Annotated in this window: 65 protein-coding genes and 2 tRNA genes (1 of these 67 running past the window's edge); 25 read left to right on the forward strand and 42 right to left on the reverse strand. The window is 43.5% G+C overall.

All coding sequences use genetic code 11. The features are described from left to right. From H6798_00675 to H6798_00695, 5 genes are all read left to right on the forward strand, one after another. Positions 1-528, forward strand: the 3' portion of a protein-coding gene (locus H6798_00675) for a response regulator transcription factor (GenBank protein MCB9821039.1). 150 nt of this gene lie to the left of the window's left edge; the window shows 528 of its 678 coding nt (coding positions 151-678); its start codon lies beyond the left edge, outside the window; its stop codon occupies positions 526-528. Then, positions 521-1,516 carry a HAMP domain-containing histidine kinase gene (locus H6798_00680; GenBank protein ID MCB9821040.1) on the forward strand — a complete coding sequence of 332 codons (996 nt, stop codon included), beginning with the start codon at positions 521-523 and terminating at the stop codon, positions 1,514-1,516. The genes H6798_00675 and H6798_00680 overlap by 8 nt, the downstream gene beginning before the upstream one ends. Before the next feature lie 70 nt (positions 1,517-1,586). Beyond that, positions 1,587-1,661: transfer RNA gene (locus H6798_00685), tRNA-Met, on the forward strand. Positions 1,662-1,989: 328 nt separating this feature from the next. After that, positions 1,990-2,232, forward strand: coding sequence for a hypothetical protein (locus H6798_00690; protein MCB9821041.1), 243 nt, complete (start codon positions 1,990-1,992; stop codon positions 2,230-2,232). A gap of 35 nt (positions 2,233-2,267) precedes the next feature. Continuing rightward, entirely contained in the window at positions 2,268-2,822 is a 555-nt protein-coding gene (locus tag H6798_00695; protein MCB9821042.1) for a hypothetical protein, read from the forward strand. Positions 2,823-2,865: 43 nt separating this feature from the next. Here the strand turns inward: H6798_00695 and H6798_00700 are convergent, their stop codons facing one another. The 3 genes from H6798_00700 to H6798_00710 form a co-directional block, all read right to left on the reverse strand. Beyond that, positions 2,866-3,813: a tRNA-dihydrouridine synthase gene (locus tag H6798_00700; protein ID MCB9821043.1), complete on the reverse strand. Its 948-nt coding sequence runs from the start codon at positions 3,811-3,813 to the stop codon at positions 2,866-2,868. Positions 3,814-3,840: 27 nt separating this feature from the next. Next, a complete protein-coding gene (locus H6798_00705; GenBank protein ID MCB9821044.1) occupies positions 3,841-4,572 on the reverse strand; it encodes a hypothetical protein in 732 nt (243 codons plus the stop codon). Between the two features lie 101 nt (positions 4,573-4,673). Continuing rightward, positions 4,674-4,877: a hypothetical protein gene (locus H6798_00710; protein MCB9821045.1), complete on the reverse strand. Its 204-nt coding sequence runs from the start codon at positions 4,875-4,877 to the stop codon at positions 4,674-4,676. Between the two features lie 160 nt (positions 4,878-5,037). Between H6798_00710 and H6798_00715 the strand changes: the two genes are divergently transcribed. Next, positions 5,038-5,727: a hypothetical protein gene (locus tag H6798_00715; protein MCB9821046.1), complete on the forward strand. Its 690-nt coding sequence runs from the start codon at positions 5,038-5,040 to the stop codon at positions 5,725-5,727. A 43-nt stretch (positions 5,728-5,770) separates the two neighbouring features. Here H6798_00715 and H6798_00720 read toward each other — a convergent pair whose 3' ends face one another. Then, entirely contained in the window at positions 5,771-6,412 is a 642-nt protein-coding gene (locus H6798_00720; GenBank protein MCB9821047.1) for a hypothetical protein, read from the reverse strand. A gap of 54 nt (positions 6,413-6,466) precedes the next feature. Between H6798_00720 and H6798_00725 the strand changes: the two genes are divergently transcribed. Beyond that, on the forward strand, positions 6,467-7,747 hold the full coding sequence (locus H6798_00725; protein MCB9821048.1) for a hypothetical protein: 1,281 nt from the start codon (positions 6,467-6,469) through the stop codon (positions 7,745-7,747). On the opposite strand, the gene H6798_00730 is transcribed toward H6798_00725, so the two are convergent. Continuing rightward, entirely contained in the window at positions 7,744-8,085 is a 342-nt protein-coding gene (locus tag H6798_00730; protein MCB9821049.1) for a hypothetical protein, read from the reverse strand. The two genes, H6798_00725 and H6798_00730, sit on opposite strands and share 4 nt — an antisense overlap. Continuing rightward, positions 8,082-8,684, reverse strand: coding sequence for a hypothetical protein (locus H6798_00735; protein MCB9821050.1), 603 nt, complete (start codon positions 8,682-8,684; stop codon positions 8,082-8,084). Before H6798_00735 ends, H6798_00730 begins: the two co-directional genes overlap by 4 nt. Positions 8,685-8,793: 109 nt before the next feature. On the opposite strand from H6798_00735, the gene H6798_00740 reads away from it, so the two are divergent. After that, positions 8,794-9,801, forward strand: coding sequence for a hypothetical protein (locus H6798_00740; protein ID MCB9821051.1), 1,008 nt, complete (start codon positions 8,794-8,796; stop codon positions 9,799-9,801). On the opposite strand, the gene H6798_00745 is transcribed toward H6798_00740, so the two are convergent. From H6798_00745 to H6798_00770, 6 genes are read right to left on the reverse strand one after another with little or no spacing between them, the layout of a single operon-like run. After that, a complete protein-coding gene (locus tag H6798_00745) occupies positions 9,798-11,594 on the reverse strand; it encodes a hypothetical protein (GenBank protein MCB9821052.1) in 1,797 nt (598 codons plus the stop codon). The two genes, H6798_00740 and H6798_00745, sit on opposite strands and share 4 nt — an antisense overlap. 1 nt (position 11,595) lies before the next feature. Then, positions 11,596-12,336 carry a prepilin-type N-terminal cleavage/methylation domain-containing protein gene (locus H6798_00750; protein MCB9821053.1) on the reverse strand — a complete coding sequence of 247 codons (741 nt, stop codon included), beginning with the start codon at positions 12,334-12,336 and terminating at the stop codon, positions 11,596-11,598. Continuing rightward, complete coding sequence (locus tag H6798_00755; protein MCB9821054.1) at positions 12,333-12,767, reverse strand: prepilin-type N-terminal cleavage/methylation domain-containing protein; 435 nt, start codon at positions 12,765-12,767, stop codon at positions 12,333-12,335. Before H6798_00755 ends, H6798_00750 begins: the two co-directional genes overlap by 4 nt. 54 nt (positions 12,768-12,821) lie before the next feature. Further along, positions 12,822-13,340 carry a DUF84 family protein gene (locus H6798_00760; GenBank protein MCB9821055.1) on the reverse strand — a complete coding sequence of 173 codons (519 nt, stop codon included), beginning with the start codon at positions 13,338-13,340 and terminating at the stop codon, positions 12,822-12,824. Next, positions 13,340-14,647, reverse strand: coding sequence for an aspartate--tRNA(Asn) ligase (gene aspS, locus H6798_00765; GenBank protein ID MCB9821056.1), 1,308 nt, complete (start codon positions 14,645-14,647; stop codon positions 13,340-13,342). The genes H6798_00760 and aspS overlap by 1 nt, the downstream gene beginning before the upstream one ends. A 9-nt stretch (positions 14,648-14,656) precedes the next feature. Further along, entirely contained in the window at positions 14,657-15,712 is a 1,056-nt protein-coding gene (locus H6798_00770) for a CBS domain-containing protein (protein MCB9821057.1), read from the reverse strand. 50 nt (positions 15,713-15,762) lie between these two features. On the opposite strand from H6798_00770, the gene H6798_00775 reads away from it, so the two are divergent. Next, entirely contained in the window at positions 15,763-16,467 is a 705-nt protein-coding gene (locus H6798_00775; protein MCB9821058.1) for a thioredoxin domain-containing protein, read from the forward strand. Positions 16,468-16,476: 9 nt separating this feature from the next. Here H6798_00775 and H6798_00780 read toward each other — a convergent pair whose 3' ends face one another. Beyond that, the gene (locus H6798_00780) at positions 16,477-16,638 is read right to left on the reverse strand and encodes a hypothetical protein (protein MCB9821059.1); all 162 of its coding nucleotides are present in this window, start codon (positions 16,636-16,638) and stop codon (positions 16,477-16,479) included. Between the two features lie 160 nt (positions 16,639-16,798). Here H6798_00780 and H6798_00785 point away from each other — a divergent pair, with 160 nt between their 5' ends. Continuing rightward, entirely contained in the window at positions 16,799-18,604 is a 1,806-nt protein-coding gene (locus tag H6798_00785; protein MCB9821060.1) for a cation:proton antiporter, read from the forward strand. Here H6798_00785 and H6798_00790 read toward each other — a convergent pair. The 8 genes from H6798_00790 to H6798_00825 form a co-directional block, all read right to left on the reverse strand. Further along, positions 18,564-19,997: a hypothetical protein gene (locus H6798_00790; GenBank protein ID MCB9821061.1), complete on the reverse strand. Its 1,434-nt coding sequence runs from the start codon at positions 19,995-19,997 to the stop codon at positions 18,564-18,566. The two genes, H6798_00785 and H6798_00790, sit on opposite strands and share 41 nt — an antisense overlap. 204 nt (positions 19,998-20,201) lie before the next feature. Continuing rightward, positions 20,202-20,657 (reverse strand): hypothetical protein, encoded by a 456-nt coding sequence (locus H6798_00795; protein MCB9821062.1) that lies wholly within the window; start codon positions 20,655-20,657, stop codon positions 20,202-20,204. 8 nt (positions 20,658-20,665) lie between these two features. Beyond that, on the reverse strand, positions 20,666-21,397 hold the full coding sequence (locus H6798_00800) for an SIMPL domain-containing protein (protein ID MCB9821063.1): 732 nt from the start codon (positions 21,395-21,397) through the stop codon (positions 20,666-20,668). A gap of 27 nt (positions 21,398-21,424) precedes the next feature. Then, on the reverse strand, positions 21,425-22,777 hold the full coding sequence (locus H6798_00805; GenBank protein MCB9821064.1) for a hypothetical protein: 1,353 nt from the start codon (positions 22,775-22,777) through the stop codon (positions 21,425-21,427). Between the two features lie 2 nt (positions 22,778-22,779). Continuing rightward, positions 22,780-23,718 carry a hypothetical protein gene (locus H6798_00810; GenBank protein ID MCB9821065.1) on the reverse strand — a complete coding sequence of 313 codons (939 nt, stop codon included), beginning with the start codon at positions 23,716-23,718 and terminating at the stop codon, positions 22,780-22,782. 81 nt (positions 23,719-23,799) lie between these two features. Then, positions 23,800-24,840 carry a hypothetical protein gene (locus H6798_00815; GenBank protein MCB9821066.1) on the reverse strand — a complete coding sequence of 347 codons (1,041 nt, stop codon included), beginning with the start codon at positions 24,838-24,840 and terminating at the stop codon, positions 23,800-23,802. 19 nt (positions 24,841-24,859) lie between these two features. After that, positions 24,860-25,774: a hypothetical protein gene (locus H6798_00820; GenBank protein ID MCB9821067.1), complete on the reverse strand. Its 915-nt coding sequence runs from the start codon at positions 25,772-25,774 to the stop codon at positions 24,860-24,862. After that, complete coding sequence (locus tag H6798_00825) at positions 25,761-29,549, reverse strand: hypothetical protein (GenBank protein MCB9821068.1); 3,789 nt, start codon at positions 29,547-29,549, stop codon at positions 25,761-25,763. The genes H6798_00820 and H6798_00825 overlap by 14 nt, the downstream gene beginning before the upstream one ends. Positions 29,550-29,623: 74 nt before the next feature. Here H6798_00825 and H6798_00830 point away from each other — a divergent pair, with 74 nt between their 5' ends. Genes H6798_00830 through H6798_00845 form a run of 4 tightly spaced genes read left to right on the forward strand, consistent with a single transcriptional unit; the run spans position 29,624 to position 32,236 of the window. Next, positions 29,624-30,034: an EVE domain-containing protein gene (locus H6798_00830; protein ID MCB9821069.1), complete on the forward strand. Its 411-nt coding sequence runs from the start codon at positions 29,624-29,626 to the stop codon at positions 30,032-30,034. 43 nt (positions 30,035-30,077) lie between these two features. After that, positions 30,078-31,322, forward strand: a complete 1,245-nt coding sequence (locus H6798_00835) for an NAD(P)/FAD-dependent oxidoreductase (protein MCB9821070.1) — start codon at positions 30,078-30,080, stop codon at positions 31,320-31,322. Between the two features lie 15 nt (positions 31,323-31,337). After that, positions 31,338-31,649, forward strand: a complete 312-nt coding sequence (locus H6798_00840) for a TusE/DsrC/DsvC family sulfur relay protein (protein ID MCB9821071.1) — start codon at positions 31,338-31,340, stop codon at positions 31,647-31,649. Between the two features lie 11 nt (positions 31,650-31,660). Then, positions 31,661-32,236, forward strand: coding sequence for a DsrE/DsrF/DrsH-like family protein (locus H6798_00845; protein MCB9821072.1), 576 nt, complete (start codon positions 31,661-31,663; stop codon positions 32,234-32,236). Positions 32,237-32,294: 58 nt separating this feature from the next. On the opposite strand, the gene H6798_00850 is transcribed toward H6798_00845, so the two are convergent. After that, positions 32,295-32,858, reverse strand: coding sequence for a hypothetical protein (locus H6798_00850; GenBank protein MCB9821073.1), 564 nt, complete (start codon positions 32,856-32,858; stop codon positions 32,295-32,297). 135 nt (positions 32,859-32,993) lie between these two features. On the opposite strand from H6798_00850, the gene H6798_00855 reads away from it, so the two are divergent. Continuing rightward, entirely contained in the window at positions 32,994-33,587 is a 594-nt protein-coding gene (locus tag H6798_00855; protein MCB9821074.1) for a hypothetical protein, read from the forward strand. Here H6798_00855 and H6798_00860 read toward each other — a convergent pair. Next, entirely contained in the window at positions 33,584-33,973 is a 390-nt protein-coding gene (locus H6798_00860; GenBank protein ID MCB9821075.1) for a transcriptional repressor, read from the reverse strand. The two genes, H6798_00855 and H6798_00860, sit on opposite strands and share 4 nt — an antisense overlap. 57 nt (positions 33,974-34,030) lie before the next feature. Between H6798_00860 and H6798_00865 the strand changes: the two genes are divergently transcribed. After that, positions 34,031-34,288, forward strand: a complete 258-nt coding sequence (locus H6798_00865; GenBank protein ID MCB9821076.1) for a glutaredoxin family protein — start codon at positions 34,031-34,033, stop codon at positions 34,286-34,288. Positions 34,289-34,558: 270 nt separating this feature from the next. Beyond that, positions 34,559-35,572: an amidohydrolase family protein gene (locus tag H6798_00870; GenBank protein MCB9821077.1), complete on the forward strand. Its 1,014-nt coding sequence runs from the start codon at positions 34,559-34,561 to the stop codon at positions 35,570-35,572. A 345-nt stretch (positions 35,573-35,917) separates the two neighbouring features. Here the strand turns inward: H6798_00870 and H6798_00875 are convergent, their stop codons facing one another. The 3 genes from H6798_00875 to H6798_00885 form a co-directional block, all read right to left on the reverse strand. Further along, a complete protein-coding gene (locus tag H6798_00875; GenBank protein MCB9821078.1) occupies positions 35,918-36,523 on the reverse strand; it encodes an NUDIX domain-containing protein in 606 nt (201 codons plus the stop codon). Between the two features lie 185 nt (positions 36,524-36,708). Beyond that, positions 36,709-36,912: a hypothetical protein gene (locus H6798_00880; GenBank protein ID MCB9821079.1), complete on the reverse strand. Its 204-nt coding sequence runs from the start codon at positions 36,910-36,912 to the stop codon at positions 36,709-36,711. An 89-nt stretch (positions 36,913-37,001) separates the two neighbouring features. Next, on the reverse strand, positions 37,002-37,196 hold the full coding sequence (locus H6798_00885) for a hypothetical protein (protein MCB9821080.1): 195 nt from the start codon (positions 37,194-37,196) through the stop codon (positions 37,002-37,004). A gap of 203 nt (positions 37,197-37,399) precedes the next feature. On the opposite strand from H6798_00885, the gene H6798_00890 reads away from it, so the two are divergent. Together H6798_00890 and H6798_00895 are read left to right on the forward strand one after the other, a co-directional pair. Continuing rightward, a complete protein-coding gene (locus H6798_00890) occupies positions 37,400-37,651 on the forward strand; it encodes a zinc ribbon domain-containing protein (protein ID MCB9821081.1) in 252 nt (83 codons plus the stop codon). A 6-nt stretch (positions 37,652-37,657) separates the two neighbouring features. Next, positions 37,658-38,281 (forward strand): DUF1617 family protein, encoded by a 624-nt coding sequence (locus H6798_00895; GenBank protein MCB9821082.1) that lies wholly within the window; start codon positions 37,658-37,660, stop codon positions 38,279-38,281. A gap of 405 nt (positions 38,282-38,686) precedes the next feature. Here the strand turns inward: H6798_00895 and H6798_00900 are convergent, their stop codons facing one another. The 3 genes from H6798_00900 to H6798_00910 form a co-directional block, all read right to left on the reverse strand. After that, the gene (locus H6798_00900; protein ID MCB9821083.1) at positions 38,687-38,845 is read right to left on the reverse strand and encodes a hypothetical protein; all 159 of its coding nucleotides are present in this window, start codon (positions 38,843-38,845) and stop codon (positions 38,687-38,689) included. A gap of 229 nt (positions 38,846-39,074) precedes the next feature. Next, a complete protein-coding gene (locus H6798_00905) occupies positions 39,075-40,508 on the reverse strand; it encodes a pyridoxal-phosphate dependent enzyme (protein ID MCB9821084.1) in 1,434 nt (477 codons plus the stop codon). Beyond that, complete coding sequence (locus H6798_00910) at positions 40,498-41,481, reverse strand: hypothetical protein (GenBank protein MCB9821085.1); 984 nt, start codon at positions 41,479-41,481, stop codon at positions 40,498-40,500. Before H6798_00910 ends, H6798_00905 begins: the two co-directional genes overlap by 11 nt. A gap of 99 nt (positions 41,482-41,580) precedes the next feature. Here H6798_00910 and H6798_00915 point away from each other — a divergent pair, with 99 nt between their 5' ends. Then, positions 41,581-42,048, forward strand: coding sequence for a transcriptional repressor (locus H6798_00915; GenBank protein ID MCB9821086.1), 468 nt, complete (start codon positions 41,581-41,583; stop codon positions 42,046-42,048). On the opposite strand, the gene H6798_00920 is transcribed toward H6798_00915, so the two are convergent. From H6798_00920 to H6798_00950, 7 genes are all read right to left on the reverse strand, one after another. Beyond that, on the reverse strand, positions 42,005-43,252 hold the full coding sequence (locus H6798_00920) for a hypothetical protein (protein MCB9821087.1): 1,248 nt from the start codon (positions 43,250-43,252) through the stop codon (positions 42,005-42,007). The two genes, H6798_00915 and H6798_00920, sit on opposite strands and share 44 nt — an antisense overlap. A gap of 151 nt (positions 43,253-43,403) precedes the next feature. Next, on the reverse strand, positions 43,404-44,048 hold the full coding sequence (locus H6798_00925) for a TIGR03943 family protein (protein MCB9821088.1): 645 nt from the start codon (positions 44,046-44,048) through the stop codon (positions 43,404-43,406). Between the two features lie 55 nt (positions 44,049-44,103). After that, positions 44,104-45,120: a permease gene (locus H6798_00930; GenBank protein MCB9821089.1), complete on the reverse strand. Its 1,017-nt coding sequence runs from the start codon at positions 45,118-45,120 to the stop codon at positions 44,104-44,106. Between the two features lie 530 nt (positions 45,121-45,650). Next, a complete protein-coding gene (locus H6798_00935) occupies positions 45,651-46,292 on the reverse strand; it encodes a Type 1 glutamine amidotransferase-like domain-containing protein (GenBank protein ID MCB9821090.1) in 642 nt (213 codons plus the stop codon). A gap of 143 nt (positions 46,293-46,435) precedes the next feature. Continuing rightward, on the reverse strand, positions 46,436-46,795 hold the full coding sequence (locus H6798_00940; GenBank protein MCB9821091.1) for a hypothetical protein: 360 nt from the start codon (positions 46,793-46,795) through the stop codon (positions 46,436-46,438). A 40-nt stretch (positions 46,796-46,835) separates the two neighbouring features. Next, a tRNA-Asn gene (locus H6798_00945) sits at positions 46,836-46,910 on the reverse strand. Next, complete coding sequence (locus tag H6798_00950) at positions 46,901-47,152, reverse strand: GIY-YIG nuclease family protein (protein MCB9821092.1); 252 nt, start codon at positions 47,150-47,152, stop codon at positions 46,901-46,903. Before H6798_00950 ends, H6798_00945 begins: the two co-directional genes overlap by 10 nt. Positions 47,153-47,413: 261 nt before the next feature. Between H6798_00950 and H6798_00955 the strand changes: the two genes are divergently transcribed. Next, the gene (locus H6798_00955) at positions 47,414-47,668 is read left to right on the forward strand and encodes a hypothetical protein (protein MCB9821093.1); all 255 of its coding nucleotides are present in this window, start codon (positions 47,414-47,416) and stop codon (positions 47,666-47,668) included. A gap of 2 nt (positions 47,669-47,670) precedes the next feature. Further along, on the forward strand, positions 47,671-47,865 hold the full coding sequence (locus H6798_00960) for a TM2 domain-containing protein (GenBank protein MCB9821094.1): 195 nt from the start codon (positions 47,671-47,673) through the stop codon (positions 47,863-47,865). On the opposite strand, the gene H6798_00965 is transcribed toward H6798_00960, so the two are convergent. The 5 genes from H6798_00965 to H6798_00985 all read right to left on the reverse strand — a co-directional run bounded on the left by H6798_00965 (position 47,862) and on the right by H6798_00985 (position 52,277). Beyond that, positions 47,862-48,158, reverse strand: a complete 297-nt coding sequence (locus H6798_00965; GenBank protein ID MCB9821095.1) for a DUF1905 domain-containing protein — start codon at positions 48,156-48,158, stop codon at positions 47,862-47,864. The genes H6798_00960 and H6798_00965 overlap by 4 nt on opposite strands. Before the next feature lie 4 nt (positions 48,159-48,162). Further along, positions 48,163-49,143 carry a calcium/sodium antiporter gene (locus tag H6798_00970; protein ID MCB9821096.1) on the reverse strand — a complete coding sequence of 327 codons (981 nt, stop codon included), beginning with the start codon at positions 49,141-49,143 and terminating at the stop codon, positions 48,163-48,165. Further along, positions 49,140-50,279, reverse strand: a complete 1,140-nt coding sequence (locus H6798_00975) for an MFS transporter (protein ID MCB9821097.1) — start codon at positions 50,277-50,279, stop codon at positions 49,140-49,142. Before H6798_00975 ends, H6798_00970 begins: the two co-directional genes overlap by 4 nt. 82 nt (positions 50,280-50,361) lie before the next feature. After that, complete coding sequence (locus tag H6798_00980; GenBank protein MCB9821098.1) at positions 50,362-50,790, reverse strand: hypothetical protein; 429 nt, start codon at positions 50,788-50,790, stop codon at positions 50,362-50,364. 41 nt (positions 50,791-50,831) lie between these two features. Continuing rightward, on the reverse strand, positions 50,832-52,277 hold the full coding sequence (locus tag H6798_00985) for a sugar transferase (protein ID MCB9821099.1): 1,446 nt from the start codon (positions 52,275-52,277) through the stop codon (positions 50,832-50,834). A gap of 40 nt (positions 52,278-52,317) precedes the next feature. On the opposite strand from H6798_00985, the gene H6798_00990 reads away from it, so the two are divergent. After that, positions 52,318-53,430, forward strand: a complete 1,113-nt coding sequence (locus H6798_00990; GenBank protein MCB9821100.1) for a glycosyltransferase — start codon at positions 52,318-52,320, stop codon at positions 53,428-53,430. Here H6798_00990 and glmS read toward each other — a convergent pair. After that, on the reverse strand, positions 53,417-55,018 hold the full coding sequence (gene glmS / locus H6798_00995; GenBank protein ID MCB9821101.1) for a glutamine--fructose-6-phosphate transaminase (isomerizing): 1,602 nt from the start codon (positions 55,016-55,018) through the stop codon (positions 53,417-53,419). The genes H6798_00990 and glmS overlap by 14 nt on opposite strands. 622 nt (positions 55,019-55,640) lie before the next feature. On the opposite strand from glmS, the gene H6798_01000 reads away from it, so the two are divergent. Continuing rightward, positions 55,641-55,868 carry a hypothetical protein gene (locus H6798_01000; protein ID MCB9821102.1) on the forward strand — a complete coding sequence of 76 codons (228 nt, stop codon included), beginning with the start codon at positions 55,641-55,643 and terminating at the stop codon, positions 55,866-55,868. 398 nt (positions 55,869-56,266) lie between these two features. Further along, complete coding sequence (locus tag H6798_01005; GenBank protein MCB9821103.1) at positions 56,267-56,602, forward strand: hypothetical protein; 336 nt, start codon at positions 56,267-56,269, stop codon at positions 56,600-56,602. Positions 56,603-57,133: the final 531 nt, after the last annotated feature.

Consider the following 57,133-nt stretch of genomic DNA (forward strand, 5'->3'; position numbering starts at 1 on the left):
GACTGGATGATGCCCGAAAAAGACGGCCCGACCGTTATCCGGGAGCTACGAGACCAGTCGATCACAACTCCAATTATCATGCTAACTGCCCGCGACTCTACGAAAGATAGAGTTAGTGGCCTCAACACAGGCGCCGACGATTACTTAATAAAGCCATTTTCTTTCGAAGAGTTACTAGCTCGCATACGTGCCCTGCTGCGCCGTCCGAGCCAGAGTTTAAATCAAGAATTAAAGTATGGCGATATTACTCTCGAACCAGATAAGTTTGCAGTCCACCGCGCTGGCCAACTGGTCGAGTTATCTCGACGTGAGTTCTCGTTGCTCGAAGTATTTATGAGAAATCCCGAAATATTACTTTCCAAAGACCAAATAATTTCGAAAGTCTGGCCATTCGACGCCGATGTGTTGCCGAACACTGTAGAGGTACACATTAAATCGCTACGCCAAAAACTCGATAAACCTTTCGGTAAAGATAGTATCAAGACAGTCCGTGGTTTTGGCTATAAATTAGAGATCGATAATGTTTAGATCGGCTGTCTTAAAATTAACTTTGTTCTACTTTTCGATTCTGCTTGCAGTGGTTCTGTTCCTTAGCTTCAACTGGTATCGGGTTGCTATCCGCGAGATCGATCGAGTCGACAGCGCCTTGCAGGGTAACGAGATTGTTTTAAGACGCCGAGGCAATATATTTTCGGACGACCTAGAAGAGGTGGTAACTACAAGACAGCAAGCTATCGAGATAAGTAAGCACGAAATTAAAACCGAGATACTTACCATAAATGCGTTTCTGCTAAGTGCCGGGGGTCTAGGCGCATATTTGCTTGCTTGGAGAACTTTAGAGCCTATCGAAAATAGCCATAAGGCTCTAGAAAGATTCACGAGTGATGCTAGTCACGAACTCCGCACACCGCTAACTGCGATGCAAATCGAAATCGAGACTACTTTGCGTAGCAAGCACTCAGATAAAGCGGAGTTAGCCGAACTTGTCGCGAGCAACCTAGAAGAAGTCAAACATATGACTAGTTTAGTCGAGAACTTACTGCTTCTCACGCGCAATCAGGCTTTGATTTTAGAAGATAGTCGTACCGACAACTTGGCAAATAAAGCCCTACAAGACACAAAATCTGCGCGGCAAGCAAAAAAAATTAGCGTAACAAAAGCTATTGATAGCGCCAGAGTTCATGTCAACTCTCCGAGCGTGATTCAGATCTTAACAATCTTACTCGATAACGCGATTAAGTACTCCCCCGAAGGCAGTAAAATCGAATTGGCTGGTAAAGCCAAAGGTAGAAATTATACATTTACAGTCACCGACCAAGGTTCGGGAATTGCCAAAGCCGAGCAGTCAAAGATTTTTGAGAGATTCTTCCGTGCCGAAAGCTCCCGAACCAGCTATGGTTTTGGCCTAGGGCTGAGCATTGCTCAGAAACTCGCCGAACAGAACCATGGCGAGCTCAAACTAACTAAAACCGGTCCAGCAGGAACAAGCTTCTGCTTGCAGATTCCTCTTGCCTAGACTTGACTTTAACTCCTTACAGGGGTAGAATATCTCGGTTGTTTTACGAGTTTAGTTAAAAACTCGATGCCGCGGGATGGAGCAGCGGCAGCTCGCGTGGCTCATAACCACGAGGTCGCAGGTTCGAGTCCTGCTCCCGCAACCAAAGATAAGACCCCACAAAAGTGGGGTTTTGTCTTTGGTTTTGAGTCGCAGACTCGAACCTGTGACCCTGGCAGCTTTAGCTGACAGTAGGTCGCACGGTTCCGCAAGGAGTCCGCTTCAAGCGGACGACGGAATAGCCGACAGCTTGCAAGCTTTGCTTGTCGGCGTCTGACTGCTCCCATCGCTAGCGCGATATTCCTGCTCCCGCATCCGTCTACTGAGTCTGATATACTTGACCTATGACCCTAGAATAACTACTTAAATTCATCAGTGACGAAGATAAGCGGCTAAGGGACAAGTACCAGGGTGCAAGTAGCGACGACGAGTGGATGATGGCTCACGTAATCAAACTTGTAGAAGAGCATGGAGAGTTAGCAGAGCAGATCTTAGCAGCAAGATCCCTCCAGAGAAAAGAAAAGGGTACGTTCGATAAACAAAACCTAGCGCACGAGATTGCCGATGTTCTGATAACCTGCATGTTAGTAGCAAGAGACTTAGATGTAGATATCAAGCAATCTCTCGTTTCAAAGATCAAGATATTAGAAGATCGTCACAAAGTTAAACCACAATAAAAACGTCGTGTGACTAGCTTGCTATAATACAAACGATGAAGAATCATGATAAGTTTCTGGATTTCTGCAAGCGAACAATCAAAGACTACGATGCTAACAAGCTCGACCTACTAACAGCAGCCGCAAAGATCCGTGACTATGGCTACGATGACTTTGAGTATTCACTTCCCGGAGATTCCCACCCAATGCTGTTTAAGATTGGTGATTTAGCTTTTGATATTGCAGAGGCTTACCGCTCAGCAGACGAAGACCAGACCGATTGGAGTACGCTTTGTCGAACAGTTGAAGATTTTGAACTCGGCAACTGGGAGAGTACATGCTGGCAGCTAAGCATCATCTATGGGGCATCGAAACACTCATACTCTGTGGTTATCGATAGGCAAAATGGCAGAACGCAAGTTAATACTACCTTGCCAGGTGCTAAAACTGCTCTAAAGCCTATCATCGCGCAAATCCGTATAGCGCAAACTGATCAAAGATATTTGCAAAACCTTGCCAGGCTTATGCCTAAAACTATCGGGGAATTCGAGCTCAGGGATGCTTCTGTCCGAGAGTATTTAGTCGAGCCCTACTACTCAACAGCAATATAACCAAGTCATAGACAGAGGCTAGTAGCTGGCTAGTCTTTTTTGGCTACTCTAGGCTATTCCTTAATATCTCGATGGCTTGCTCGCAACTATGGATGTTGGCAATCTGCGCGCGCAGTTCGCTAGCGCCATCAAAACCACTCAAATAAACCTTCATAAACTTCTTTACCGGGTCGAACTTACGTTCACCATTTGGGTAGTTTGAGCGGTAAAGTTCGAGATGTTTGATATATAGCGCAATCTTATCGGCTGAGGTTTTACTGGCCCATATGTCTTCGGCGTTTTCGGCAAAGAAATATGGGTTAGTAAATATGCCTCGACCAATCATGATGCCATCGAGGCCATAACGAGCTTGCAGCTCGAGAGCCTCGGCTCGGCCGCTAACGTCGCCATTGCCGATGATTTTGGTTTGCGGAGCGACTGCATCACGTAGCTTTCGGATATGCTCGATCTCGTCCCAGCGAACAGGCACCTTACTCATTTCTTTACGAGTTCGACCGTGGATGGTTAACATATCGACGCCTAATTTCAGTAAAAACTCGTGCCAACCAAAATCGGTTTCGTTAAAGCCAAGCCGAGTTTTAACACTTACCGGAATGTTACTGCCACTATCTTTAACTCCATGCTTGGTGGCAGCCAGAATTTGGGCGAAGTTCTCTCGGTTCTCTTGTTTAATAAAGGCCGAGCAGCAACCATTTTTGACAATGGTTTTGTCGGGGCAGCCAGTGTTGATATCAATCCCGGCAAAGCCTAGCTCGGCTAGCTCTTTGGCGGTCTGGTAATAGTTATCGGGGTTTTTGCCCCAGATTTGGGCGACTACGGGCACGCCAGTGTCTTCGAGTTTTAGGAAATGTTCGAGACGTGGCCGACCGGCACTTTGTAAGCCCTCGACATTTACAAACTCGGTAAAAAACATATCCGGCGGTGCGCAAGCTGCCACCACCTGGCGAAAGGTAGTGTCGGTGACATCATACATCGGTGCTAAAATTAGCATAACAGAGGTAGATTATAGCAGATAAGGCTAGCTGCTCCAGCGCTCACGCCGAGCTTTAGCTGTGTGTCGCCTTTCGTTAGCCATCTGTTCGGCGGCAGTCGGCCGCCCTGTTTTAGGTGTATGCCGGGCAGGAGGCTTTGGCATACCACTCACACCAATACCACCACCAAGATCACGCTGAGCTTCCGACACGTCATCATCTAAAGAAGTCGGGGTTGCTCCTCCTTGTTCTTGAGCAGCTAATATTGCCAGGCCAGCTCCACCTAGCGCAGCAACATTCAAAACCTGTGCTTGACCGGCCTCCTGAGGCTGCTCTAGTGGCATACTGCTCGCTTGTCGGGCCATAGCCATAGCTCTTTGGGCAAGGGGTGATGTAGATTTTTCGCTTGCCATCTGTTGATATGCTGCAGTCAAGTCAATTGGCTTTTCGGCGTCAATGCCGAGACGATGCTCAAGTTCAGTAAGTTGATGTTCATCGAGAATCGATGGGTCTATTCCTATGCCATGTTCGGCAAGCAAAATATCAAGCTCAACAGCCGCAACTCTTGAAAGTGCTAGACGAGTATCTTCGCCGGCTTTAGCGGCTTGATCTAGATCGGCTAGCATTTTGGCTAGTACTCTTGAGGCGATTTCTGGGTACTCTTTAAGTATTGTGGGAATATAGGGTGGATTATTAAAAAGCGCATCAGAAACTAGGTCGAGGCGTTGTCTATCTGGACGCGTCGTAGGTTCAAAAGAAGCTGAATCGTGCTGACTCATGCCGTGATTATAGCATAAAACTTATGTTTTGTCTATGATTTAGATTACGCCAAAAAACCGGGTTGATCCCGGCTCTTGGTTAGATTAACAGTTGTTATCTGTTATTTTACGCGACGTACGGTTAGGAAACCGTTGCGTGGGTTCTCGCCTACTTCCATATCAGCTGGCTTGTCGCAAGCTGTTTCTGGACGATGGTCCTTAGAGAAGTAGTAAATTGTTTGTTGCTTTCCACCGCGAAGGGTAACAACCTTGCTGTTTAGGTAGTAAGTTACGCCTTTAGAGTTAGTGTGCTTGTATCCGTCCACTTTATCCCTCCTTAAATAGTAGTAATAACACCTTACTCTAGAGGCGTAACACTTGTCAACACCTTTCAATGATAAATTATCAAAAAGAATGGACATACTTAAAGCATATGCGTTACAATTCTATGGTATTTTAAAGAGAGAAAGGGTGGAATCGTTATATATGAACGAATTCATGCAACGGCCTTCACGCCCTGCTGCGCCAGTCGCTGCAGGCACCCACGAAGTCAGCCGAACAGAGGTAAAGAATAATCGAAAACTAGGGATTGGTGGCAAAAGCCAACATGTTGCAGCGGGTCTGCTAATGTTCTCGCTGGCAATTGTTGGTATCGCTGTCTTGGCATTGATGCTCCTTAATGGGAAAACTGCTGTACAGAAAGAAAACGAACGAGTTCTGGATGCTACCTATCAAGCTGTCTTTTTAGACGACTCAAACGGCCAGGTATACTTTGGAAAGCTCGAAGCAATTAATGGTGATAGCTACCGCCTGAGCGACATTTACTATGTTCAGGTACAATCGGCAATCCAGCCAGATAGCGGCAAGGAAGCTACTACCTCGAAGATTAGTCTGGCAAAGCTCGGCAATGAATTACATGGACCAATAGACACCATGTACATTAATCGTAGCCATGTCTTGTTCTGGGAGAATCTTAAGACATCTGGACAAGTTGTCTGCGCAATCAATGACTACCAGATCAATAAATTAGACATGAAAGATGTCACCAAAGACGAAAACTGCGGTAAAGATGCTGCCACCGATACAACATCGGCAGATTCTACAGCTCAGCAGGCCACACAACCAGCTACCGACGATACAACCACCAACGACACAACTAACGATCCAGCTCAGTAACCAGGCAGTTGACTTAACTCCTAAGGCCCTAATCGATAGGGTCTTAGTTATTTTTTACACGCCTAGCAATAATCGCGCCAACAATAAATCTTAATAGAAGAAGTATGATTGTTAAGCCAAATATTATCAGCGAAAAACCCGCAAGATCGGGCGACCAGACAGGACTGGCAAAGTCATAAACATAAAAATCTTTTGATAATGGTTCGACTTGAGGGAATTTGTCGTGGCTTAGGTTGGCTAGTTCCTGGTTAACGCACTGGAGTCGTTCGGAAATAGGCACCGAGCTGACTTCACAAGCAATCCGTGCCTCACCCAATAAACTTAGATTTGCCTGAGAACTTTTGACATATGTAGCTATATTTAAAATCGAGTCATAATAATATTTGTAAGCAAGTTGGACTGGGGCTTCACCGTCAATAGCTAGTTCTCTACCGCGACTTAAATCTGTATTCATGTGAGTTGTTACGAAATTAGCCAGTTCTTTGAGTTTTTCGTCGAGCTGCTGTTGTCCCTCGCCTTGTTCGTCGGCAGTAAGCACTGCCTCACGCAGCTCCACCATTCTTAAGTTGTTGTTACGTAATCCGTAGACACTCCCTAGCCCGCTCAAAACGACCATTAAACCAATTGACCACAACGACAATGAGCCCCAGATTTTCCACAAATGTCGACTAAGCCGCTTATGCATATCAAAAGTATAGCTTATTTATACAAGCTGGCGAAGGCGGCGTATACTTGGTTCATGCACATTTTCTTATCGGGTATCGGGGGAGCCGGGATTGGCCCTTTAGCACGAATAGCCTTGGAGTTAGGCTATCAGGTGTCTGGCTCCGATATGAAAGAAAGCCCGTACCTAGATGATCTTCGACAGTTAGGTATCAACATACTCCCCGGGCAAGACGGTACACAGATGGAAGCAATTCACAAACAGCACGAAATAGACTGGTTTGTGTATGCTTCTGCTGTTTCAATGGCCAACCCTGATGGTCCTGAGTTTCAGGTGGCTCGAAAATACCATATAAAAAGTACCAAACGAGACGAGTTCTTGAATCACATTATTCAAGAGGCGGGATTTAAACTATTGGCAATCGCCGGTACGCACGGCAAAACAACTACAACCGCCATGTGTGTCTGGCTGTTCCAGCAGCTAAACCTAAAGGCAAGTTGGTCGGTTGGAGGTAAAATGCCGTTCGCGAACATGGGGCATGCTCAGATGGACGCCGAATGGTTTATTTATGAATGCGATGAATTTGACAGAAATTTCTTAGCTTTCCGGCCAGATAAGTCGATAATCAGCGGTCTGGCTTATGACCACCACGAAATTTATCCATCCCAAGAACTTTATAATCAGGCATTTATTCAATTTATCGATCAATCGGAACAAGTCCTAATTTACCAAAACGACTTCGAAAGACTTTATGGCAACAAGCATGTGCCACTAAATCTTAAAATAGTAGATAATCGGTATGCCGAAAACGTCTCACTTGCCGGCTGGGTAAACCAGCTTGACGCCGGTTTGGCTGTGCACGCACTCGCCGATATCACCAACCAACCCGTAGATAAGTTACTAGAAATTATTAATCGATTTCCGGGGATTGCCCGACGGTTTGAATATCTGACTCCAAATTTAGTGACAGATTATGCCCATACACCTGAAAAAATTGCCGGTTGCCTCGCCATGGCAAAAGAGAAAAATGAGCATATGGTCGTTGTTTATGAACCCTTAACCAACCGGCGCCAACATTTTATTAAAAGCGCTTACGAGAGTCTCTTTGCCGGCATAGAGAAGCTTTATTGGCTGCCCGCATACCAAGCGCGAGAACACCCCGAATACCGTAATTTCGAACCGCAAGAACTGATAAATTACATGGGTAACCCCGAGATAGCTACACCGGCCGCTTTAGATAATAATCTGAAACACGCAATCGAAGAACACCGTGCAAATAATCAACTCGTGATTGCCCTTAGTGGTGGTGGAGCGGGCAGTCTAGATGCTTGGCTGCGCGTACAAAAATGGTCTTAAAAACCAATGATCGACTTATCGAGCTCACTACTATCAAAGTCTGCCCTTGGACTTAAGTTACTGGTATGTTGCAAAATGTTCTCTTGAATGAAGAGTAGTTCTGATGAACTTAGAACGCCATCGTTATTGATACCATCAGCTGCAATTGTTCCGCCATCGTAGCCATGATTCGCACGCTGAATCGATTGAACCGTGTCTTTAGTTTCTGATTGCCAGAACATTGTAAAAGACACCATTGTCATCAAAAAGGCTACAATCAATAAGCCCAGTAGCGAGACGGCTGGTTTTGACTGGCGTTTCTCGCGAATCTCAGTTATCTCTGAGGTAACTATATTCATCTATTGGCCTCAATGTCTTTTAGCTTATCTAATGTGGTTTGAAATGCATTGCTCAATTCACCATCGCGAAAATCTACGATTGACTCGGCAGATCCTAGAACTAGCTTACGCCTAAATCTTGCTTCTTCTAAGCCAGCCACAAAGTGCTCAGGGAAAACTTGGCAATCAATCACTAGAAGTTCGTCCAGCGCCTTAGAGTATATGGTAACCGCTGCTGTGAACTCTTCGTTAATTCGGGCTAAATGAACGCCTGCTAAGTCCAGACTCGAACTATCTTCAGACATGTTATTGAGTGCGTTGGCGGTATATTTAATCGTGGAGTCAATATTCGAAACAGCTTGAGTGTACTTTTGTTCTAACGAGGGTAGATCGGTGCTCATCGTTTGGATGGTAGTTGCCTGGAGGTTGCGACAAACGCGAAGGACATCAGTCCTTTCTTCTGTGGACAGCTTAATTGCATAGGTATCAACTAACTGGCTCAAATGGCTGATTGCCTGCTCTCGTGCAACTCCAACATCAGCTCCAATCGCCCGAACGGGCCAACTTAAGACAAAGCCGACAGCAACAATTGCAACAAGTGATAGAATTCTTAGTTTCATTACACCATATACTAACAATTTATCGACAATTATTTGAGTCTTTTTCGTCTGCCTATACACTTTGTGATATGCTTATGTGCAAATTAACGGGTGGCTAATCGGGGGTAGTATGCAATTAAAAGCCTTGCGTCAACAATACCTTGCTGGTCTAGGCATAACATTAGGTCTAAGTGCATGGTATGCAGGTTATTTTGGTAACGATGGGTTATGGTCATGGTTCGGTTTGATATTTTTTGCCTATGGGTTGTGGTCTGTGGCTAGTACTTGGCACGGCTTGAACACAAAAGACAGCTTAGTCCGCGGAGCTATCTATGGTGGAGTGAGTGTTTTGATAGCGCGTTTTAGCCTACTACTGGGCGTACATTACACTTATGGGAGCTGGAGTGTGCCTGGATCTGAAAATTATGATATCGCAAATGGGTTAAAAGATGTCTATCGGATACTGTTAAATGGGAGTTTCGGCCAGACGGTATCAATTGTTTTGCTTGGCGCACTGATAGGTATCTTGTCGGCAAGCATTACAAAGTTCGCCAACATCCGAAGAACCGAAAAAATAGAAGACTTTCAAGCTGGTCTTAAAGTTATCGGGACAGTTGTTGGGGTTGGCTTGCTGGCCCTTATAGTAGCGGTGTCAACAGATGTTCGCTCAACCAGCCTAAAACGAGTCGCCGACTTTCTAGACTATCAACTTGCCCTACAAAGCCAAAACGATAAAGACGAAAGACAGAACGTTAACCTTAGCGATATAACCTATGAAGAACTCGAGGAGTTAAGCCGCGACTACGATCCCTATGCAAAACTTGTGAGCAATTATGATATCGAGGCAGCCCTCTCTGCAGAAGTCGACCCCGAACAGCAAGCACTAATCAGCACCCCGGAACAACCAAGCGATGACAACGTGTCCTCACCTCAAGTCGCCGACGATCAGTATGAGGTAAAATCAGGTGACACATACGCCTGTATTGCCGAGAAGATATATGGGGACTACAAGCTTTGGCCGAAGATCATGGCCGAGAATGATGGTATTGGCTATCACGAGCATTTCTTGTATGTGGGCAATATCGTTCAGCTTCCAGATTTACCAATCGCCGAATCTACTACTCATATCTGCGATTAACAACCCTTTTCTGTAACAGTAACTCCATATTTGTCGCCTAAATAGGCTTCTACTTCGTTTAGTTCAGTGCACTCTAAGGCTTTGTCATAAACGATCACCTCAGCCACATCGACATTCGCATAGTCGGTTCCACCAGAGCCCGAACGCCTTCCTGCAACATAAAGCTGATTAATGCTATAGTTGATATTACTGATCTGTTCTGAGTAATTTTCAACTCCATCTCTTAACAATCTTTCTACCCAGCTAGCGCTTATTCGGGATGTGTATATTGACCATGTATTGTCTACCGCATTAGACACCGTTTCGCCTGTTTGGTTGCGATAATATTGCATTAATTGAGAAGTAGAGCCGTTCCTCATAAGCAAAGCTATGCCGTCATAGGTGTTATAGTCATCATTCTGCGTGGAACGCATAGCTGACAAGAATCTGGCATTAGAAGATGAAGAAGTCATTGGTCGCATAACCATAAAAGCAGTAATGCCATTATTCGAACTAAGACTACTTAAAGTCGACCCTAAGGTTCCACCAGTAAAGGTGAGTGCATCCATGCCGTTTATGGCTCCTTTACTCAATGTTGGATAAACCCCATAGGCTAAAGATACATCATTATTGTTGACCGATTTATCTATCCATGTTGCAACTTGATCACCATTATTGGTTGCGTATCCACCTCCCGAAACACCCGTGTTCCATTCTACATAGAGCTGAGGCACGCCGGCGCTAGACCCAGATTCTGCCGTACGGACTCCACCACCCTGTATATATGAAATTACAAACGCAATTGCATTGCCAGTAGACCAGCCACTGCGATTAACTATTTCTTGAACTATGCCTGTAACATCTACTCTCTCGTTTGCACCACTAGCACCTACTACATTCCAGTTTGGTGGCTTCCAGGTGACACTCTCGGCAGTTTGAGTGGTGTGTAGCGCAGTATAGCTAGAGTTGGTCCACTGAGGAGCGTTATCGCTAGCTACGGCTCGCACCAGTAAATCAATCGAGCCTGCCTGCTTAGTCTCGTCGGTAGTAAATTGTATGTATGCTTTATTAACAGTTGCATTTTTGGGTGCATTTAGTCCTCTAAATCTTAGCCCAATAGTTTGATGACCAAAGTTATAGCCGTCGTAGGACATTTCTAGGTCTGATGTAGTAAAGTATGGAACACCTGGTCCAGATGCTGCATCGGGACCTTTTTCTTCAACGATATCACGATAACTGGAACCATAAAGAGCATTGATGTATTGGTTGTCTGCACCGCCGGTTACAGGTTGAATAAGACTGTCCGGCTCGTTGGCATCTAACCATAAAAGTGGTTCATAAGTAGCAGGGTCAATGATTGTACTGCCGCCACCGCCGCCGGTACCGCAAGTAGCACAGACGATTACTTCACCATTCCTGATAATGCTTGCTTTTATATCTCTAACATAATCAGCTGTCGCCGAAGCCTCTGGGATATAAACTCTTCCATAAGCCTGTATCCTCTTGGCATTTGTTCCCTGGCTGTACAATACGTTCACTTGGATTGTCAGACGATACTTAGTTGTGATAACTAAGTCTTGCTCTGGCGTGCCACTATAGTTTTGATTGAGCTCGTACTGCTCTTCTGCATAGTCGATTGCAGCCTTGCTAGCAATATGAGCCATCTGGGTATATGAGTAACGTATTGTCGCGCGTTGAGCTTGCAGAGAAGCCTGCAACAGAGTGAGACCGAGGCTGGTAATAATAACCATGAAGGTCAGAACTACAGGCATCATGAATGCCTTTTCCTGTCTGTATAGTTTTAGATTCTTCATTCTAGTTAATCTTCTTCATTATAAATTTCGAGGTTACACGTATTTCTTCACCAAACGAATCATCACCAAGAGTTACAGTTAGTTCTACTTTTTCTGCCGAACCAGGCACAGTGGTGGCATTATTATTTTCATCAAAGTAAGCAACCTGAAAGTCTATGAGCTTATTGGTGAGCTCGGCGTCTGGCGCCACGCACGGACCAGTGCCTACATACTGGTTTGGACACGTCTGAACCTTAAAGTTAACACCACAAATAGAATATTGTGGCGTAAGTGTACGTTTGTACAAAGTCTTGTAATTATTATTCGAGTTGTTCTTCGTGAAATAAACAAGGTTGTTGATTGCAATTTGGTTATAACCACTCGAGCAACCATATTGGTTTTTATAAATAAAGTCGCGATTTGGGTCGCGCCTATCTGAATCTAATGCTGTTTCATAGATTATTAGAGTATTAGGACTAGTGTTATTCTTCCAGCCTCCGGAAGGCGCGTATGGGTCTGTAAGTGCCAGACTACCCCCTATGGTCGTCGAACCATACTCGGTTGTGAATAGTAGCTCGTCTTCTAAATTTAATAGCATGGTTTGTGCTTCAAGCCTTAAGTTAGCTTCGGTCGTTTCATTGATCATATGGCCATACTGGGCAAACATATACATAAACAATGTGCCCGTTATCAGAGCTATTATTGGCATAACTATGAGCAGTTCGACCAGACTAAAGCCACGCTCGTTTTCTTTTATGCTCATCTGCCGACCCCACCTAGTTGTATGTAGGTTGCATACTCTATTCTTCTAGTTTCGCTGCCGTATTGAAAATCCAGTACTACACGTAATTTTAATAGCGAGCCCGATCCAGGCATATACTGACTATAAACCTTAGCAACAGGGTCTATAACCAAGCCCGCTGATTTCGAATTTACCTCCGCGCTCCAATCTTCTACTTCATAGTTACTGCCAGCGTCACCAACGGGTATTGATGTGAAATCCCTGGTTTCATAAGATTGCAGCTTACCAAAAGTAAGTGAATTTGCTTCTGCATACTGTCTTGTTCTCGAATTTGTCTGATTGCTCACCTTGGTAATATCAAAACCTACTATGACTATTACCACAACGACAAACAAAGTCATCATGACTTCGATCAGTGTAAACCCACCACGCTCTGATGCAAGCCCTCTCATTGAGTGTTAATTATAAAGCTTGTGCTTAATGAATGCCAATTGCCTTCAAGCAAACTAAGGTTTTGGGTTAAGTAACGACATAGCTGACCTGGCTGCTACTCTGTATAGCTCCACTACGGGTAGCCTACCATTAGTAAGATAGCCCGTGCAATCCCTGGTAAGCACCGTGTCTACGCCAAAAACTGACCCTAGAGCAGTACTTAGGTCAACGTCATCTTTAATGACTAAATCAATGACACTTTTAGGCACTTCAACTCTTTCAGACTCAGCCATTACTTGCCTGCCCTGCCGATCAGTAGCAACAACAATACCTACATCAAACCACTGACCTTCATGAAGAAATAAACCGCCTTCCATGCCTACTGCTATTCTGGCAGTTAAATTTGCTTTAAGGGCCCTCTCAGATCTATTCTTTGCTCCTTCAAGCGTAGAATTAAAACCAAAGGGTTGATCACTCACGCCAGAACTCACATCGCATCCAACAACAGCAGCATTTGGCAATTCTAGGTCTTGAGCGGCCAAGCGTACTGCTTCTATCTTTGGCGATCTGCGAGTTCCAGCAACAATTAGCATTATGGTGTTAAGCGGTTAATATCTCTTGGGAACAAAGTTGCCTCTTTAATGTTGGCTAGGCCTATAGTTTTTTGCACTAGACGATCAATTCCAAATCCGCATCCGCCGTGCTGCGGTAGGCCATACTTAAAGGCTTGCAGATAGTACTTAAAGCCGTCGTGGCCCACATCTAGGCCTGCTCGTTTCATCTGCTCAATCATCTTATGGTAGTTATTCTCGCGCAAAGGCACAGTAGCTATCTCAAGACCACGGAAGAGCAAATCGCCCCAGGCGACTGTGCCGTCATCTTTAAACTTGTGATAAAACTTACCAGCCTCAGCAGGAAAGGCAACTGCGTATACCAAGTCACTACCAAGCTGTTTGCGAGCGTAATCGGCAATCCACCGCTCTTCGTCTGGAATAAGATCTTTCTCGGCAGTTGTGTCAGTCTTGGTTGCTTTGGTATACATCTCGTGAATCTCGGCAATTGTAAAAGCTGGAACGGTGTCGATAAGTTTCAGCTCTGGGGCATTTAGACTTCTTAGTTCATCCCCGTGATCCTCGTACACCCTGTTCAATGCATATTTGGTCATGTTGGCAACCATATCCATGACCTCTTGGTGATCGGCTACAAAACCCATCTCGATATCAAGCATGGTTAATTCCGTGAGGTGGCGGGTGGTGGCGCTCGGTTCGGCTCGGTAACTATGGCCAATCTCATACACACGTTCGAATGCACCAACCATAATCTGCTTATAGAACTGTGGGCTTTGAGCTAATGTTGCTTCCTGGCCGAAATACGGGACCTTAAAGACTTCGGCGCCACCCTCGGTAGCTCCGGGCAGAAGCTTAGGGGTATCAATCTCTACAAACTCGTTTTGACTTAAGAATTCACGTATGTAGCTGGTCAAGCTAGCCCGAATCTTAAAAATTTTCTGTTCCTGCAAATTACGGATATTGACAACTCGATGCTCGAATAAAGTATCTAGGTGTTCTGGCTTATGACTGATTGGTTTATCAATTTCGATTGGTGGCTCATCTTCAACTGGAACTAGAATTGTAACCTCAGGATTAAAGATCTCGGCGCCTCCCGGGGCACGTTCTTCGGCCTTTACCTCTCCTACTACCTCTAGGACAGTGCCAATTTGCATACCTCTGAGTTTTTCTACCTGATCTTTATTTTCAATGATTATCTGAGCTAGCCCTGCGCGGTCGCGGACATTAATAAAGGTTAAGCCTCCGAGTAAGCGTTTTTTGTGCAACCAGCCCCGAATTAAAACTTTCTGGCCAATTAGGGACTGTAAGTCCCGAGTAAGTGTGCGTTCCATTGTGACTCCTTAAATATCTGCTATGTTGGTCTGACTACCGGCGGACCTGTGGCGTGAGATTTCGTCGGCTTTCTGTTTTGCTACCTCGCGCAGGTCTTCATATTTGTCAAATTCATCAATAATCGACCGGCCAATAATTTGCTCGATAACGTCTTCGATAGTAATGACTCCAACAATTTCTTCATACCTATTAACTACTATAAACAGATGATGCTGAGTTAGCAAGAAGGCATTGAGAACTTGGTCGAGATTAGTTGCTTCGTTTACATAGTAAACTTCTGTTCGCATATGATCTTTTATCTTTAATAACCTTCTGATGTTGGTAACGTCTTTAAGGTAAAAAACTCCTACCAAATTTTCGCGACTACCCTCAAAAACTGGAAAGCGTGAGAAACCGCTATCATGCAGCTCACCTAGTCGAACAGGAGTTAGTTCGTCATCCGCATCCACCATCTCCACAACCGCCCGCGGGGTCATAACTTCGCTTATTATTTTATCGCCAAAACTAAGTGCATGTGTTGCAATCCGTAATTCATCACGACCTACTTTATCGAGATCCCCAGGTATCTTTTGCAGTACTTCCAATAACTCTTCTTTGGAGTGAATTCTTGTTGTGCCTTCTAGCTCAATCCATGAACCAAACACTTTGTCTAAGCTTTTTAGGATTGGTCTGGTGTAGCGCATCGACCGAACAACCACCCCACTGCTTTGAGCAGCCATTTTTAAACTTGGTTTTGGCCAGCGCGCCCACGGCACAATTACGTGCATAGTCAAAATTATCATTACATCAATAACAATAGCTAAAGCTACATGTAGGTAGCTATCTATGAGCAAAATTACAGCTGATAAGCTAAAACCGTAAGCACACCACAATATGATCCAGAGCTGTAGGCCGTGTTTGCGGGCTCTGTATACCTTTGTTGCCAGTAAGTCCTTTGATTTTACCCTTCTACCCAACTCGGCGATACTCATGTAGCCATAGCTACGGATCAGTAACACGAGATACAGCGTCGCACTTGCTGATATGATTAGTAGCAGGAATCTCCACATAAACGTTATTAGCATAAACTAGTTGGTTAAAAGTTGCTATAATGTATGTCTAAACTGGAGGAAAAATGAATTTCAAGTTGGCAGGTATTATTATTGCTGTACTAGTAGCAATAATTGGAATAGGTGTACTAAGTGGTGGTTCAGGCAATAATGATGGTCCGAATGTCGCCGATGCAGAACAAGTTAATTCGGAAGGCTTGGCCACATCAAAGGTAGTATTCACTGAAGCCGGTGATTTTGAGTGCCCTGCCTGTGCAAGTTTTCATACGTTGATCAAACAAGTTGCTTCGGTCTACCAAGATCGAGTTAAGTTTGAGTTCATTCACTTTCCGCTCAAAACAATTCATCCAAACTCTTTAGCTGCTCACCGAGCTGCGCAGTCTGCAGCACTTCAGGGAAAGTTCTGGGAAATGCATGACTTATTGTTTGAGCAAAGAGATCTTTGGATAAGCACTACTACTAGTAATCCAGTACTAGTTTTCGAGTCTTTTGCCTCGCAGCTAGGCCTCGACATGGATAAGTTTAGGTTAGATTTCTCGAGCACTGAAGTCAATGACTATATCCAAGCAAATATCGACCTCGGGACAGAAATGGGAGTCGAAGCAACGCCGTCGTTCTTCTTAAACGGCCAGAAACTAGACAACACCCAGATTGATAGTGTCGAAAAAATAAGTAAGTTGCTCGATCAAGAACTGGCTCAAACATCTGACTCAACTCCATCCACAGCAGATGCCAAACAATCCCAGACTGATTCCAGCCAGACTAATTAGTATCTAGCTTTAATATACTAAAAACTCACGCCAGCTAGCGAAACTAACTCTTACGCTAATTGCATTCTCAGCCTGATCTACGAAACTAACAATAATTTGGCGTGAAGCCGTCTTGATAGTCTTAGGCAGCTCAATAGCTTTGGACTGCTGATTAATTGCGATGTTAATCATATTCCCCCCACATCAACGCGACAGAAAACAAATGTTCTCTGATTTTTTTCGTGTTTTTAATTTTTTATTAACTCTAAAAGATTACTAAACCATACCCACTTAGCACAAGCATTTTTGTAGAAAAAACAACTAATAAACTGATATCATAATACTTAAGCTAATGAACGATATATTTTACGAACTTAGCCTAGTAATAGGGATTAGCGCGGGCGTATCAATAGTGATGCGTTTATTAAGGCAGCCATTAATTATCGGCTATATACTGTCGGGTGTAATAGTCGGGCCAGCACTATTAAACGTCGTCCACTCTGAGAACACTATTGAAGCTTTCGCAAACTTCGGGATAGCCCTACTCTTATTTATTATTGGCTTAGGCCTAAACCCGAAGATAATCAGAGAGGTCGGCCGCGCAGCCGTACTCACAGGTATTGGTCAAGTTGTGTTCACGAGTATTGCTGGCTATCTGATAGCCTCTGTTCTGGGTTATGGAACGAAAGCAGGGATCTACATAGCGGTTAGTCTAGCCTTCTCGAGTACAATAGTAGTCTTAAAACTACTTTCAGATAAAAAAGAGCAGCAAAGATTATATGCCCGGATATCAATCGGCTTTTTACTTGTTCAAGATATCTTAGCCGCTCTTGCCCTAATAGTCGCGACCACTACGAGTTCGGGCAATTTTGAGCCTGGAGATATATTTTCGCTACTCCTAAAAGGAGCCCTCTTGATCACCAGCTTGTTCGTGTTGGCAAAGTATATTTTGCCACACGCCAAATTACTGGTTTCGGGCTCGCAAGAGCTGTTATTTATCTATGCTATCGCTTGGGGCTTCGGAGTAGCCACAATCTTTCGCGAGCTTGGCTTTTCGTTGGAGGTGGGCGCCCTGGCTGCAGGTGTTGCTTTGGCGCCTCAAGCATATGCCTTAGAAATAGGTTCTAGGCTTAGACCTTTGCGAGACTTTTTTGTGGTGATGTTCTTTGTTGCGCTAGGCACACATATTGAATTGGGTGGTGCCGAATCGATCATACCTCATGCTATAGCGCTCTCCGTATTTGTCTTGATCGGTAATCCGATAATTGTGATGGCTATTCTTGGTATACTCGGCTACACCAAGAAAACCAGCTTCAAGGCTGGTTTGGCTGTCGCTCAAATCAGTGAATTTTCTTTAGTATTTGTATTGCTAGGCAATCGACTCGGCCAGATTAACGATCAAATCGTTGCATTGGTTACGATTGTCGGTTTAATAACAATCGCACTCAGTTCATACATGATTATCTATGCAGATCAGATATATAACTATATCCAACACTTACTAACTATCTTCGAGCGCAAGAACCTTGCCAGTAACAAAGAAAAACGCACAAACCCCGAAGTCTTTTTATTTGGATACAAAAAAGGTGGCGAACAATTTGTGAAAGCTTTCGATAATATGAAGTGGCGATACATAGTTTTAGACTACGACCCACACATCGTTGATAGACTGGAACATGAAGGCATTAACAACACTTATGGTGATATGACTGACGTTGAGTTACTTGAAGAAATTCAGCTCGATAAAGCAAAGTTGGTAATTTCGATGATTTCAGATTACGACAGCAATGCTTTTTTGGCCGACTTTATGACATCGAATAACCCAAAGGCTGTCCTGATTTGTTCCGCCGACACACCCGGGCAAGCTGCCGATCTTTACTCGCAAGGTGTAGATTATGTACTGATGCCTCACTATATTGGAAGTGAACGGGTGGTTAATTTCATCAAACGATCTGGCTTGAAACACGCTGCCTTTAAAGAGTACCGCCAGAAACACCTGATACGACTTCAGTCGGAGTATGCAGATTATTACTCTAAAACCAAGGCCCAACGCAACCTAGGTCATCTTATTGTTCAGGCCTCAGAAGGCATTAAAGACATGGCCCAACGCTCTAAGTCTAGGCGGACTCAATCCCCAGCCAAGCCAACCAAGAAGTAGGCTTTTTGCCAATCTCCTCTTTTGTTTTCTTTGGTCTGTTTGTTGGGGATTGCTTTCTAGGCTTCTTGCGTGGAACAGCCAAACCCCTATAATTTGATATTTCACTATATCCCATCTGCCTTCCACCAACTTCATAGGCAGTGCACCAAGCATCATTGCATTCCTTACAAAAAACCCCGCAACCATAGAGTGCCTGCGGCTCACCCTGGTTACATCCTGGCACCACACAGTAGCCCATGCCACTAAATCGACGTAGTTCACGAGTATTCTGATTAGCTGCCAGCACATCGAATAATAAGCTACCTGTTGGTTCGATATTTTTTTCTAAACTGCTAGTGGAGCCTGTGCAATTCCCCTGATATACAACTCCTTTGGCTCGTGCGTTACGGCTCGAAACATATACAGAATCATCTTGAGCTTGCTGATCGACCGGACTTGTCGTAAATATGTGATGCGGTAAACTACTCTCACGTAAAACTCCTAGTAGTTGACGTGAACTTAATCGATTAAAAATACCGATTGGCGGTGGAATTCCTAGCCGGATACATTCATCTCGTAAGCCGGTTGTGGCACTACCGAGTTTTTCTGACTCTAGGCACCAAGCCAACATCTTTAGATACTGGGCCTCGGCTTGCTGGTAGCGCAGTGAGTCGATAGTCAGCAGTTTATATTGGTTGGTGAGACTTCTAATTCTTCCTACCGGACTATCTTCTGACTCAATAATATCTAGTTCGTCTAATTCTTCGAGCGCAGTGTTGTGGACTCGTCTATCTATATTCAGCCCTTCTAGAATCATTTGCTGCATAGCGCGATCATGTTGGTCTAACGTAAAGAAATCAGCCCTGAGTCGCCCAGCTTCTAAAGAGAAGAGCGACATTACCGACATTTGTCGCTCGGGCTTGAAATTGAGTAGTCTAGCTTCGTTTGCAGGAATCTCCCAAGGACAGAGTGAGCTTTTCAGCGCCCAACCCCTACCACCTGTTTTTAGCCAATCACTCAGCTGCTTGGCTTCATGACTTCTTGATTGCTCTCGCCTTAATCCGTAGACGCTGCCTAAACCCCAGGCTGTCTTTAGGCAAGAGTCTAGAATGTCTTGCATCGACTGGCCGGAGTCAACACTAATAAAATCATAGCCTGTGTCCGTCTGAATAATCTCATAGTAAAAGGTGCGTTGCAGACTTTCACGACCAGGAGCATGCTCCTCCATGTCCGTCGCAAATTCTACCCTAATTTGACTTAAGGCTTCAGGGCCGTTTTTTTCGAGCAAATATAAGTGAGCGGCTGAATCATTTTGGACCTGAACAACTTCCGCACAAGCAGCTTTCCCGAATTTAAGGCCTAATCTAGTGCTCCTTAGATTTTCATATAGTTTGCTACGTTCGGTTACGTCCATATCCCGCGATACTCTAGCAGTACCACAGTATGGTCTTGCTCGAGACACTCCTATTAACAAGCCACCGGGCTTCTAAGAATCTTAGTTTACCGTTGCGGCACAGCACCAGATTCGCACTGGTTTGCGCTCGTTAATGTTTCAATTTATTAATTATCTAGAGGATAACTCATGTTAAACATATTTGATATTGTAATTCGTTCAACGTCAGTTTGTCGGAGTGTCAGTATTGGTTTCAGGGTCTGCACTGGATTGTTGGGCATCGGTTTTTGTCTCGACTGTTGGTCCAGCATTAATGATTTTGTCGGTTTCGGGCCGATAAAGTAATGCCCATTTAGCTTTGTTAAAGATTAGCAGTTTATCGCCATTTTTAGCATTATCAAAAAATGGCTGATCTTTAAACTTCGTGATATCTTCGATCGTAGCAATAACTGGATCTTCGTCGGCAGGTATCTCATAGATTGCCGAAACTTTTTCTAAAAGCTGTTTGGCCTGCTCTTCTGGTGTCAACGGGATTTTCGATTGTAGGTCTGCAATCTGCAGTCTAAGGTCTGCCGACCTTGAACGCTCGCGCCAGTATAAATATCCAGATGCACCCGCTACCAGAAAGAGCAAGATAGCCAAACTGGTTATCAATATCTGCCAAATCGACTTCTGCTTCACAACAGCCACTATTTTACCTCGTAGGTCACATTCACATTAATGGTATAGTCTTGCTCGCCAGTTCTAATCGGCAAAGATTTTGTTTCCGAGCTAGATGCAGAATCTAGCGTAGCGTAGGCGATCGGATAACCACCATAGTTTTCTGTCTCTTCTACCGTAAGTGCTTTGCCGACTTTCAGCCCAAGCTCCGTGGCACTTTGATCTGCCTTTGTACGAGCATCTTCGATTGCAAGCTTACGTGCTTCGGCGGCTAGCTCTTTCTGCTTGCTATCGCTAAAACCAGGTGTTGGAGTAAGTGAGCCTGCTGGACTGGTTGTTAGCAAGTAATCTTGGACTTCCTGGGCTTTGTCTTTATCGTCGACGACGATCTGCATGTAAAGATTTGACCGCACGATATCTTCCTCTTCGTCGGTATACCAATTCTCATAAGAGCTAGCATCAACAGTTATATCTTTATCTTCTATGCCAAGTTCTTCTAGGCCTTTTGTAACTTCGTCGGCTTTATTGGTTGCCGCTGCGATTACATCGTCGCTCGTATCACCCTTAAAATCGTAGCTAGGATTAAACGTAAATTCATCCGCTTCAGCACTGACTGTGCCCTCACCACTAGTTGAAATGGTCCTTTTTTGAGATACCTCGCCCTGCCATGGTTGTGACCACAGCAGTAGGCCAACTGTTGTCGCTAGTAGCACTGTGTTTAGTCCTCGCCATATATCTCGTTTACTAAAGTTAATCGTCATAAATTACTCCTCTTATGCTTAACAGAATTATACAGGACGTTTGAGTTTAACAATAGTTCTGTGGGCTAGGTTTAAGCTAATAATAATCAATACAATAATGGTAATTAGTCTCCAAGGGGCTGGCTTTCCACTATATATATTCACTGTAAAGTAAACGGTTAGGCCACACAGTTTGTCAGAGACTGATACATGTCCGTTATAGTGACCAATGCCCGGATATACGTGATGCAACCGCTCACTATTTAGCTCGCTTGTTTGATGGCTTATAGCCACATCGCCCCAGTCTATTGTTTTATCATACTGATCACTAAAACCTTCCGTAATTATATCCAGATCGATACCAGTATGACCTGACTCCAAGTTATAGCTATACCTATTAAGCTTTAGGCTTGCACTACAATCTTGTGAATGCGTAGACTCAGCCAAAAAATATTTCACAGAATCGGAGAAACCGCTACACATTGATAATGTGCATGCCCTAGTTTTTACCACCACCGTATCACGCACCATATATATCACAATCGACCATATGCCATCTGTATTTGAGTAGACTGAGCCAACTAATTCATCATCGACATACACCTCTACCATGGTATTCGGTGTCGCTTGGCCGCTTATTACCAGCTCTCGGCTACTGCTAACATAATTATTCTTCGGATCTACCACGCTTGATGTGATATTTTGTTGGGTTATTTTTGTATTGGTTGTCGGCTCGGCTTCGGCTTCGGCTTCGACTATCTTAAATTGATACTTAGAGGAAACTGAAGATGTATAGCTACCTCCATAAGCACTAACCCGAAAAACATGGTAGCCAACATGGAAACCAGTAGAATCTATGGTTATTCGCCACGAACCATCCTGTTTTGATATAGTCGTAACGCTCATATTATTATCTATATTTAGTAATATCTCTTTATTAGGACAACCACTACCCTGAAATACTATTTTTTTTCCAAGAGTAACAACGGTCTCGCTTATCCTGGCAGTTGGGCTTGGATTAACGGTTCTGGTAGTCAACGATTTAGGCGCGAGATACACATAATCCTGGCTGGTAGTGGATACCTGGCCATAGCTGTCTTCGTAAAATACATTGATATCATGTATGCCTACACCCTGAGATAATAATGAGATTGAGTAAACTCCTGTACTAGCACTCAGTGCTGTGCCAACAACTGCAACACCATCCATGACGGTTACTAGTGAATTGGGCGACACACATCCGCCAACATCTAAATCTGTATCTGGTACTCGTAAGCTTACAGGTATGCTAGGTGACGTGCTAATTATATTCGTGGCTGATACAGTACTAGGCTTTAGGAATGTTGCAGTTAACAACATTGAACCTATAATTACCCATTTAAGGCTCACCCTTAAATTCATAATTACCCGTTCTTAAGAACCGATAACGCTTTACGAATCCTAGATCGATTTCGAACAATTAAGACAATAGTGACGATTAATCCAAGCAATGCTGGCAGAATGGTTTTATATGGGAAGATAATAAAAGTTGTACTAGCAGATGCGATCTGGTTATTCTCTCCGTAAACGATTGTCAGGTTAGCTGTATAGCGGCCAACTGTGAAACCTCCTGGATTCCATTCATTGACCAACTTTCTGATCGTTCCAGGTAAGACATTTCGCTCTTCAAGATCGATACTGGTGACAGTGTTGCCAAACATATTCTTGATTTCAATTTTTCCTTGCGGCTTGAAATGAACGTTGCCCTGATTTTCGACCCTTGTAATCAGCTCAATTGGCCCTGACTGCTTAAAATTGTCAGCACTAAATTCGACTACGGAAGCTTTCTCTTGGGTATCGCCTGGCACGCGAACTAGAATTAGTGGACCAACCTCCTGCACTACTGATGGTCCGGTTAAATCAACTTTTTGAGGGTCTGTGCTGACGATGATAACTCCAAAGTGCCCCCCTGGCTCAGCATCTGCTGGCACGTTGATTGTATATTCGAAGACTTGTGAACCCCTAGATGGTACTTCGACTGTTTCTGGGCTTACATTTATCCAACTAGCTAGCGAATATTGAGTTGGCTGCTCAGTAATGTCGACCCCTCCCTCTTCATCAGAAGCTGTAAAATTCTTAGGTGTCGCGATTAGGTCTACAGATACGTCAGAGCCATTTACAACTTTGAACGAGCCGCTAACAAGATTTCCCCTGTTAGCATCTAGCTCAATCACGGTTGGACTAACATTAAGAACCAGTCTTTCGGGTTGTTGGGCACGAACTTTAGAGGCGCCAATCGTGGCAATCAATAATCCAATTACGACTAAACCCAACCCCCACTTCGTGTTCCGAAAAATGTTCATGGCTCTCCTCTGAGTTGTTTCAAATATATTACACCAACATCTTCAATATAACCAAACGAAGTAATCAGTGGTCTTTATTGTTTAGTATATAGCAACGGCAGTGTAAATGATGGTTGTAGTATATGTCCCAGCCGGTGTCGTAGAAGAAATACCAACTTGATGACCAACCCTAACTGTGTCGCTTGCAACACCAGCTGCAGTCGCAACTTCAGCATCTGAGGTAGTGAATGATGTCCATAAACCAGTGCCCGCACCATTCATCGACAAGTCGCTGTCGTCACTAGTCCATGCCCATGCTTCAGTGCCTGGTGCTGGGAAACTAGCCCCAGACAAACTTCCGCCCGCAATGGTGTCGCTTCCATTTGTCAGTAAACCCGTGTGTCTAATATAGACACTATAGCCACTAGTGGCATTTGTGCTAATAGAGATGTCATGAGCAGAGACACCGTTAGTAGAACTAGTTACAGCCGAGGCGTGATCAATGCTAGTAGAGGTCGAGGCGACGGATGTATTTTGCGTGGCTGCTCCATTCGGATAGACATCTTGACCACTTCCAACCGCATCAACGCTAAAGGTCAAAGATGGGTCAATCGTTAAAGAGACAAGTGCTCCATCGATATATGTAAATGTCATGATAACAGAATCAATCGGACCTCCTGTAGAACAGTCGACGTTGGCAAAGGTTTCAAGTACGCCAAAATAAGTGCCAGTAGCGCCTCCATTTACAACACCACCCCAAACAATGTTACCACTTGCGTTTGGGGTCGCACCACCAGCTAAAGTTGCCCTGAGCTGATCTGTGGCACCATCGACACTACCAACGCTCCAAGAACCAGAGCTTGGTATGGATGTCGAGGTTAAGGTTATCGAGCTGAGGTCTAGGCCGGCGTCGCCACTGCCATCTGCACTAGTACCAACGTCGAGTTGGATACAGTTGATGGAAGTTCCGGTTGTAAACCCAGATGCTGCAACCGTATATGAAGAAGTTTGTGATGGACGTGAATCGGACAGACTAATAGAAGCGCTAGTCAAGGCGGCAGCAATCACCGAGCCCGTCGTACTCAAACTCAAAACCAATACTGTTGATGTAGCTGCAGCTGAACGCAACAAACTTTTAATCATATCTTAATCCCTCGCACATTTATTTGCGTTTAATTCTACTTTGCTTAAGCTTTTTGCGCAAATTATCACGAGGCAATATTGGTTTGAGTATTTTTACCATGAGTATAGAAACAAGTACTAATCCAACAATTGAAAAAAACGATGGTAATTTTATGACTGTGTTTGTTTTTGATATAGCTTGAAGCTGATTGGCATATGTAAGTCGAACACTCAACTTATACCTGCCCGATTCAAGTTGGTCTGGAGGCAGCCACGTAATCTTTCTGACCGTGCCAGGAAGCAGTAAGTCTTCGATTCGGCTTTCGGAAGTTATTACACGGTCATCAGGACCAAGTACTTCGAGATTTACAATTGGTCTTTCGTGAATGGTTCCGCTATTTTCGATTAGGATGGTGCGCTCTGAGAACTTACCAAAAACAAGTATTGGTGGTTTGGCGAGACTAACTCTAAGATCATGTTTTACTTCCCCCTTGCTAGAGATTAAAACCGGGACAGAAATTTCTGTATTAACAGTAACCCCGCTACTAGACAGTGATTCATAGCCACTAACCTTAAAGACAACCGCCGCATAACTACCCACTCCACCAGGTATTTTTTGACCATCAATCAATATGGAAACTGTCCGACTTTGTCCTGGCTCTAATATTAACTGTTTCTCCGATACCCCAATAAGCTCTCTTGCATCTATATAGGTGCTGTTGGGAATTATGCTATCTTCTGGGTTCAATGATCGAGTATAGATTTCTACGGCTACGGCTTGCCGGTATAGGTTCGTTAGTCGTATATCCTTGTCGATTGATTTATTGTCGACAGGTGCATCAATAATTGCAGGGCTAACTGTGAGCCCCTCTAGGGTCGTTGCGGCGGCACTCGACCGCGAAAAGAACAATAAGGCAAGACAGGTCGATAAAATAAAATATTTAGTAGATTGCACTAACCACATAATTTACTTCTGAGACATAGGACCCTGCTGCTTGATTTGCGGTAGTAGTCACCCGATGAGTAATAATAAAGTTTTCATTAACTATTGGGGCGCCTATTACTGGGCCTGGGTTGTCGGCCACAATATCCCCAGGCTGTGTAAGACTGAATGGCACATAGCATGGAGGGCTTCCTCCGCCCGCGCAAACAGCTGGGCTGAATTTGTTAATACCCTGAACCAGATTATCATTTGATGTATACCCATAGCCAGTATCTCCAAGCTGCCATCCATCGGGCGATAAGTACGAGCCGCCAGAGAAGGCTCCAATTGTATTGCCATCATAGCTTAGATCACCAGATAAAAACGCCCGAATTATGTAACCAGAACGAGCGTTTGTACTGGTAGTTAAGACTGTTGTTTGAGTATCTGTATAACTATTAGACGAATTCAGATTATTAAAACTAACGTTTGTAGGTGCTGCCGAAAAAGTAATCGAAGGTGCCACCTGTTGGCCATCGCTACTAGCTATCGACAAGTTGTCGGCGTTATCAGTTGTTCGTACATTTAAATAATATATTTCTGATGTCTGCAGACTAAGCGAACCAGCACTTACGGAACTACTCGTTCCATTTGAAGTCCAACCGACCACATCAGTTCCGCCGATAGTTGTTCCAATCGAATATTCAAACAAGCTGACTCCGGATACTGCATCTGTAATATCCCAGTTCGCATCAAGTGTATCGAGTGTTCCGTCGTTATATTCGATATCTACAGAAACAGTAGATCCGTCATAGACACTCCCACTAGGGTCAGTCGAATCCATAATAAAATCAGCATTTGCTTCAGGGTTAACCCCGAAACTCACCCAAGCTGATGTTGCTCCTGCGCCGTCTTTTATCCGAGCTTGCCAATGATACGATGTGCTATTACTCAGACCACTAATAGTAACACTAACACTGACTGCGCTTCCAGAATAAGATACTGCCGTACCGCATTGAGTTGGAGTATTAGTAAATGAGGTTCCAATGTCTTGAACCTCAACACAAAGCTGCAAATCATCGGGGTTGTCTGGATCCGTAGCTTGAGCAATAAACTGTATCTGGTTACCGTTCGCATAACTTCCTACGCTTAGACTTGCTGAATCACTTGTTCTTATCTGATCTAAACCACCTGGCGAATTAGGTGGATTGTTGGCGGCTGTTAATTTTGCGATTATTACTTCTATGTATGGCGGGAGATTTGAATCTGTAGAAAAATTATCAATTGTAATATTGTGAGTGTGGGTTCCTGAAGCTGTATTCGTTCCACCAGTTCTGCTATTTACTGTACTGCTTGGCGCCGAGGTTGTCAGTACTGTGGTGCCATGTGAATGAGTCGCAGAACCCCCAGTTCCACCATAGCTGCTAGCTGGTTTCATAAAATTTTGATAAAACGGACCTCCGCTACTTGATAGGTTCGTCCATGATACCGAAATTGGTCCATCCCACATTGCTAACATGCCTGTAGGGACTACGCCATCAGCGCTTATTTTCCCTAGAATGGTATTGATATAAGGCGGTTCGTTATTCTGCGTGTCACTTGTGCCGCTATAAGTATGAATGTGGTTATCCGCTGCAACCGGACCTTGAGTTCCGGCAGTATTGGGCGCAACCAGAATACCAGAGCCTAAATCAGTAGTTCCAGAAATGCTATGCGAATGCGTATTGCTACCGCCCGTCGAGCCGACGGTCGATTCACCTCTTATATAATATCCATCTTGAGTGCTGTAACGTGTCCAACCAGCTGGTACTGTGGCGTCAAACGGTGCAATCGTTCCGCTCGGGATTGTAGATGGTGTACCGCTATCGTCTGCTCTTATTACCATGAGTTGTCTATAAACAGGCAAATTACTAGCAGATCCTATTGTCGGTGTGGACGTATGAGTATGCCCCCGAATTATGCCCGAACCAGCACTAGATCGACCAGAAGTCACAGACGTGTCGGTATTACCATCGGCTGTATGCGTATGAGAATCCGAACCTCCAGTTGCACCGTAACTTGTATCCCCTCTTATAAACTTTTGGTAAAAATCTTCGCCTGGGTTGCACGAAACGCAGGTCCAACCAGTAGGTGCAGTTCCCCCATCCCAAAAAAGAAGCATATGACCCATACCATCATCAGAGGTAATCTCAGGAATTACACTGTAAGATTCCAGCTCTAAGTCAGTAGCCCTAACTACTCTGAAACAATAAGAAGTTGAAGCCGGTGCTGAATAATCAACTAGACTAAAATCCCATAGTCCATCCTCACCGTTACTTATAGCACTGATATTATTTGTAAAATTATTTGCCTCTTGATACGACTGAGCAACAATCGAATCTGAGCTATGAGTAGGATCGTTTGCATTAGTTATCAAGGTATCGGCATCGCTCACACTTGGATTATCAAAATATCTAATATCGCCCGAAACATCGCTTACATCTGAGTAAGATTCGCCAATAAAACTCGTATCGCATGTGCCCGACTTGACTGCGTACTGTAATTTTAAACCTGCTCCATTAATGTCTCGATTTGATACGCTAACGTGTATAGTTAATCTGAGTCGAAAAGCAGTTCCCTGTTTTGGCGCATTAGCACTGGTATCTTGTGTACCTAACGGACTTCCAACATCTGTGGTGTCCGTATTCGCATACCAGCGATATGCGCTCTGATCTAAATCACTCGGAGGTTGATATTTAGCGATAATTACATCTATATAGGGAGGAATGTTGTTATCGGTCGAGAAACCGGTTACATGTATTAAATGTGTGTGTAGGTCGTCAGATGCATTAGGCGTACCGCCAGTCCTAGATGTGTTGGTTGTAGAGGGAGTGCCAGATAAATACGATACATCGGCATGGGAATGAGTGGACGAACCACCAGTTGTACCGTAGCTTGAGGAACCTTTAAAGAAATTCTGATAAAACGGCCCCCCTGATCCACTTTTAACTAACCAGCTTGTAGTCGGATCATCATCCCACATTGCATACATGTTCAATGTCGGAGCGGCACTACTGGTTGCTTGACCAAAAATTACTTCAATGTACGGTGGTTCGTTATTTGCAATGGCTGATGTACCTGTTGCATCATGCGTGTGCCCATTAGAAGAAACTATGTCCTGAGTACTAACAGTGTTTCTAGCTCTATTTCCACCTGATGCACCGGTTAGTGTTCCACTTATAGCGTGTGTATGAGTGTTGCTTCCGCCAGTGATGCCCGCTGATGATTCACCATATGGATAATACCCATCTTCTGCAGAATATTGCGTCCACCCACTAGGCACAGTCGAATCAAAGAAAGCTATTGCACCTGTGGGTATAATTGCTGGGTCTCCTGAAAAATCATAACGAATAACTTTCAGTTGACGGAACAAGGGCAAATTACTTGCAGAGCCAATGGCTGGCGTAAACGTATGGGTATGCGTATTGTTATTTATGCCTGTTCCTGTATTAGACCGTGCTGGCATAGGGTCTGTGGTAGCATCTACTGAACCGCTGGCCGTATGCGTATGAGTAGTAGCTCCACCGGTGCCACCATATGTGTCGCTACCTCTAGGAAAAACCTGGTAGAATGGATCACCACCACTACACGATACACAAGTCCAATCGGTTGGGGCTGTCCCACCGTCCCAGAAAAGGAGCATATGGCCGTCACCCGGAGTTGCGTGAACCGACTGCGACTGAAAAACGTTAATAACACTGTTTTGCATTATCCCTAACAGCATTACTATCACAACTAAATAGTTTCTTAGGCTTCTGATTCCTCGCATTACAGAGCTAAGCTTCCTCCAAGCTTAAGCATATTATACCAGCCGAGTTGCTAAAAATGTTGTAGAATGGCTGCATGGAATATTGGCTGGTTAAGGCCGACCCGGAAACAGATTATTCGATCGACGATCTGAAGCGCGACAAGCATACAGTTTGGGACGGTGTCCATAATTTTGCCGCCATTGGTCACATTAAACGAATGAACCCAGGTGACTTTGTCTACATTTATCACTCACAGAAAGCTAAAAGTATCGTCGGCATGGCCGAGGTCAGCGGCAATCCATTTGAAAATCATGACGATCCACGACCCTCATGGGCAGTAGAGTTAACTTTTGTCAAAAAGACCAGACCTGTGACCCTTCAAGACATTAAAAACGAGCCTATCTGTGCAGATTGGCAGTTGGTGCGAAACAGTCGTTTAAGTGTCATGCCCGTGCCTAGGTCGGTCAACACCTGGCTAGAGCAACAGACAGCTGAAAGTGATTGAAAACTCTTAAGCTTAGGCTATACTAAATTAGTAAGTAGTTACAATGGAAAACCCAACCAAAAAAATTGTTATTATTGGTGCTGGCACGGCTGGCATAATGCTGTCGAACAAGCTCGTCAAACATAAGTTAGATGTGACTGTAATTGATAGCTCCGAAGTTCATTATTACCAGCCAGGATTTTTATTTTTACCGTTTGGTAAATACAATCTAGACAAACTCAGACGCCCGTTATCAAAGTTAATCAACAAAAAAGTTACCCACCTACGAGACAGAGTCGCCAGTATTAACTATAGTGGCAATAGCTTAACGACTGAATCAGGCCAAGAGGTAGGCTACGATATTCTTGTAATCGCAACCGGTACTCATATAGATGCCTCGGCGACCCAAGGCTTAAGTGGTGCTGGTTGGCGTAAGAATATTTTTGACTTTTATACACCGGATGGTGCTATGGCACTACGCGAAGCACTGCAAAACTTTACCCAAGGTAAGCTAGTTGTCCAGATAATGGATATGCCAATTAAGTGTCCGGTAGCACCGCTAGAGTTTGCTTTCTTGGCAGATGACTATTTCCGTAAACGTGGTTTACGAGACCAAATCGAAATCGAATACGTCACTTCTTTGTCTGGGGCTTTTACCAAGCCAGTCGCCTCAAGCAAGCTAGGTCATTTACTCACCGATAAGAATATCAATATTGTTGCCGATTTTTATGTCGAAAAGGTCGACCCCGAAGCCAGAAAGCTAATCTGCTACGATGGGCGTGAAGTTAATTATGATTTATTAGTAACTATCCCCGTGAATGCAGGTGCCGACTTCTTGCATAACTCAGAAATTGCAAACGAATTAGGTTTCGTCGAGGTCAACCATGGCAGTTTGCAGTCAACCAAATATCCAAACTTATTTGCGATAGGCGATGCTGCCGACTTGCCCACCTCTAAGGCTGGGTCGGTGGCACACTTCGAAGTCGAAACACTTGTAGAGAACATCATGCGTAGTATTAATGGCCAACCACTAGAAGAATCTTTCGATGGTCACTCTAACTGTTTCGTTGAAGCCGGTGGTGGCAAAGCATTACTTCTTGATTTCAACTACCAAACCGAACCGCTCGAGGGCAGATTTCCGTTCGCTATGTTTGGGCCGATGAAGCTACTTAATCCAAGCCGGATTAACCACCTTGGTAAGTTAGCATTTCGTTATATCTACTGGTACATGTTACTGCCTGGGCGTAAAATACCGTTTATACCAAACAAAATGAGCATAAAGGGTAAAAAACAGCCAAAAATAAGCTAATAAGGGAGGGTGAAAATGCAAAAAGAAATAGCAGGGCAAAATGTTGAGGTAGATGCCGAAGGCTATCTGGCCGACTTAAACCAATGGAACGGTGAGATTGCCAAAGCAATTGCTAGTGAGCTTGGTATAACCGAGCTTAGTCAACAGCACTGGGACGTCATTAACTGGTTACGTGATCAAAAAGCTTCGGGTAACGAGCTAAACATTCGTAAGGTCGGGGGTTCTGGGGTTGTAGATATCAAGCAGTTTTACCAGCTTTTTCCAGGTGGACCACTAAAAAATGCCAGCAAAATCGCTGGCTTACCAAAACCAACTAGCTGCTTATAGAAGGAGATGATATGAGCAAACATCACAAACAAGAACACGATAACCATACACTCTGCCAGGTCTGCAATCAGTGTAAAGATTGCTCAGGCTGTAGATGTACAGGCCTACAAGATACCCAAGGATCACCCTTGCGAAAAATGATGATCGTTGTTTCTAAAGCTGGTATCGACAGTGTTTATGCTGGCCTAATTATGGCAAACGGAGCGCGTAGCGAAGGTATCGAGGTCGATATGTTCTTTACCTTCTTTGGATTAGATGTAATCACCAAAAAACGCATGGAGCATCTCAAGATTGCTTTGGCTGGCAATCCTGGCATGCACATGCCGGAAATAGTTGGTGTTTTTCCGGGCATGGAGAATCTGGCCACGCATATGATGATGAAGCGAATGGACGAGTTAGACATCCCACATGTCGGTGAATTTTTGGATATCATCAAGGCTGCAGGTGGAACTATCTTTGCCTGCAAATTAGCGATGGAGATGTTTAACCTGTCTGAGCAAGATTTGTATGAAGATATTGATGGCGTGCTGACAGTTGGTCAGTTCTACGAGCGATACAATCCCGGTACTCAGATAATCTTTATCTAGTAGCTCAACAATAAAAAATAGCTCCCTTGTCGGAGCTATTTTTTAGTTTCAATTAGAACTATGCCAAGAATCGGAAGCGTTTAACTACATCTTGGGCTTGCCATTTTTTCCCTAGACCCCACACCTGCTCTTTGTTTGCTAGCATTACTCCTACGAGAACCACAGCGTAGACGATATGGTCATCGAGGACTGGGTTATTCTCTGGTGGCAACACCGCACTCCACATCATTAATAGCATTGCTATTCCAGATACACAAGCTACGGTTACACCAACCCCACTAACCAACGCTAGTCCGATTAGTAAAAGCCCAGTCATGAACAAGAAGTCAACCGAGCTCTTACCTGCTAGTCCACTATAAAAATCTTGGAACGGACCCTTGGCAGCAAACTTGAGGAATCCTTCGGTAGGATGAGCAGTTGCTCCCTCATCGTTGACAACTGCCTTAGCACAACCAACTTGAACAGTCTCTTCGCCGGTTGTTTTATCTGCGATTCGGCAAGTTGAGTAGCCTAACCCAAACATTTTATCTAAGAACGCCCACAAGAATATCAAACCAATTAATATTCTGAGCGCCGCCCATACTTTGGCATTGTTATTCGATGCCTTTTTCTTTGTTGCCATTTTTCCCCCTAAAGTGCTTAAACTTATAAGCTAATTATATACCCCTGTTATATATCGTCAAATTAATGTTGTTTTGTTTCAGCCTAAAATCAGCTTGTTATGTCATACTATAACCAGTAAATAAGGAGATATCCTATGAAATCTCAATTAATCTTAGTTATTGTCGCCGGACTCGGCGCGTTAGTGGCGGCTTACAGCCTGGGCTGGCAAGGGGCAGCAGATAAGCGGTTGACTAATTCTGGCGTCGACACCAGTGAGACAGTCGTCAGTTCGGCCAACTGTCTATCAGAAGATTGCTTGAAAGTAGCCGATCTAGAATACCCGGCCGGCGAATTGCCGAAAGATGTTATCTCTGCCCTCAACGTGGCGATTGATGACGAGTACAAAGCACGAGCCACCTACTCAGCCGTTATAAGTAAGCTTGGCTCGATACGCCCATTCTCGATGATTATTCGAGCCGAGGAACAACACATCTCATCACTTAAAGCCATCTACGACAAATACGGCTTAGAAATTCCAGATGACCCATATACAGACGTTCAGGTTGCAGCCACAAAGGCAGCAAATTGCTCAGTTGGTGTCCAGGCAGAAATCGATAACGCCGCCCTTTATCGTGATTCTCTGTTACCAAGGGTCTCCGCCTATCCAGATATTACAAGTGTTTTTACTAGTCTAATGAACGCCAGTCAGAACAACCATTTGCCAGCTTTCGAACGCTGTGCCAGCTAGGTTCGACGACTACACCGACCGCAAATACCCGAAACTAGAACTCGACCAGATATCTGGCAGTTTCTAGCTGTACAGTTTTCCAAAGTGTTCATGACCAATGGTAGAACATCTATATCCTGGAGTTCATCACATTCTGTACATAAAAAATGATCATGAGGCTTAATGTTGGCGTCGTACCTCATGGCACCAGAAGTATCAGCTGGTGCAACCGAAATCTCACCACGACCAGCCAGCCTGGCGGTAGCTCGATGAATGGTCGTATCACTAACATACGGATAATGTTTGCGAACTAAAACGGCGATCTCAGCGTTGCTAGCATGGCCCAGGCTTTTTACGGCTTGGCGGATTAAAGTACAGTACTTACTTTCTCGTGCTTGAACTTTCATTGCTTTACATTATACTATAATTGTAAATGTAAATTATTTACAATTAGAAAGGTACATATGAAGAAAGTAACTGTATACAGCACAACCACCTGTCCATATTGCGTGATGGTCAAGCGTTGGCTAGCTGAAAGAGGTATAGAATTTGAAGATGTCTTGGTCGATAAAGACCCAGCTATGGCTAAGAAAATGGTCGAGCTAAGTGGCCAGATGGGCGTCCCCTTTACAACAATTGAAGATGATGAGTCTGAACAGATACAAGGTATTTTGGGTTTCAACATCCCTTCACTTACACAAGCATTAGGCTTGTTGTATTAGTTTAATAATTGCTTGTATCCCGAGTAGATGTTTGCTATTTTATGTCGCAGTGAATTTCGATTGGTCATACTATAGGTCACTTATAAAAAGGCATGTAAATCGCCCCAAATGGGGTGATTTTTTTATACTGGAGCTTCGTGGATAGGCCATATGGCCGAAATCAAAATATATATATTTGTTTGTTTATTCGTAAATATCGATCCCAATCAAAATTGTTATTGGAACCACCCTAAAACAAAATAATTTCTTTCAAATTAATAGGAGAATGAAATGCAAGAAGTGGTAAATCCAAAAAAACAAATACTCGAACAGATCGAAAATAACGGAGGCTGGGTTAACTCCCACACTCATCTAGACAGAAGTCAAACTCTAACCCAAACAGTTTGGGGACAAACCGGAGCAAGGTTACAAGACAAATGGGGTTATGTAGACCAATTTAAATCCGAGGCGAGTGTCGATGATATCGTCGCCAATATGTCGCAAACTATCGAAGATCAAATTTCACAGGGAGTCCAGGCAATTGGCTCGTTCATTGACTGTGACTCAGTTGTCCGTGACAAGAGCCTGCGTGCTGCAGAAATTGTCCGTGAAAGATTTAGAGGTAGAGTTGCCCTTCGATTTATGAGTCAACCAATCAAAGGTCTGGTTGATCCGGCGGAAATAGCTTGGTTTGAACATGCTGCAGATTTTGTCGATATCATTGGAGGCTTACCCGAGAAAGATGGAAATCCAGAGTCAGCAGCCGACAATAGTCACCTGCACTTTCACAAGATATTTGAAACTGCTGCCGAAACCGGCAAGCCATTACATATCCACATCGATCAACTAAATCGACCCGACCAGCGCGACACCGAGAGGGCTCTAGACTTTGTCGAAAGATACGAGCTTTACGGAAGGGTTTGCCTAATTCACTGCATATCACTAGCCGCTCAGTCAGAGAATTACCGACTAGAGATTTATGAACGCATGGTGAAACTGGGAGTTGGAGTAATAACTTGCCCGACAGCCTGGATTGACAGCCGTCGGACAAACCAAATGGCTCCAACCCATAACGCCGTAACAGCCGTAGACGAGATGGTGCCGCGTGGAGTAACGGTTGCCCTGGGCACTGATAATATCGCTGATATTTACAAGCCGTTCACCGACGGTGACATGTGGACGGAGCTTAGGTTCTTACTTGAGACCACGCATTTCTACGATATCAAAGCACTGGCTAGAGTTAGCTCAACAAACGGTTTAAAGGTGTTGGGCTTATCTGATCGACCTCGACCAATTTATGCTTAATAGACGGTTGCCATAAATAAATTCACCCGCTTGCTTTGTTGAAGGTTTTCTTTAGAAATTTAATTTAAATTTAATTTAAATTAAATTTCTATTTGTCGATTTTGGGAATTACACACTACTTAGGAAGAGTTGGCTCCTGGATGAATTGAACAACCTGGCCTATGGTTACTGTATTTAGGATAGTTTTATATTTTATTGAAAATATCATTTATAAATTTTGGCAATAGCTTATCAGACCCTAAGAGGACGCAGACAGAAGAGATGTATGGAGGTTATGTAAAAGTGGTTTAGTACCCGCAATCTGGCAATTGCCATCTGGAATAGGGTTAACGCAAAAATATTCCTCTAGGTAAGCAATTTATCTCGATAATGTTCAATGATGTAACGGACTGGAAAAGTCAGATCTTTTCGGATAGCTTCATCAAGAGTAAGCCAGGTGGGCATATGACCCTCCTCCTCTTCTAGCATCTTTAAATCTATATTCTGATTTAGCACAATAAGATACGCATGCCATCTGTGCGCATCACAACCCCGACGACAAGAATCTCCAATAATATCTTCGCTCATAATTTTGGTTGCTGATTCGACTATAAGGCCAACCTCTTCTTGAGCTTCTCGACGCATTGCTGTTAGAGGATCCTCGCCTTCGTCAACATGTCCAGCAGGAATGGTTATGGCAAATGGAAACTTAACACGCTCAAAGAATAAGAACTTATACTCATGGTTACGGATAAAAACACCGGCACTCTCATGCCAGTATTCGCCCCCTTCGCCGACCCACCACTTTATTTTGGGATCAATAACAATCAAGCGATCGTGACGTTTATTACAAGACGCACAAAAGTAGTATATCTTACCTTCATCGACGACTTTGTGCACCGATTCGGCATAGCACTGTATGCAGTATTGATGAAGCTTCCCATCGTTTTGCCAATCGAAATCAAGCTTCATAACTTTCTCTCATGTTTAAATAATACCAAATAACCGCCAACGAAATATTTAGTTTTGAAATTTAATCGGATTATCCGAAAATCGCTAATTTGCTTCTCGGGTTCCGGGAACAAATGAATATTAGAAATAACCGCAATAATGTTCATCACTACATTCCACACCAGAACCAAACAGAGGTATTCGGCTTATTTTTTTAGATATTTTCCGGCGATGCTCAAGGCAAAGGATGGCAAGATAAGAAATACGCTCGCAAACAACAACCTGATCAAAAAGTGAGTCAACCTTGTGTCTGGCTGATTCGCTCCTGGGGCAGTTAAAACTATTAACATGCCTGTTACCCCAAAGACTACTGAAGCATATACAAAAACCCGAGTTGCTATTTTCTGCATGATTATATTATAACAAACCGACTTTACCCTTGCCTCTGGATATCTTGTGGGCCTGAACGCCACACCTAAACCACTCAACTCATCTCTGTCTATAGCGGGGCATACATAAGGTTGACATTCAGCTCTTCAGCTTCTGGTCTTTGCGCTGCAATTCGTACTAATTCACTATCATCATTTACCAGATCAACAACTCTAGGCCGTAATACGGACAGTAACGCAAAGATAGAATGATTGACGGTTTCTGGCAGTAGGTGTACATCTGAAATGGCTGCAACTTTGTTCATTTCTAAATTGTAACCCAAAACATAAAAAGAGGCATTTCAACTCCGAAAATCTTAGTTATAACCTTGGCTCCCCTTACAGGTCACGGAATCTATACAGGGGTCGCAGGACACAAAACGAGACAAATGAGACACGAAACGCACTTTTTTAGTTGTCAATTAGCCGTGCATTAATAATCTCTTGATTAGCATTGTATAATAGACGTATGAAGAGTATGTGTCAAAGCTGTGCCCAGCCCCTAAAAACGAATAATAAAGGAACTGAAAAAGACGGTTCGTTGAGTCCTGAGTACTGTAATCTGTGCTATCAAAACGGTGTATTCAAAGATCCTGACTTAACGCTAGACCAGATGAAAGCTATCTATGTCGAGGCCATGAAGAAGATGCATTTCCCGCGTTTTATTGGTAAAACGATGGCCAATTCGCAACTCCCCAAGCTGAAGCGCTGGAAAGTTTAGAGCGATATGTCAATAACTGATCGTTTAGCGTCTTCTTTGTCGCGAAACGACGAAGAGCCTAATATTCTTGTTGCTCAGCAGATTGTAAAAAATAAAGATGCTGATGGTGTCAAAGAACTTATTAATAATATTAAATCCGCGTCAAAAGCAATCAGGCATGATTCAATAAAAGTTCTTTATGAGGTCGGCGATCGTAAACCAGAGCTCATAGCCAATTACACCAACGTTTTCATCGATTTACTGGTGTCAAAAGACAATCGGATGCAGTGGGGTGCAATGACCTGCCTAGCATCAATAGCAAAAGTGAACCCAGCGGAGCTTTACAAACACATTGACATGCTTGAGAAGGCAGCAAACGTCGGATCTGTCATTACTCGTGACAATTATATAAGGCTATTAGTAAATATTGCGCGTGTAACTGAATGCTACGACGAGGCCACGCAAAAAATCCTTATGCAGCTATTATCTGCACCAGAGAACCAACTCCCAATGTATGCAGAGATGGTTAAGGACGCATTTCAACCTAATGATACCAAGCAGTTTACTGAGGTTCTGAAAGAGCGACTAAGTAAAATTAGTAAAGAATCAAGAATAAAAAGAATTCAAAAGGTTATTAATTTAGCGGCCTAAACTTCATGGATTTTATCCATACCAAATTCGCCTTAAAAGGCGGCAAGATCGGCTTAGTTTAGAGCCGTAAACTAACTAGAATTTGTTCTCTTTTTTGTTTAATTTTGATGGCGACAGGTCACGAACCGAAATAACAGGGGTAGAAGCCGTTTGGTACGGTCTCGGAACTCAGTCTTTTAAATGTCCGCTGAGCCACCATAATGCTACACGGTCTAGTTCATTTTAGAGGGCATTTAACAGATGTGAAACAAACAAAAAAGACCGGTCATAGGAACACGGTCTTTATGTGTTGATTTGCATCTGGCTCCGAGGGGTGGATTCGAACCAAACGAATATACCACCTTATTTTTGGCTCGCTTTACCTTAGCTTGCATCTGTTATTTTTCAAACAATTACTTGTAATGGCTACTCTTCGTGATCATGTTCGTCGGCATGAGTCTCGGAATCACTTTCGTCGCTATGGCTGTCGTTTTCACGGTCATGGTTATGCCCAACTTCTGTAGTTGATTCGATTACTTCACCGTCATGAGCATCGTCACTATGGTCTTTGCATTTAGATGACACGAATCTGATCGCCTTCTTCAAGCTCTGCAATGTAGAAATACGGGCTGTATAGACGGGCTACTTTTTCACCGTTGATATACAAGTGAGCGTGTCCGTGACCAAGCATATTTTCTCCATTCATATCTTAAGACGAAAAAGTAAAAAATTCGCCGTTTCAAGCTCTAGATTCCATCCAGATTTCACACCTTTATCAAGACGATCGACATAGCTAGGGCGCAAGAAGATAAGTCTAGTGTTTTTTTATACAAACTCCAGCTTGCTCACGAGGTAGGTCATGGTATGACCATTCAATAGTTCCGCCTTCAACTGAGTATGCTTCGACATCCTGGTCACGTAACTGCTGTGCAAAAGCAAGAGATGAAACTCCTCGCTGACATACAACAAATATTTTTTGATTATACGTGTTAGTGTCGATGTCTGTTTTTGTATCAGTCCATATTGCATATGGAACGTGGAAATGCTCAAACATTTCTCGCGATCGAATATCAAGAATGACAACATTCTTACTTTTCTTGATTTCTTCAATATTGAGATTCTTGATCTGCTCTCTTTCTACTCCGTATGCTTGAGTAATAAAATCATCGATAGATAACTCAAGGTCTGAATCAAGATTATCTGGCTGCTCATCCTCAATAAGAAGTAATTCCTCGTTTTCAATTTCAGGAAATTCTTCTTTACCAAGATAATAGAAATATTCATCAAAGTATGGAAATGGCGTGTCGCATGCAATGACTACGGCATTAATCACACCTTCTTTGTTGGTTAAGTTATTAAGTGTCCCATCTTCTTTTTTCTGTTGCAGTATCTTGAAAAGCCCCTGAAGATTAAATCCTGTACTTGGTCCAACCAATAATCCATGACGACAGAGTTTTAGACTTTGAGAATATGATTCAACTGTTCCAACTTCAATAAGTTCATCAGAGACATCTTGCCAATCAAAAGCTATTTCATCCAAGAGATTCCGTGTCCGAGGTCCTGGAACAGGATTGTTCTTTGAACGTACCACACCGATAGTTTGAATTTTTGGATTCTGTTCTTTCAGAAACGAAGCTGTCCCCACCATGGTACCGGTGGTCCCAAGCCCAGCACAAAACATTTGAATATCACCCTTGGTCTGTTTCCAAATTTGTTGACCAGTGATTTCTGCATGAATATTTGGATTATCAATATTGTCGTACTGACCAGGATTAAAGAGTTCATCTTGTTCTTCTGCCCATTTCTTTGCCTTAAAAATACCACTCGTTGGATCACTCGGATCGGGGCAAATTGGTTCTTCGTTAATAATTGGCTTCACACCAAAAAATTGAAGGAGTTTTAGTTTTCCTTTACTAATTTGATGAGATGCTACTGCTTTTGTGGCCGGAACTCCAAAGAGCTTACCTAAGATAGCCAAAGAATACACTGTGTTCCCAGAAGAGTTTTCAACCAAAGTTTCAACTCCTTTCAATTTTTGAGATTTATATGCTTGTTCAAGCATATTCCATGCAGGAAGTGATTTTACGTTTGCTAGGGGTGTCGTCGACATCATTTTCATATGGATCCGTACACCGTCATCATAGAACGGATTTAATTCAGGTGGTAATTCAACCAACGGGGTTACTGCATTATGAGGATTAAGATAGTCATATAATCCTTTCGCTCCTGAATAGACATTACTCTCCATATTTCTCTGCTACAAATGTCTCAAAATCAAACCCGTCTTGAATTTGATTTGTTAAATCACCAACTCGAGCGACAACGTAATCTTGAGCGATATATTTTTTGTGTAGTTCAACCAGGTGAGTAAGGCGATCATTATATGAACGTCGATTTTCTTTTAGTCTCTCATTTATCTTTTTTAAAGTATTCTGTGATGTTTGATCAAGAGCTGTTGCATTAAGATCTTCTCGATCCTTGTCTACATTTCGAATATGACCACTTAGCATTATTGATCCAAGATACTTCTCTTGAGGAACTGTTTCTAGTATAAATTTTTCATCATCAGTATCTTCAATTTTGTTCCCAACCACGTATAGTTGATCAAAGATACCTGCATGTTTTGCAAGTTCTGTATACTGTTTATACACCGCAACGCTTCGCTTAGTTGGCTCAATGCTTAATACCAAGATATCAAATTGAGCATGGAGTGAACCTGCAAAAGCATCAACTCCAGCGACCATGTCAGCAATGATATACGCGTTTGAATCAATACTGTGAGCAAGAATATTTTCAAGAATCGCAAGACTATTGTGATAACAGCTTTTTCCGATACCGTCAACATCGTAGGCACCGACGATACTTAAGTACATACTGTCTTTCTTCCTTGAATATTTTTTAAAAAGCACATTACCGCTATCACTCAAATCAAAATAACCAGAGTCTTCTGTTGGCGGTGTTGTTTTCTTAATATGTGCAACGGTCTCAATACGAGGGTTTTCCGACTTGATATATTCCTTGATTTCTTTTTGAATATTTCCTGATGAAAGGTGTGGAAGAATTGATAGGTCTTCAAAATCCAACAAGTCACCAACATGGATATTCATATCAGCATCAAAGAGTGTAATATTTTTTTGCTCTGTCCGCGCAACGTAATGCGCAAAGAGTGAGGTCAGTGTTGTTTTTCCTGCACCTCCTTTTCCTACAAATGCTATTCTCATATTTCCTTTCCGTTTTCAAAACGTAAGTATATATATTCTTGAGAAGATGATACATATACTGTAAAATTACTGCAAATAATTTGCAATAAGGATGATTTAATGCAAGCTAATCAATTACTACAAGCAAGCTTTGAGCAAGATATGCGGTCATCAGGGCTGCGGATTACTCATGTGAGGCAAAGACTTTTTGAAGTGCTCGCAAAAACTAATAAACCGCTATCAGTAAAAGAGCTTGTAGAAAAAACAGATGAGGCTCATTTCGTTAGTATCTATCGGTCAATCGACGCTCTACATAAGGCAGGCATAATTAAACAGGTACCAAGAGGTTTCAAGAACCTGTACGAACTGAGCGACACTTATAGGCCACATCATCATCATGCTACCTGTGAAATATGTGGTAAAAGCACTTCAACTCATGATCAAAAACTTGAGAAACTAATGTCGGACCTTTCTGTCAAAGCGGGGTTTGAGCCCACCAAGCACACATTTGAAATATTCGGGGTGTGCAATCTCTGTCGTATTTCTAGGGTAGCCATACCAAACCAAAACCCGAGAAATCAGCAATAGATTTTTTACTCTCAGAGTCATATATGATCGTGTGTGTCTGTTCGCATTGTGCGTTAGGGCTTACTTGATCAAACTGACAATAATCAGCGTTTAACTGTGCTGACAATAATATTCCATCGTAGCTAGGTGCCAGTTCTCTCAAGGTTTCGCTAGGATAATCGCTCGTAGTCAATTCAATTTTTGGTTCTTGATCATCCCAGCCTTGCAATGAATAAACGAAGCTTTGTGCCTCTCCCAGTGAATACGAAGTCGAAGCAATATAAATTTTCTTATTTCCAGACACTACCGACTGCACGTAGCCAGCAGTATCTAGCTCGAATGGCGAGACATCTCCCGATGACACATCGTAGAGTGAGAAGTTACTTTGATCTCTAAACAATATTCGACTACCGTTCTCATTAAATCCGAATGATGATGTGTGCGATCCAATCAGCACAGGATCGTAGTCGTTGAATGGACTAACTGCATAAAATGTTTGCATTTGGTCTTGAATAAGTGCCACCTGACCATCGTTATCCATTTGGATTGAATATGCACGTATGTAATCTCCCTCAGAGTTTGTAAGTGAGCGTGCTTCGCCAGATTCCAAATTTATCGCCTCAACTCGAGCAGAAAATCTCTCATAGTATTCGGGACTGACGGAATTGTAGTCAGGTGTGACGGTAAACAAGGCAATCTTACCTCTTGGACTTAATGTCAGATAATTTAGCCTGCCGCCAAGTAAAAGCTGTTCTTCACGTACTTCTTTGGTTTGCAGATTGATAGTATATAGAGAATCCCTCTCTTCACCCTTTGTCGCAATTACCACGAAGTCACAATTAGCAGCAAACATAGTTATTTCAGGATTAGAAAATACTATTTCAGGATCATCACCTAGTCTGGCAATTTTTATATAATCATCTGCATCCTGCGATAAAAACGATTCATCGCTATAGTCAATCCCGTAATTTCTTTCAAGGTATGCATAGGATGGCTGAGCGGTCTGTATGGTTTTTTGATATATTCCTCTCATTGGTCTGTCAGTCTGATCAAATATGTCAGGTCCCACCTCGATAGTGTACTCAGTATCGTGTTTAAGATTCTCGAGTAACGTTACTGTAATATTCTGTGCGGTTGTTTGCGAGGTAAACGAAACACTTGGGATAAAGCGTATTTGTGCGGTGTAGTCACCTTCACGCAACGGTCTGTCGAAACGTATTGTCATGGTTGAATTTTGAGTAAGTGACTGGAGGCTCGGATCGCTATCGAAATCAACTATCCGTACTCGAGGACCATGGTTATAAAGCAAAAAAGATAAACCAACGATTAGTAGAGCTAGTAGAGATGAAATAAGAACGAGCTTACGATAGTACACACTAGTTGGCATAAGGATTCCTTGGTTGCTCAATTTGCATAGTACTAGTCGGGACGAGTACTAGTATTTCACCTTCTGTAGTTTGTTTCTTTTGAAAAATGCCTTCAACTTCAAGCCATTCGTCTTTATCATATTCTGATCGCCAGTTATTAAGCTGCACAGGTATGCCGACTGGCTGAGCGTCTACAGCACAGCACGTTAATACAAACCGAGCGAGCCAGATAGTGTCATTGCCAAGATTCGCATCATACACAAAACCACTAATCTTAGCTGGTTTATTGGCGTAATATGTTGGGTCTTGGTTGCTTGAGAGAAGTCGTGACCAATCTGTAAGTTTCAGTCCTCTAGATGAGCCAGCAAAAAGTGTGTTCAGTGGTTTTGATTCTGAGGTCGATACTAACGATCCTGCGTCGGTAGAACGTTGCGAGACAGTCGCAGAGGTTAGTGTTCTAGCTGGCAGAAGTACAGCAGCGATAATCACAAGCCCGAGCGGGAGAAAAGTAAGCTTACCGGACTTATGGGAATGGCTTTCAAGTGAATAGTAGCTATTTAGTACAAGTAGCAACAGTGCTATAGCGGCCATTATTATCGTAAATGCGACATATCGTGGATGAATGTAGAGAGTAAGCTGCTTCGTGACCCCCAAATAAGCAATATAAGTTGCTGAGATTAATAGTATGACGGTTTGTAGTTGGGATAGCTTAAAACGCATACGACACCACCAGTCCTGCAAGAGCACTCATTAACAATGAAAGTATAGTTATGGTGATTAACAGTTCGTTTTTGAATGTGGTTTTTAGTAAAGCCAACATCTTTATGTCTATCATTGGTCCAAATACCAAGAAGCTGACGATTGAACCCGCAGTAAACGTGTTAGCAAATGACAATGCAAAGAACGCATCGACATTGGCACATATGGATACTACGAACGCCAATAGAAGCATAGCTAGGATAGATAGAATTACATTGCTACCAATACTAACTAAAATGTCCCGTGGAACAAATGATTGAACGACACCCGCAACAATAGCACCAAAAGCGAGCATCTTTATCATCGCAAAAGCTTCGTGAGTGAAGTTACTGCTTAGTTTATCTGCTCGATGACGTGTTGTTCTCTCCTGCTTGGTAGGGGCATCACAAAGTGCGACAAAGTCCATAGTTAGGAAATCTTGCTCTCGTTTCTTTAGTGAAAGAATATACCCAATGATGTTTGCAATGACAAAGGTGGCTGCCACTCGTGAAACCACAATTGATTGATCATAGCTAAAAGCTGCCCAAGTTGCCCATATCGTAACTGGGTTAATTACAGGAGCAGCTAACAGAAACGTGACGGCTTCCGATGGCTTCAACCCTTGAATCATAAGGCTCCGCGCGAGAGGTACATTGCCGCATTCACAAACTGGGAATAAGAAACCCATTAGAGATAAGATTGCTCGTCTGAAGACACCTTTCTTCGGCAATAACTTCTCAAAAGTATGTGCTGGAACGTAGGTATTCACTACAGCTGCCAAGAGCGAGCCAAGCACAAGAAATGGAAAAGCTTCTACAAAGATACTTAACGAAAGAGTTGCAAAATCTTGCGCTCTGTTAGGAAGTAGTATTTTGTCAAACAAGTAATCAGAAGAACTCAAAACGGCTAAGGTTAGAAGAACCACTACCATTGGTAGCACCAGTTTTCTCCCCTGAGTAATCCGCTTGGTTAGACGATTCGAAACCATAACAACATTGTAGCGAACTTGCTTAACAACGACCATGAACAAAGTCTTAATAGGTCATGGAGCCAGGTTGGGTTTTGGGGTCCTTGGTTGCCTATTGGAAAACATGTTGCGGTTAGAACTTTTGTAAGGAGTAAACATGCAAAAACCGCCATTTCTGACGGTTCCAACATTTGTAGCTTGTAATCACTACGGCACATATTTCTCTGAGACTCAGGAGTCAAAGGAGGAACCGGTCATGGAACTCGGTCACTCTATTTCACTGCTGGGTCTGGCTCCGGGGACTGGATTACTGGGGTATATTTTGACTAACTTTCGCGTATGCAAGCATCCACGGTTTAGTCAAAATATCTGAACCAGCGACTTGCATCAGCTAAAGCTGCTGCGTCGCTGAACCGAACCAACTCCCTGAATCAAAATGAAAAGACCACCGCGAGGGTGGTCATCTCATTTTGGCTCACAACAATAGAGGAAGTTATAACTGCGATTAAGAGGGATATGGCAATATCATAAAAAAAGTCAGTACTTAAGAATTATGCAAGCAGGGTTTCTTGATCGCCGTTTATAACAATCGCTTCACCGTCACGCAGTGTTTTGTAAGGAATATTATTTGTCTTAAAGTATTCTACGCACTTTTCAATATCTTGGGATTCTGGGTGGTCTGACCTGTAGTGTGGTGCTACAGCATAATCTAATAAGCCAAGTCCACTCCAAATCACCTCTTTATCGTAGCCTTCTGCAATTTCGTCTTTAGGATCAACGAGCTCAATGCCTCGTAATGAAGGTGCTAATACACAAACACCAGCGCTGAAACCACCATAAGCAATCTTATCTTTTTTAAGCATTTCGACTATCAAGTTATCGAACCCGCTCTGCTTGTACGCTTTTCTGAGTATGAATACATTACCACCCCTTACCCAAATGTACCCATAATCATTCAACTTGTCGGCAAGCTCGGCAGTCTTTCCAAAATAATCACGTAAATCTAATTCTTCTGGCTGCAACCCTAAAGCTGTCAGGCTTTCGATTTCTTGTTGCACACGTTCCGTACGACTTTCAACTGACTTAGAATCTTGTGCGTTAGCAATAATTGCCGTTCGCTTGTTGTCACCAATTAAAGTCAGCATTTCTTCTGGCTTGTTACCCAGCTTATATGAAGATAAATAAAGTCTCATAGGTATTATTTTAACATCTGTGAGTCCCGTCAATTATTTTCGAATTCAACTCTACTCAGGGCACACAAAAAAGTCAGAACCGATATAGCAGTTCTGACTTAGTCTGTTCCAGTTTGGCTCTCCCTAGTGGACGTACTTCGCAACTATGATGTTAAATATTCTTCCCATGTATCAAAATTAGATATGCAAAATTTAGCTACACTCGCCGCGTGAGCAAGGGCATATTCGTCGTCGAGAAATCTCCTCCCATGCTTATCTCTACGCTCAGATGCAATTTCTTTAAGCTGACCTACTAGCTCTGCGTCGGATGGTACTGGTTCACCGTACAATACAACCCCAGCCGCAAGCATTTCGCCAATATCTCTAGCTACCAGGTCATAAGCATCGCCTACTATTTGACGATGTAAGTCTGTGAATGGTGTTTGGACGCTGTGTGCCAGCCATGCAAGTCTTTCGTCAGGATCTGATCTAAGTAACTCAATATAATCATCCGGGGAACACATAAAACTAAAAATACCACATTAGTGTTGTATAGTCAAAACTTGGCTCCGGGGACTGGATTCGAACCAGCGACCTAGTGGTTAACAGCCACCCGCTCTACCGCTGAGCTACCCCGGAATAAATTGTTTAACGTACTCTCGACCCTTTGCAGATTTTAGAGATCTCTCTCGTTGAATCGCTTCAGAACGAGTGGTAAATGATTCCTTATAAATCAACTCCCATTCGCCCTCAAACTTAGAAGTAAAGCTTTTTGTTTTGTGTTTATTATTATGCGCTAGCAACCTAGCCTTAATGTTCTGAGTTTGACCTATATATATCTTACTCGCGATCTTATTAAAGATTACATAAACATAAAACACGTTCTTATTATACAGACACCCTCCGCCAGCTGGCGGATGAGCTACCCCGGATTAGCGCTTCGCTTACGAGACAAAACTACGTTTTTTCTCATCGCGCGGGACGCGAAATAAATTCGACGTTCCGGCTGCTCTTTTTCTTTATCAAGAACAGACAAGCTTTGGAATGTACGTGAGCTGATCACTCAATTACAGGGGTCAAGTATACTGTTTTCTATCAGCGGTGTCAAAGGACTATAATAAAAGTGTAGTAAAGGAGATCTTATGGCAAATATCAGCGACAAAGAACTCGAGCAGGCGCTTGAGAGTAAAATAAAATCTAGGTTTTCACGCAAAGATAAAAAACACAGAAGCTCTGGAGGTGGTGGTGCATATTTTATCGCATTTGTTGGTGCGATCGTTTACTACATGCAGGCAGCCACAAGTTTTACGACAGTTGTTACGGGCATATTAAAAGCCTTAGTGTGGCCTGCAATCATCGTCTATAAACTATTAGAAAGTTTTTACGGGGTTGTTTAAAAATGACCAAGAAATATAGATATGTATTGATAGGAACTATCTTGAGCTGGTCTATGGGCTATTTAGGTGCCGATCGAGCTTATAAGGGCGAGATGGGTTTAGCAGTTTTTAAACTTCTAACTCTCGGCGGTGTTGGAGTATGGTGGATAGTCGACGCCTTTTCTTGGACAAGAGATCTAGGCAATAGCAAAGACTAGGTGTCTATAAGGTGAAGTTCCACATCATAAGATTCACCCTCAATTAACTTCTGCTGTTCGCGGATTTGTTTGTTAATTGGTAGCATAAATGTTTCTGTCTTAGAATCTGGAAAGATTGATGTTTTCCAGATAGAATTACCAATTTTCGCTTCGACTTTTACAGACCCAAAACCTCGCGCATACCCAGATGCAAATAACTTTATCTCTGGGTAGTAGTCTCTTGGCAGTGACATAAAATGCCATGCAGAGTCTCCTTGCCACTTCCACAGTTTTGCTTTGAAATCATAGGTCATACTACTATATTAACTTAGTCGCGAGTGCCAAGTATACCAATAGATAAATCGAGCCTTCCCAGGCATGAATTCGTCGAGTAATCCCGCTAACCACCAGAAGCATACTAGCCAGTACCAAGCCACCAATCGACCACCACACCAAACTTTCGCTTATGTGTTGATCGGCAACCAGACTAGAAACGCCACCTACCATTAATATATTAAAAATACTTGATCCTAAAATATTGCCTAAAACCACATCGCCCTGACCCCTCCGCAGTGCCTTGAGGCTAACAACAAGCTCTGGCAAACTGGTGCCGATTGCCAGCGTGAAGAATGTTAATTTATCAACCTGATAGTTAACGTGCTCGACTATCTGAAGTAAATTATCAACAGCCAATTTTGAGGCAAGCCCCAGCAGAATCAACGAGGCGCATAACATAAAGATACTCGTTGCTAAATTTTGCTTTGGCTTTACATCTATCTCGACAACTTGCCGATCGGTGCCTTTTATAAGGCTCGCCACCAGTCCGACTAAGCCCTGATGGTACTCATTCTTTTCTCGATATGTGATTGTGTAAAGCACATAGCCGAAGAAACCCGTTAATAGCAACACACCATCAAAACTAGATAAATTGCCATCCGAAATCATTATTCCGAACAACGAGGTTACGCCAATCAAAAGTGGCAGATCGATATCAATTAGGTCTTTGTCGAAATTAATCGTACCCATAAAAAAGGTGCTGATGCCTAGTATCACTAAGATATTGGCGAGGTTCGAGCCGACAATATTGGCGATGGCTACATGGTTCACTCCGTCTATCACAGAAGCCAAGCTAGTGGTAAGCTCTGGCAAGCTGGTACCAAAACCAACTAGCAGTACGCCTAACACAAAAGGCGATAGACCTAGCCTAACTCCAATCGACTCTGCTGCGGCCAGAAACCAGTCAGCGGCTTTTACCACTACCAATAGGCCGAGCACTAACATAGATATCTCAAAAATCATGTCTTGCTCTTTCCTGTTCTAAGTATTTTAAACTTTTCAAAAACCATAAAGATTGTCACCGTTCCGGCTGCCACGGTAGCGTAGCGCAAAACCTCCATCTGATTGTCGAAATAGCTAAGGGCGAGAATGATTAAAATGATAAAAGGTATCCTAAATATATGAACCAGATTCTCGAGCATAACCATGTAGGCTATCCTCTGGCCTGGAAAGTTGTCTGTCTCGCTATAGAAGCCTTTTCCTAGTGGAATTTGACGAATCGTTAGTGCCTGGGCATCAAAAAAACTGTTTGCGGCAACAGCCATGGGCGTGTTTACGAAAATTTTGGTCAAGCTAAACACAACTCCGCCATATGCACCAATTCTCATATACTTTGGCCCCTTGCCAAGATCCGTCTGGTTACCGATATACTTGGCTAGAATGATCGAAAGAAGTGTAGTCACTGTAGCCAACACGCCGATGTATGCATAGACATCGTTCCTAAAGACGGCTATACCAATAAATAGTACCCAGGTGATACTGGATAAGACGGTCCCTAAGTTTATGGCCAAAATGGCCAAGATATTGGCCTTACTGCTAACAAGTTTCTGGGTAATCCCTCCGTAGAACACATGTTGGTTTAGCTTAACTGGTTCCCCGCTCAAGAATAGCGGCACCAGAGACAGCATTAGCAAAGCAATCGATACTCCAACGCTCAGACGCACATCAACCAAAGTAGCCAGTATCCCGCCGACTAACGGGCCAATCATGCCAAAGATTTTCTCTAGCACAACCATGTGACTAAATTCTTTGCCGGCGTCACTTGTCTGTTTGATTTTAGAGAAGTCTACATGATAGGCGGTGAAAAACAGCGAATTTGCAATCGACTGAACAACACTCAGCAGCAATATCGGCCAGCCAAAGCTCTTTAGACTAACAAGCAAGATCATGTAGGTTGTTTCGGCTATGGTGCTAATAGCGATTGTGTGCTTTGGTCCGATTTTCCCAATCACATACCCGGCAATAAAGTTTGCCGGGATACGAACAAGACTAAAGACCAAAAAATACCACATAATTGCTGTCAAGCTATATCCCAGGTTATAGAGATAGAGCGGCAAGAATACACTAACCATACTCAATGCCAATGTTCGAACGCTCATGCTTGTGTAGAGCTCAGCAATCTCACTGTGTCCTATATCGCGCCAATGGTATCTCTTAACGACAGAGTTATGTATTATGCGCCTAATCATGTCTGTCTAATTTCAAAAGCCGTTGCTTAAATTCCTCAAACTCTTTTGATAAACCAAGAATTTTAAGGCTACCAAGCAGCACGTATAAATCGTCGATATTATCACTGGCGTGAAAATGATTTGCCACCTGTCCGACAAACCAAGCTTTACCCGACATATTACTAGCTGAAGACACGGAGTCGGCCTGTGCTCCACCGACTACCTCTAGACTACGGGCGCTGTTCAGGCGTTTGACTAGATGTCCCCTTTTAATAAGATTATTGACATGTGCTGCAACCGTTGCAACAGAGTTATAGCTACAGCCAGACATAATCTCTCTGTAGCTAGGGCTATAGCCATGTTCTTCTATAAATTGAGCAATAAAGTCGAGCAGCTCTTTCTGCTTTTTGGTTGGTCTTGTTTTCGAATTATGTTCACCCATGTTTAAGGGTTATGCTAACAGTTAATAGCCCGAGGTTCAAGCTAGGTAGTCCCCCTGCCCCCCAAAACAACTCTGAATGTCTTGATAATGATTTTGAGGTCGAGCCAAGGTGTCCAGTTCTGAACATAATAGAGTTCTAGATTTATGCGTTCGTCGAAAGTTAAATTATTCCGCCCAGACACCTGCCATAAACCAGTTATCCCACCCTTTACACTCAAGACTACGTCACCTCCAGCTTGTTTACGATATTCTTTGGCCTGTTCGGCAGTCATCGGCCTAGGACCAACAATACTTAGTTCACCTTTTAGCACGTTTAGCAGCTGAGGCAATTCATCTATACTGCTGCGTCTTAAGAAATGAGAGAATTTACTAACACGTGGATCATCTTTAACCGATCCAAACTCTTTTAGTTCTGGCAACAAATCCTGCCTCCCCATTGCTTCAAAAGCCGCTTCATCATCTTTGAAAGGTTGATTAGGACCGGTGCAGTATTTGTAGTTCATCGTTCTAAATTTATAAATACCAAACTCAGTGCCAAAGCGAGTTACGCGACGCTGCCGATAGAATATAGGTGCTTTAGGTTCATTGAGCTTTCTCAGGAGTGCGATGACTAGCAGAATTGGGGCTGCAAGTACAATGCCAATTAACGAGATGGAAACATCCGCCAACCGCTTTGTAACTCTACCCCAACCGATTAGAGGGGTCTGATGAACAGATATCACTGGATATCCCAATAGTAGTTCAACTGTATTCTTGCCCGTGTAAAACTCGGCTTGAGCCGGGATGAATTTGTACTGCATATGACGGTTGCGTACACTGGCAAAAAGTTTACGGTTGGTATCTTCGTTGTCGTACATTTCGGTCTGAATAATCGTATGAACTTTTAGTTTACCTGCGGCTTCGATTGCAGAATGTACATTACTAAAATGCTGACCCTTAAAGCCCTCTGGCAAAAATTGTTTTGCACAAACAATTGCCGCGACTTTATAGCCGCTCCCGTAGGCAGCCTCAATCTGTTTAGCTATATTTATTGTCACTTCCGAGCTGCCGATAATCATCACATTGCGCACACCGTAGCCGTAGCGAAACATATATGTCCGGAACATCCATAAAATATTTCGAGCTAAAAATAGCAATATGAAGGCCAAGAAAAATCCATAGACTGGAATTATTCGTGCCGGAAATATGGTATCGTCTTGAACAAAATCGTAACCAATGACTGTTAATATGCCTATAAAAGAACCTACAAGCAGGCGAGCGGCTTCTGGTAAACGCTTTTCGTAGATCGACTTAGAATACAGGCCAAGTCCGGCGTTAACAATTAACCACATTGGCAAAATTAGAAGAAAGATTTTAATGAACTCAAGTGGCGGAATATCCCGTGCGAGTGGACTTTCACTAAACACTACACGCACGATGTAGGCAACTGTGAAGGATGTTAGTAATGCCAAAAAATCGGTCAGAATTAATAAGCTCGGATAAATCATTTGGGCATATTATACACCTGCTGCGCTATAATTATTTGGTATGTCAAAGCAACCTAGAATCGCTATCGTCCACGACTGGCTGACTAATTTGGGTGGTGCAGAACGCACGGTCCGAGCTCTTCTCGATGCCTACCCTCGAGCCGATCTGTATACCTCGGTTTACGACAAAGATGGTCTCGATCTGTTTCGAGATGTCGAAGTCAGAACCACCTGGCTGCAGAAAATTCCTGGCAAGCTTAAATTTAAGCATCAGCTCTGGGTGCCTCTCCGCCCGCTGGCTTTTCGTTCTTTAAATCTCAAAGATTACGACATTATCATCAGTAGTTCGAGTGCCGAGGCCAAGCAAGTGCGTGGCGGCTCTAGGACGGTCCATATATGTTACTGCCATACGCCAATTCGTTATTTCTGGGTTAACCCCGAAAAATATATGCGCGAGCCAGGTCTTGGACCTCTTAACTTTTTGGCGCCAGTTATTGTGCCCCTCTTCCTGAAGGCACTCAAAAGGAGTGACTACAAAGCAGCTCAGAAGATCGACGTGTTTATCGCCAATTCTAAGGCAGTCCAAAGTAGAATTGCCAAATACTATGATCGTGATTCAAAGATTGTCTATCCGCCCGTGCAAATCGACCGATTCCGGCAATCAAAGCCACCCAAAAGAGCCGGCTTTATAACTGCTGGCAGACAAGTCGCCTACAAAAGACACGACTTAGCAATCGAAGCCTGCAACAAACTTGAGTTGCCTCTACTAGTTTTAGGGAACGGCCCTGAACATGAACGGCTAAAACATATTGCTGGGCCGACAATAACCTTCAACTCGAATCCAAGCGATCAAGACATCGAAGGCGCCTTTAAGTCCGCACGCGCCTTTATACACCCAGGCGAGGAAGATTTCGGGATTACTCCGATCGAAGCTATGGCGGCAGGTACACCAGTAATCGCCTATATGGCTGGTGGCGCCTTGGATTACATCAAGCCAGCTATAAATGGAGAGTTTTTCGATCGCCAAACTCCTACTAGTTTAGAAAAAGCCCTGAAAAACTTCGATACGAAGAAATATAAACACAACATAGTCTCCCAGTCTGCCCTTGAATTTAGTCTAGAAAAATTCCAAAAAAATATCGCTAAGATTATTGATATGTCTACTCGACCGTGACCGATTTCGCCAAATTTCTAGGCTTATCAACGTCGTAACCAAGTTTGGTACCCGCATAATACGCCAGCAGCTGTACATAAATTGAAGTAGCAAACGGCTGTACATAGTCTTGGATTCCGGGAACCTTTATTAGGCACTTACTTATATCGCTAACATCACTAAGCCGATCACTGCCGAAAGCGAACACGGGACCCTTGCGAGCATGAACTTCTTGTAAGTTGCTGGCCGTCTTGTCGTAAACATCGTTATACGGCGCCAAAGCAATGGTTGCAAAATTATTGTCAATCAAGGCCAACGGTCCGTGTTTAAGCTCACCTGCAGAGTAGCCCTCCGCGTGGATATAACTCACCTCCTTAAGTTTCAATGCAGCCTCAAGAGATAACGGATACATATATTTTCTACCTATAAACACAGTATTTTTATAGGTAGAAATTTGCTCTGCCATTCTTTTGACAGCTTTGTGTTCGGCAAGCGCCTCACTCATTAAGTCCGGTATCCTAAGCAGAGCTTCGATTATCTCTCGACTTCTGACGCCTGAAATATACATACCTATCATATATAAACATACAACTTGGCAGACAAAGGCTTTCGTAGAGGCAACACCGATTTCTGGACCAGCATGGGTATAGACCCCAGCATCTGTCTCACGAGCAATGCTGCTACCTACCACGTTTACTAAGCCCAAAGTTAATAATTTCTTTTGTTTGGCCAGCTTAACCGCTTCGAGTGTGTCCGCCGTCTCGCCGGACTGACTAATTGCGAGGATGGCCGTACGGCCATCTAGTGGCTCGTCATGGTATCGAAATTCACTTGCCAATCGAACTTCGACAGGTATTCTGCAGTGTTCTTCAATAAAATATTTTCCAGTCATACCCGCATAGTAGCTTGTGCCACAGGCAACAATTAGCAGACGGTCGACTGTTTTCAGTCTCTCGGCAACATCCTTCAATCCCCCCAGCTTAACCGTATCTCTTTCTGGCTTTACTCGCCCAGCCATGCTGTTTTTGATAGCATCTACAGATTCATGTATTTCCTTAAGCATAAAGTGGGGGAAGCCCTGCTTACTAAACTCCTCGTTGCTAATATTGATATCTTGCGCCTGCTTGTCTACAGGCAATATATTTAAGTCATATATTCTGATATCAGATCCTTCAATCTCGACGATCTCGTCGTCATCGGGGTAAATCGCTTTGTTGCAGCCCTCGGGTAGAGCGGATATGTCTGAAGCCACCGCGGCACCCTTGCCATCACTAGCCACCACCATCGGGCTAGATTTCCTGGCTGCATACAGTCGGTTTCCCTGCTCTGCCAATACCACAATTGCGTATGAGCCTTTAAGCTGCCTAACCGCATCTACCACTGCATCGCGCAAGGAACCTGTCTTCGAATAGAAGTAGTGTATAAGATTAGGGATGACTTCAGTGTCTGTGTTTGTCTTAAGTTTATAGCCATTATTCTCTAAGAATGTGCGTATGTCTTTATGGTTCTCGATAATCCCATTGTGTACAACAGCGATGCTACCATCGTTGCAAACATGAGGATGGGCATTGGCAGCAGCTCCCCGTGGGTGGCCATCGCGCGTGGCCAATACCGATCGTCAGAAGAATCTCGTTCGGCAATGGGGCTCAAGCCCAGCAACAAATCCTTTGACCTTATGAACAAATATTTTACCCTCTCTCGAAGAACTGCAATGCCCGCAGAATCGTAACCGCAGTATTCAGGCTTTGGGCCTGAGATAAGTTTTTCCTGACTTTAGCGATACCTGTAACACTGCAATTATTCCGCACATGGAATATGATATATACCAAATCAAGACCATATTGCTTAAATGTTGTCAAAAAGTTTCAGCAAGTTATCCTGCAGGCGGTCGTGTGTTTACGGTTATGTTATAATTTAGCTACATAAAATTATTAATATGTCTAAAAAACTCACTTTTGACCACTACTACTCTTTGTTTTGCTTGCATTGGCTACTTTAGCTTATTAATTGGTTTGCGTCAAGATTCTCCCAAGCCAAGATAATTCATCGGACCCAAATGTTGCAACAAGGAATCAAATTGATTATTCCCCGAGTACTAAAAGACGCTGACTACGTTAGAAGTATCAAAAGATAAACTTTCGACAGACGCCAATGGAACAACCGAGCCAATCTACCGATGGTTCGATGTCAATCACAATTACGCGCAGTGTTTGGCAGCGATACAGCGACGATTGGATCAAGAGCTAATTGGCTTTATCGCAGATTCTTGCACCACAAAGATTAGCGATGGCATGTCTCAGATAGAGGCAACATCTGTCGCGGTGTCGGCAAACGGAACGTATGGGTGTAATGCTAAGCTCAATACTTCAAGCCTTGGCAAAGATACTGACTGGATAGTTACCATTACTGCGAATGACGTGAATGTTTCGCAAACCTACTCTAGAGAGGAGGCGCGTTGAGTGAAAGGAAAGAAGTTTTAGGTGTTGCCCTGTTTTCTAGCCAGCATTGTTTTTGCCCTCTTAGCGCTTTCATGGGCTTAATGGTAATGATTTTCCTCACGGGAGGATAATCGATGATGTTGTATTTCGCAACAAAAGCTCAATGACCGTCCAAGAGATTCAGACCTTCCTAGAATCAAAAGTTAACGGAGGTGCCTGTGATCGATACCGAGCCGGCGTATAACTCTGGCTACAACCCCCTGGACGTGCTTATTTGAATTCAGGCAGAACGCCCGACAACTGGGGCAAATAACTATGGTCAATTTAATCCGGATGGCTCGCCCGCATCGGTTTCTGGTGGTCAATCTGCCGCACAAATAATCTGGCAGGCAGGGCAAGACTACAACATTAACCCGCAGGTGTTAATTGTCTTACTCCAGAAAGAGCAAGGTCTAGTGACGGACAACTGGCCATGGACGATCCAATACAGCAAAGCGACCGGATACAACTGTCCCGACACCGCACCGTGTAATCCAGCGAGTGCAGATTTTGTAAAACAAGTTAGGGGTGCTGCCTGGTCGTTTAATTACTATATCGAGCATCTAGATAGCTACTGGTACGGGATAGGTAGCAACGATATCTTGTATAACCCAAATACCGCATGTGGCCGAAAAACGATTAATATCGAAAATGCTGCTACTGTAGCCCTATACCTATATACCCCCTACACACCAAACCAAGCTGCCCTTGACTAATTTGCCTTACAGCACAGGCGACTCATGTAGCACCCTAGACAAATTTCTGGAGTATTTTAAGTAATGATTGGTTTTGGTACTTTTACACAACCTACCTATGCCACCTTGCCTTATACAAAGTTAGTGAGCTATAAGGGTTGAACAGTAGTTCAGACAAAATATCGACTGTCGAACTTTGTTTCTGGCTTAGTCCTCAAATATGGTATGACAGACAGGCTCGAACTGGCGACGCGCACCGGACGGGTTAGCAGGTCGTACTATGCACCAATAAACCTCTGGGCGGGAAGCAGCCAGTTTGGCTCACCTGCATGGGAACCAATGCTAATGTTCCCTGGTCGTGACTTCAGTGCAGTTTATGGACGGGGTAACACTTGCCAGCAACCAACACATGGCAGAACCCGGCGGGTAGTAAAGTATATATTCGATGTCTCCAGTATACGGCTCGATTGATCTATATACCGGCTTTAAACCTAGCCTGTTTCCAGAAACCAAATGAATTTAACAGGCCGTAAGTTTTGTTGATGTTGAGAT

This window comes from Candidatus Nomurabacteria bacterium (genome assembly GCA_020631905.1).
Classification (GTDB): Bacteria; Patescibacteriota; Saccharimonadia; order Saccharimonadales; family VXPC01; genus JACKGQ01.

Coding starts and splice junctions, on each gene's coding strand:
- H6798_00970 (MCB9821096.1), bottom strand. CDS start 49,143: ATGATTTTTGAGATATCTATGTTAGTGCTCGGCCTATTGGTAGTGGTA.
- H6798_00875 (MCB9821078.1), bottom strand. CDS start 36,523: ATGAAGCTTGATTTCGATTGGCAAAACGATGGGAAGCTTCATCAATAC.
- H6798_00745 (MCB9821052.1), bottom strand. CDS start 11,594: ATGAAGAATCTAAAACTATACAGACAGGAAAAGGCATTCATGATGCCT.
- H6798_00835 (MCB9821070.1), top strand. CDS start 30,078: ATGGAAAACCCAACCAAAAAAATTGTTATTATTGGTGCTGGCACGGCT.
- H6798_00805 (MCB9821064.1), bottom strand. CDS start 22,777: ATGAATTTAAGGGTGAGCCTTAAATGGGTAATTATAGGTTCAATGTTG.
- H6798_00750 (MCB9821053.1), bottom strand. CDS start 12,336: ATGAGCATAAAAGAAAACGAGCGTGGCTTTAGTCTGGTCGAACTGCTC.
- H6798_00935 (MCB9821090.1), bottom strand. CDS start 46,292: ATGAGACTTTATTTATCTTCATATAAGCTGGGTAACAAGCCAGAAGAA.
- H6798_00825 (MCB9821068.1), bottom strand. CDS start 29,549: ATGCGAGGAATCAGAAGCCTAAGAAACTATTTAGTTGTGATAGTAATG.
- H6798_00680 (MCB9821040.1), top strand. CDS start 521: ATGTTTAGATCGGCTGTCTTAAAATTAACTTTGTTCTACTTTTCGATT.
- H6798_00845 (MCB9821072.1), top strand. CDS start 31,661: ATGAGCAAACATCACAAACAAGAACACGATAACCATACACTCTGCCAG.
- H6798_00890 (MCB9821081.1), top strand. CDS start 37,400: ATGAAGAGTATGTGTCAAAGCTGTGCCCAGCCCCTAAAAACGAATAAT.
- H6798_00880 (MCB9821079.1), bottom strand. CDS start 36,912: ATGCAGAAAATAGCAACTCGGGTTTTTGTATATGCTTCAGTAGTCTTT.
- H6798_00870 (MCB9821077.1), top strand. CDS start 34,559: ATGCAAGAAGTGGTAAATCCAAAAAAACAAATACTCGAACAGATCGAA.
- H6798_00915 (MCB9821086.1), top strand. CDS start 41,581: ATGCAAGCTAATCAATTACTACAAGCAAGCTTTGAGCAAGATATGCGG.
- H6798_00975 (MCB9821097.1), bottom strand. CDS start 50,279: ATGAGCGTTCGAACATTGGCATTGAGTATGGTTAGTGTATTCTTGCCG.
- H6798_00730 (MCB9821049.1), bottom strand. CDS start 8,085: ATGAATATAGTTACCTCAGAGATAACTGAGATTCGCGAGAAACGCCAG.
- H6798_00910 (MCB9821085.1), bottom strand. CDS start 41,481: ATGAGAATAGCATTTGTAGGAAAAGGAGGTGCAGGAAAAACAACACTG.
- H6798_00720 (MCB9821047.1), bottom strand. CDS start 6,412: ATGCATAAGCGGCTTAGTCGACATTTGTGGAAAATCTGGGGCTCATTG.
- H6798_00715 (MCB9821046.1), top strand. CDS start 5,038: ATGAACGAATTCATGCAACGGCCTTCACGCCCTGCTGCGCCAGTCGCT.
- H6798_00780 (MCB9821059.1), bottom strand. CDS start 16,638: ATGATTAACATCGCAATTAATCAGCAGTCCAAAGCTATTGAGCTGCCT.
- H6798_00920 (MCB9821087.1), bottom strand. CDS start 43,252: ATGACAATACGTTTCGACAGACCGTTGCGTGAAGGTGACTACACCGCA.
- H6798_00705 (MCB9821044.1), bottom strand. CDS start 4,572: ATGAGTCAGCACGATTCAGCTTCTTTTGAACCTACGACGCGTCCAGAT.
- H6798_00735 (MCB9821050.1), bottom strand. CDS start 8,684: ATGAAACTAAGAATTCTATCACTTGTTGCAATTGTTGCTGTCGGCTTT.
- H6798_00985 (MCB9821099.1), bottom strand. CDS start 52,277: ATGATTTATCCGAGCTTATTAATTCTGACCGATTTTTTGGCATTACTA.
- H6798_00840 (MCB9821071.1), top strand. CDS start 31,338: ATGCAAAAAGAAATAGCAGGGCAAAATGTTGAGGTAGATGCCGAAGGC.
- H6798_00990 (MCB9821100.1), top strand. CDS start 52,318: ATGTCAAAGCAACCTAGAATCGCTATCGTCCACGACTGGCTGACTAAT.
- H6798_00695 (MCB9821042.1), top strand. CDS start 2,268: ATGAAGAATCATGATAAGTTTCTGGATTTCTGCAAGCGAACAATCAAA.
- H6798_00700 (MCB9821043.1), bottom strand. CDS start 3,813: ATGCTAATTTTAGCACCGATGTATGATGTCACCGACACTACCTTTCGC.
- H6798_00725 (MCB9821048.1), top strand. CDS start 6,467: ATGCACATTTTCTTATCGGGTATCGGGGGAGCCGGGATTGGCCCTTTA.
- H6798_00770 (MCB9821057.1), bottom strand. CDS start 15,712: ATGCTAATAACGTTTATGTGGAGATTCCTGCTACTAATCATATCAGCA.
- aspS (MCB9821056.1), bottom strand. CDS start 14,647: ATGGAACGCACACTTACTCGGGACTTACAGTCCCTAATTGGCCAGAAA.
- H6798_00930 (MCB9821089.1), bottom strand. CDS start 45,120: ATGGTTTCGAATCGTCTAACCAAGCGGATTACTCAGGGGAGAAAACTG.
- H6798_00855 (MCB9821074.1), top strand. CDS start 32,994: ATGAAATCTCAATTAATCTTAGTTATTGTCGCCGGACTCGGCGCGTTA.
- H6798_00690 (MCB9821041.1), top strand. CDS start 1,990: ATGATGGCTCACGTAATCAAACTTGTAGAAGAGCATGGAGAGTTAGCA.
- H6798_00940 (MCB9821091.1), bottom strand. CDS start 46,795: ATGTGTTCCCCGGATGATTATATTGAGTTACTTAGATCAGATCCTGAC.
- H6798_00850 (MCB9821073.1), bottom strand. CDS start 32,858: ATGGCAACAAAGAAAAAGGCATCGAATAACAATGCCAAAGTATGGGCG.
- H6798_00740 (MCB9821051.1), top strand. CDS start 8,794: ATGCAATTAAAAGCCTTGCGTCAACAATACCTTGCTGGTCTAGGCATA.
- H6798_00830 (MCB9821069.1), top strand. CDS start 29,624: ATGGAATATTGGCTGGTTAAGGCCGACCCGGAAACAGATTATTCGATC.
- H6798_00980 (MCB9821098.1), bottom strand. CDS start 50,790: ATGGGTGAACATAATTCGAAAACAAGACCAACCAAAAAGCAGAAAGAG.
- H6798_00895 (MCB9821082.1), top strand. CDS start 37,658: ATGTCAATAACTGATCGTTTAGCGTCTTCTTTGTCGCGAAACGACGAA.
- H6798_00790 (MCB9821061.1), bottom strand. CDS start 19,997: ATGGACGTAACCGAACGTAGCAAACTATATGAAAATCTAAGGAGCACT.
- H6798_00955 (MCB9821093.1), top strand. CDS start 47,414: ATGGCAAATATCAGCGACAAAGAACTCGAGCAGGCGCTTGAGAGTAAA.
- H6798_00800 (MCB9821063.1), bottom strand. CDS start 21,397: ATGACGATTAACTTTAGTAAACGAGATATATGGCGAGGACTAAACACA.
- H6798_00905 (MCB9821084.1), bottom strand. CDS start 40,508: ATGGAGAGTAATGTCTATTCAGGAGCGAAAGGATTATATGACTATCTT.
- H6798_00960 (MCB9821094.1), top strand. CDS start 47,671: ATGACCAAGAAATATAGATATGTATTGATAGGAACTATCTTGAGCTGG.
- H6798_00785 (MCB9821060.1), top strand. CDS start 16,799: ATGAACGATATATTTTACGAACTTAGCCTAGTAATAGGGATTAGCGCG.
- H6798_00860 (MCB9821075.1), bottom strand. CDS start 33,973: ATGAAAGTTCAAGCACGAGAAAGTAAGTACTGTACTTTAATCCGCCAA.
- H6798_00775 (MCB9821058.1), top strand. CDS start 15,763: ATGAATTTCAAGTTGGCAGGTATTATTATTGCTGTACTAGTAGCAATA.
- H6798_00810 (MCB9821065.1), bottom strand. CDS start 23,718: ATGAACATTTTTCGGAACACGAAGTGGGGGTTGGGTTTAGTCGTAATT.
- H6798_00760 (MCB9821055.1), bottom strand. CDS start 13,340: ATGCTAATTGTTGCTGGAACTCGCAGATCGCCAAAGATAGAAGCAGTA.
- H6798_00755 (MCB9821054.1), bottom strand. CDS start 12,767: ATGAGAGGGCTTGCATCAGAGCGTGGTGGGTTTACACTGATCGAAGTC.
- H6798_00885 (MCB9821080.1), bottom strand. CDS start 37,196: ATGAACAAAGTTGCAGCCATTTCAGATGTACACCTACTGCCAGAAACC.
- H6798_00815 (MCB9821066.1), bottom strand. CDS start 24,840: ATGATTAAAAGTTTGTTGCGTTCAGCTGCAGCTACATCAACAGTATTG.
- H6798_00865 (MCB9821076.1), top strand. CDS start 34,031: ATGAAGAAAGTAACTGTATACAGCACAACCACCTGTCCATATTGCGTG.
- H6798_00965 (MCB9821095.1), bottom strand. CDS start 48,158: ATGACCTATGATTTCAAAGCAAAACTGTGGAAGTGGCAAGGAGACTCT.